At 60.2% G+C, this 41,416-nt stretch carries 41 protein-coding genes and 1 pseudogene (1 of these 42 only partly in view); 23 read left to right on the plus strand and 19 right to left on the minus strand.

What is annotated here, in order from left to right; translation table 11 throughout:
* From NA645_RS09010 to NA645_RS09020, 3 genes are all read left to right on the plus strand, one after another.
* Window positions 1–965, plus strand: partial view of a heavy metal sensor histidine kinase gene (locus NA645_RS09010; RefSeq protein WP_003292645.1) — the 3' portion only. The gene continues 409 nt to the left of window position 1, outside the view; the window shows 965 of its 1,374 coding nt (coding positions 410–1,374); its start codon lies beyond the left edge, outside the window; the stop codon is at window positions 963–965.
* A 105-nt stretch (window positions 966–1,070) separates the two neighbouring features.
* Window positions 1,071–2,738 carry a hypothetical protein gene (locus tag NA645_RS09015; RefSeq protein ID WP_015275569.1) on the plus strand — a complete coding sequence of 556 codons (1,668 nt, stop codon included), beginning with the start codon at window positions 1,071–1,073 and terminating at the stop codon, window positions 2,736–2,738.
* A gap of 544 nt (window positions 2,739–3,282) precedes the next feature.
* Window positions 3,283–3,738 carry a DUF305 domain-containing protein gene (locus NA645_RS09020; protein WP_003292642.1) on the plus strand — a complete coding sequence of 152 codons (456 nt, stop codon included), beginning with the start codon at window positions 3,283–3,285 and terminating at the stop codon, window positions 3,736–3,738.
* On the opposite strand, the gene NA645_RS09025 is transcribed toward NA645_RS09020, so the two are convergent.
* The 7 genes from NA645_RS09025 to NA645_RS09055 all read right to left on the minus strand — a co-directional run bounded on the left by NA645_RS09025 (window position 3,713) and on the right by NA645_RS09055 (window position 10,115).
* Window positions 3,713–4,438 (minus strand): SDR family NAD(P)-dependent oxidoreductase, encoded by a 726-nt coding sequence (locus NA645_RS09025; RefSeq protein WP_003292641.1) that lies wholly within the window; start codon window positions 4,436–4,438, stop codon window positions 3,713–3,715. The two genes, NA645_RS09020 and NA645_RS09025, sit on opposite strands and share 26 nt — an antisense overlap.
* Before the next feature lie 378 nt (window positions 4,439–4,816).
* Window positions 4,817–5,146, minus strand: coding sequence for a four-helix bundle copper-binding protein (locus NA645_RS09030; RefSeq protein WP_015275568.1), 330 nt, complete (start codon window positions 5,144–5,146; stop codon window positions 4,817–4,819).
* A 478-nt stretch (window positions 5,147–5,624) separates the two neighbouring features.
* On the minus strand, window positions 5,625–6,434 hold the full coding sequence (locus NA645_RS09035) for a c-type cytochrome (protein WP_003292639.1): 810 nt from the start codon (window positions 6,432–6,434) through the stop codon (window positions 5,625–5,627).
* Between the two features lie 9 nt (window positions 6,435–6,443).
* Window positions 6,444–7,442, minus strand: coding sequence for a copper resistance protein B (locus NA645_RS09040; RefSeq protein ID WP_015275567.1), 999 nt, complete (start codon window positions 7,440–7,442; stop codon window positions 6,444–6,446).
* On the minus strand, window positions 7,432–7,734 hold the full coding sequence (locus NA645_RS09045; RefSeq protein ID WP_003292637.1) for a hypothetical protein: 303 nt from the start codon (window positions 7,732–7,734) through the stop codon (window positions 7,432–7,434). Before NA645_RS09045 ends, NA645_RS09040 begins: the two co-directional genes overlap by 11 nt.
* 12 nt (window positions 7,735–7,746) lie before the next feature.
* Window positions 7,747–9,588: a copper resistance system multicopper oxidase gene (locus NA645_RS09050; protein WP_003292636.1), complete on the minus strand. Its 1,842-nt coding sequence runs from the start codon at window positions 9,586–9,588 to the stop codon at window positions 7,747–7,749.
* A gap of 317 nt (window positions 9,589–9,905) precedes the next feature.
* Entirely contained in the window at window positions 9,906–10,115 is a 210-nt protein-coding gene (locus tag NA645_RS09055; protein ID WP_015275566.1) for a co-regulatory protein PtrA N-terminal domain-containing protein, read from the minus strand.
* Between the two features lie 424 nt (window positions 10,116–10,539).
* Between NA645_RS09055 and NA645_RS09060 the strand changes: the two genes are divergently transcribed.
* Window positions 10,540–11,220: a heavy metal response regulator transcription factor gene (locus tag NA645_RS09060; protein ID WP_003292635.1), complete on the plus strand. Its 681-nt coding sequence runs from the start codon at window positions 10,540–10,542 to the stop codon at window positions 11,218–11,220.
* 90 nt (window positions 11,221–11,310) lie between these two features.
* Here NA645_RS09060 and NA645_RS09065 read toward each other — a convergent pair.
* Window positions 11,311–11,649 (minus strand): annotated as a pseudogene (locus tag NA645_RS09065) (three-Cys-motif partner protein TcmP); the annotation flags it as partial.
* A 219-nt stretch (window positions 11,650–11,868) separates the two neighbouring features.
* On the minus strand, window positions 11,869–12,315 hold the full coding sequence (locus NA645_RS09070; protein WP_003292632.1) for a hypothetical protein: 447 nt from the start codon (window positions 12,313–12,315) through the stop codon (window positions 11,869–11,871).
* A 104-nt stretch (window positions 12,316–12,419) separates the two neighbouring features.
* Between NA645_RS09070 and NA645_RS09075 the strand changes: the two genes are divergently transcribed.
* Entirely contained in the window at window positions 12,420–12,710 is a 291-nt protein-coding gene (locus NA645_RS09075) for a helix-turn-helix domain-containing protein (protein WP_003292631.1), read from the plus strand.
* Between the two features lie 166 nt (window positions 12,711–12,876).
* Window positions 12,877–13,476, plus strand: coding sequence for a DUF6088 family protein (locus NA645_RS09080; protein ID WP_015275564.1), 600 nt, complete (start codon window positions 12,877–12,879; stop codon window positions 13,474–13,476).
* A gap of 27 nt (window positions 13,477–13,503) precedes the next feature.
* Here the strand turns inward: NA645_RS09080 and NA645_RS09085 are convergent, their stop codons facing one another.
* Window positions 13,504–13,968 (minus strand): DEAD/DEAH box helicase, encoded by a 465-nt coding sequence (locus tag NA645_RS09085; RefSeq protein WP_272892015.1) that lies wholly within the window; start codon window positions 13,966–13,968, stop codon window positions 13,504–13,506.
* A gap of 215 nt (window positions 13,969–14,183) precedes the next feature.
* On the opposite strand from NA645_RS09085, the gene NA645_RS09090 reads away from it, so the two are divergent.
* The 4 genes from NA645_RS09090 to NA645_RS09105 all read left to right on the plus strand — a co-directional run bounded on the left by NA645_RS09090 (window position 14,184) and on the right by NA645_RS09105 (window position 16,754).
* Window positions 14,184–14,600: a polyribonucleotide nucleotidyltransferase gene (locus NA645_RS09090; protein ID WP_256048498.1), complete on the plus strand. Its 417-nt coding sequence runs from the start codon at window positions 14,184–14,186 to the stop codon at window positions 14,598–14,600.
* Window positions 14,600–15,538, plus strand: coding sequence for a cation diffusion facilitator family transporter (locus NA645_RS09095; protein ID WP_256048499.1), 939 nt, complete (start codon window positions 14,600–14,602; stop codon window positions 15,536–15,538). Before NA645_RS09090 ends, NA645_RS09095 begins: the two co-directional genes overlap by 1 nt.
* Before the next feature lie 304 nt (window positions 15,539–15,842).
* Complete coding sequence (locus NA645_RS09100; protein WP_256048500.1) at window positions 15,843–16,322, plus strand: Lrp/AsnC family transcriptional regulator; 480 nt, start codon at window positions 15,843–15,845, stop codon at window positions 16,320–16,322.
* 213 nt (window positions 16,323–16,535) lie between these two features.
* Window positions 16,536–16,754, plus strand: a complete 219-nt coding sequence (locus NA645_RS09105; RefSeq protein WP_256048501.1) for a DUF2788 domain-containing protein — start codon at window positions 16,536–16,538, stop codon at window positions 16,752–16,754.
* Window positions 16,755–16,775: 21 nt separating this feature from the next.
* On the opposite strand, the gene NA645_RS09110 is transcribed toward NA645_RS09105, so the two are convergent.
* Window positions 16,776–17,402, minus strand: a complete 627-nt coding sequence (locus tag NA645_RS09110) for a pseudouridine synthase (RefSeq protein WP_272892016.1) — start codon at window positions 17,400–17,402, stop codon at window positions 16,776–16,778.
* Between the two features lie 102 nt (window positions 17,403–17,504).
* On the minus strand, window positions 17,505–19,499 hold the full coding sequence (locus NA645_RS09115; protein ID WP_256048502.1) for a methyl-accepting chemotaxis protein: 1,995 nt from the start codon (window positions 19,497–19,499) through the stop codon (window positions 17,505–17,507).
* Between the two features lie 203 nt (window positions 19,500–19,702).
* Here NA645_RS09115 and NA645_RS09120 point away from each other — a divergent pair, with 203 nt between their 5' ends.
* The gene (locus NA645_RS09120; protein ID WP_131650038.1) at window positions 19,703–20,212 is read left to right on the plus strand and encodes a GNAT family N-acetyltransferase; all 510 of its coding nucleotides are present in this window, start codon (window positions 19,703–19,705) and stop codon (window positions 20,210–20,212) included.
* A 134-nt stretch (window positions 20,213–20,346) separates the two neighbouring features.
* On the opposite strand, the gene NA645_RS09125 is transcribed toward NA645_RS09120, so the two are convergent.
* Entirely contained in the window at window positions 20,347–20,613 is a 267-nt protein-coding gene (locus NA645_RS09125; RefSeq protein WP_131649720.1) for a DksA/TraR family C4-type zinc finger protein, read from the minus strand.
* Window positions 20,614–20,877: 264 nt separating this feature from the next.
* On the opposite strand from NA645_RS09125, the gene NA645_RS09130 reads away from it, so the two are divergent.
* Window positions 20,878–21,597, plus strand: coding sequence for a TorF family putative porin (locus NA645_RS09130; protein WP_256048503.1), 720 nt, complete (start codon window positions 20,878–20,880; stop codon window positions 21,595–21,597).
* 19 nt (window positions 21,598–21,616) lie between these two features.
* Here the strand turns inward: NA645_RS09130 and NA645_RS09135 are convergent, their stop codons facing one another.
* The 3 genes from NA645_RS09135 to NA645_RS09145 form a co-directional block, all read right to left on the minus strand.
* Window positions 21,617–22,768 carry an MFS transporter gene (locus NA645_RS09135; protein ID WP_256048504.1) on the minus strand — a complete coding sequence of 384 codons (1,152 nt, stop codon included), beginning with the start codon at window positions 22,766–22,768 and terminating at the stop codon, window positions 21,617–21,619.
* A gap of 35 nt (window positions 22,769–22,803) precedes the next feature.
* The gene (locus NA645_RS09140) at window positions 22,804–23,667 is read right to left on the minus strand and encodes an isocitrate lyase/PEP mutase family protein (RefSeq protein WP_131649717.1); all 864 of its coding nucleotides are present in this window, start codon (window positions 23,665–23,667) and stop codon (window positions 22,804–22,806) included.
* 95 nt (window positions 23,668–23,762) lie between these two features.
* Complete coding sequence (locus NA645_RS09145; RefSeq protein ID WP_256048505.1) at window positions 23,763–24,635, minus strand: DMT family transporter; 873 nt, start codon at window positions 24,633–24,635, stop codon at window positions 23,763–23,765.
* Window positions 24,636–24,915: 280 nt separating this feature from the next.
* Between NA645_RS09145 and NA645_RS09150 the strand changes: the two genes are divergently transcribed.
* The gene (locus NA645_RS09150; RefSeq protein ID WP_256048523.1) at window positions 24,916–25,398 is read left to right on the plus strand and encodes a GNAT family N-acetyltransferase; all 483 of its coding nucleotides are present in this window, start codon (window positions 24,916–24,918) and stop codon (window positions 25,396–25,398) included.
* 236 nt (window positions 25,399–25,634) lie between these two features.
* Here NA645_RS09150 and amn read toward each other — a convergent pair whose 3' ends face one another.
* From amn to NA645_RS09165, 3 genes are all read right to left on the minus strand, one after another.
* Entirely contained in the window at window positions 25,635–27,107 is a 1,473-nt protein-coding gene (amn, locus tag NA645_RS09155) for an AMP nucleosidase (RefSeq protein ID WP_423836569.1), read from the minus strand.
* A 150-nt stretch (window positions 27,108–27,257) separates the two neighbouring features.
* Window positions 27,258–28,907: an acyl-CoA dehydrogenase family protein gene (locus NA645_RS09160; RefSeq protein WP_256048507.1), complete on the minus strand. Its 1,650-nt coding sequence runs from the start codon at window positions 28,905–28,907 to the stop codon at window positions 27,258–27,260.
* 210 nt (window positions 28,908–29,117) lie between these two features.
* Window positions 29,118–31,058, minus strand: coding sequence for a sensor histidine kinase (locus NA645_RS09165; protein WP_423836570.1), 1,941 nt, complete (start codon window positions 31,056–31,058; stop codon window positions 29,118–29,120).
* 237 nt (window positions 31,059–31,295) lie between these two features.
* On the opposite strand from NA645_RS09165, the gene NA645_RS09170 reads away from it, so the two are divergent.
* The 10 genes from NA645_RS09170 (at window position 31,296) to lnt (ending at window position 41,269) form a co-directional block, all read left to right on the plus strand.
* Window positions 31,296–32,090, plus strand: a complete 795-nt coding sequence (locus NA645_RS09170; RefSeq protein WP_256048508.1) for a hydroxymethylpyrimidine/phosphomethylpyrimidine kinase — start codon at window positions 31,296–31,298, stop codon at window positions 32,088–32,090.
* Window positions 32,091–32,103: 13 nt separating this feature from the next.
* Window positions 32,104–32,742: a thiamine phosphate synthase gene (gene thiE, locus NA645_RS09175; protein ID WP_256048509.1), complete on the plus strand. Its 639-nt coding sequence runs from the start codon at window positions 32,104–32,106 to the stop codon at window positions 32,740–32,742.
* A 69-nt stretch (window positions 32,743–32,811) separates the two neighbouring features.
* The gene (hemL, locus tag NA645_RS09180) at window positions 32,812–34,095 is read left to right on the plus strand and encodes a glutamate-1-semialdehyde 2,1-aminomutase (RefSeq protein ID WP_256048510.1); all 1,284 of its coding nucleotides are present in this window, start codon (window positions 32,812–32,814) and stop codon (window positions 34,093–34,095) included.
* A gap of 5 nt (window positions 34,096–34,100) precedes the next feature.
* Window positions 34,101–34,730 (plus strand): hypothetical protein, encoded by a 630-nt coding sequence (locus tag NA645_RS09185; protein WP_256048511.1) that lies wholly within the window; start codon window positions 34,101–34,103, stop codon window positions 34,728–34,730.
* A 122-nt stretch (window positions 34,731–34,852) separates the two neighbouring features.
* Complete coding sequence (locus NA645_RS09190) at window positions 34,853–35,377, plus strand: tetratricopeptide repeat protein (RefSeq protein WP_256048512.1); 525 nt, start codon at window positions 34,853–34,855, stop codon at window positions 35,375–35,377.
* A gap of 207 nt (window positions 35,378–35,584) precedes the next feature.
* Window positions 35,585–36,913, plus strand: a complete 1,329-nt coding sequence (gene miaB, locus NA645_RS09195) for a tRNA (N6-isopentenyl adenosine(37)-C2)-methylthiotransferase MiaB (protein ID WP_256048513.1) — start codon at window positions 35,585–35,587, stop codon at window positions 36,911–36,913.
* A gap of 263 nt (window positions 36,914–37,176) precedes the next feature.
* Window positions 37,177–38,178 (plus strand): PhoH family protein, encoded by a 1,002-nt coding sequence (locus NA645_RS09200; protein WP_256048514.1) that lies wholly within the window; start codon window positions 37,177–37,179, stop codon window positions 38,176–38,178.
* Window positions 38,171–38,638 carry an rRNA maturation RNase YbeY gene (ybeY, locus tag NA645_RS09205; RefSeq protein ID WP_256048515.1) on the plus strand — a complete coding sequence of 156 codons (468 nt, stop codon included), beginning with the start codon at window positions 38,171–38,173 and terminating at the stop codon, window positions 38,636–38,638. The genes NA645_RS09200 and ybeY overlap by 8 nt, the downstream gene beginning before the upstream one ends.
* A gap of 38 nt (window positions 38,639–38,676) precedes the next feature.
* Window positions 38,677–39,516 (plus strand): HlyC/CorC family transporter, encoded by an 840-nt coding sequence (locus NA645_RS09210; protein ID WP_256048516.1) that lies wholly within the window; start codon window positions 38,677–38,679, stop codon window positions 39,514–39,516.
* Window positions 39,517–39,748: 232 nt separating this feature from the next.
* Window positions 39,749–41,269, plus strand: a complete 1,521-nt coding sequence (gene lnt / locus NA645_RS09215) for an apolipoprotein N-acyltransferase (protein ID WP_256048517.1) — start codon at window positions 39,749–39,751, stop codon at window positions 41,267–41,269.
* The last annotated feature ends 147 nt before the right edge of the window (window positions 41,270–41,416 follow it).

Consider the following 41,416-nt stretch of genomic DNA (forward strand, 5'->3'; position numbering starts at 1 on the left):
ACACTGTTATCTATTTGGCTTTGGATGTAACGCACCGAATCCACTTCTTCGATATGATTCAGCAGTGGTTTGCTTATACGCTTGTCGTTAGTGCACTTCTGAGTGGCGCGTTAGGTGTTGTTCTGATCAGGAAAGGCTTAAAACCAATAGACGAACTGTCCAAGACTTCTTCTACAGTAACCGCCCACTGCTTAGATACCAGAATTCCAACCGAGTCGGTGCCAGGCGAGCTGCATGAACTCGTAGACAACTTCAACGAAATGCTTTCGCGCTTGGACGACTCTTTTCTCAGATTGTCAGGTTTCTCAGCGGATATCGCGCATGAGCTAAGAACGCCGCTGAACAGCATGCTTACCCAAATGGAGGTCGCGCTCTTGCGCGACCGCGAGAATACCGACTACAAAGACATTTTGTATTCCGCCCTCGAAGAACTTAGGCGCATGTCAAAGATGGTCGATGACATGCTATTCCTCGCCAAGGCGGACAACGGGAAGATTACGCCCAATGCCGAAGATGCCAGCATGGCTGAGATTACCGCGAGCGTTATCGAATATTACGAGCTTGCAGCCGAGGACAAAAAGGTAGAAATCGCGCTTTCAGGCGATGGATCGGTACATGGCGATAAATCGATGCTGAGACGGGCCGTCTCAAACATAGTCTCTAACGCAGTTCGATATGCAGAGGAAGGCAGCACCATCAGCGTTGAAATAAGCGAGAGCGGTGGCTCGGTTTGCACAGCCATATCCAACCGAGGCACAACGATTCCAGCCGAGCTTCAGGCCCGAGTGTTTGATCGATTCTATAGGGTCGACACCGCAAGGCGCGAAGGAACCACCATGAATGCGGGCCTCGGCATGGCTATCACTCGTTCGATAGTCGAAGCGCACAAAGGGCGCATCGCTTGCGAATCAGCTGAGGGGCATACGACTTTCACAATGACGCTTCCAAAGCTTATGTCTAGTTAATGGCAGAGTGCCAGCAACGACCCTGACCTACGCTCATAGAAACGCCAGGCTGAACCGAAAGAGGCCGAGACTTTCGAAGCTGTATGTTTGGTTCTGGAGGTTCCCGTGCAAGCGTCCTCATCGAGAAAATGCGGTACGACAGCCGCAGCGCTCAACGAAGCGTGCTTCTGCGTAAGCCTAGATCAAGCTGCGCTCGTAAACTCATTGACCGAACAGCTTGGGAATTCAGAGCTGTCGGAGCTATTGAAGTCACGTTGCCCTCATGTGTTTGCAGCACGACCGGTCTTTGTTTCATCCTTGCGGCTGCGCCAGGTTAATGAGGTTATTCAGGCCATCGAGCAGACCGTGAGCTCGCCCGGTTGGCGTGAGCATGCTCTGGATTCTGCACCTCCTATTGCCCGACACGATCCTCGGGGCGCGCGCGGCGTCTTCTTTGGCTACGACTTCCATCTGGATGATGACAAGCTTGGGCTCATCGAAATAAACACAAATGCGGGCGGAGCGATGCTAAACGTATTGCTCGCCCGCGCGCAGCGTAGTTGTTGCAGCGGCGTAGTCGGGCTTTCGCCAGGTCAGGAAGGACCCGGCGGCTTCGAGCGTTCGATTCTGGATATGTTCGCCCAGGAATGGTCTACGAGCGGCGAGCCACGTCCGCTCACGCGCGTGGTGATCTTGGATGAAAGCCCACAAGCCCAATACCTGTATCCGGAGTTCCTTCTTTTTCAGCGGTTATTCGAGTCAGCAGGAATCGACTGCCTAATCGCAGACCCAGCCGATCTGGCCTTTCACAACGAGTCCCTCTTGGTCGACGGAAAGCCTGTGGATCTCGTCTACAACCGACTCACCGATTTCTATCTGGAAGGCGACAATTGCAGCGCGCTGCGCAGCGCTTATTTGGCTGATGTCGTGACGGTAACGCCACACCCTCAGGCCTATGCCCTTTACGCCGACAAACGCAGGTTGGTTGACCTAACCAACGCACGTTTTTTGGAAGAGATTGGCGTTGATCAGCAAATCCGAACCGTATTGGCCCAATACGTCCCGCTTACCGTTCCTGTCGGGCATGGTAATGCAGAGCACCTGTGGCAAAACCGCCGTAGCCTCTTTTTCAAGCCTGTCAGCGGGTATGGTAGTCGCGGTGCATACCGAGGAGACAAGCTCACCAAGCGCGTTTGGGAAGAAATCGTTGGCGGAAACTACGTGGCCCAGTCCCTTGTAGCTCCTGGCGAGCGTAGAATCGTCGCCGACCCTCAGGTACGATCGATGAAGTTTGATCTGCGCGCTTACGCTTATGCTGGCGAGGTGCAGTGGAACGCTGCCAGGGTCTACCAAGGCCAGACGACCAACTTCAGAACAGAGGGGGGCGGTTTTGCTCCCGTTTTTACCTTAGGCGAGGAAGAGGAGCGAGCCGGTTCTACAGAGCAACGGTCGCACGCCTCGTTCATGTTCTTGCTCGACGAAACCGGCGCCGTAGAGGAACTGCCGCACCCGCTATATCTGGCGCTGGTTCGAGCCGAAATGGCTACTTCTAAGCTTGCCGGTAAGCGTTTCCGATTGGCGGACTGGTATGTGGCAATGGAAGATGGCCATCCTTCCGAAGTCATCCGAGAATTGTACGGCTGGGTTGCTTTCGACGCAGATGGCGCCTACCACCCTGAAGTTGGCCCACCAGAAAATGGTCAGCCAAATAGTATTGGCAATGTTGACTCATCTGCCCTGCCAACACCGGAAGAACATGATCGAATCGAAGGTCTGTTGTTTCAAAGTGAGTGAGGTCCCGCGCGCCACGAAAGGCGCGGCTTGGGACAGAATAACCTCGCCGCTCAGTTTTGGAGCCAGCTACACCCAGCCGTCTTAGCCGCCACACATCTAATGTGCGAATACTAACCCTGCGGTCACACTCGACAAGAACGTGGCATATGCTGGGTGCTGAATTGTTCTCTCCGAGTGTTCTATTGCTCACGATAACTCTTTGGGCTTGCTAAGCCGAGTAGTCGGGTCTCAAGGCTTGAAGGCCATCTTAGTGGGCCCGCTCTTTCGCGCAGTGGTCCATAGCGCGACGTTGGTATTGTCTGCTTATAAGCTATTAGCGATTGATTAGTTCAGGGGAACATTACGCGTAGTACAGCGCTGGCAGCGCTTTAAGCCGGTCTTAAAGCGGTCGATGATTACATTTTTGTAAGCTTCTCAAAAAATCGAAACCTCATCATCTTCGGCTTGTCCGTTTTTAGGAGAGCATTCGAAAGCCACTTCTAAGCAGGGCTGCGCGAACACGTTGAGTCGCCGATCCAGCAGCAATCATTAAAGAGGTCTAACTATGCAAATGTCTTACTGGCGCTTTGCAGCGATGGTAGCCACGTCTACGATCATTATGTATGGCGTGATGTACTTAAATACTTACTCGTTCGAGCATGTTTTTTGGAGCGAGACTCGCGCTTGGATGGCATTAGTGATGGGCGCGGTAATGGCAGTAGTCATGCTCGCATTCATGCTCAACATGTATAAGCGTAAGTCAGTAAACCTAGCGATATTGGCAGGAAGTGCAGTAGCTTTTACCATTGCACTATGGCTTGTACGTGGGCAAGCGACGGTAGACGACACGGACTACATGAAGGCCATGATCCCCCACCATTCCATAGCAATCCTAACAAGTGAACGAGCTCAGATTTCAGATCCTCGCGTCCGCAAGTTAGCTGACGAAATCATCGACGCTCAGCGCCGAGAAATCGCAGAAATGAAGTCCCTGATCAATGAACTAGAAAGGGCAAATTGATTCCCAGAAACGGTGTGTCCACAGCCCAGGGCATGACGGTGGCGACATTGATGGTCTCGCTACCGCTCAGGCGAATCTCCTCAGCGATTGCCGCGCCGAGATTTATGACGCCACCTTTGGTCGCTGCGGAGGAGGCATGATAAGCCAGCGGTATCTCGCTCTCGACTGAGCCCACGTTGACAAGCGTGCCGAAGCCTTGAGCTCTGAACTGGCGCATGGCTGCGTGGCTGCCATAGATCATGCCCTTAAGATTGACATCCACGATCCGCGCATGGTCCTCGACGGGAACGTCCTCGAAACGACCCAGCGCTCCGACCGCAGCGTTGTTAATCCAAACGTCGATCCTGCCGAAACGCTCGATGGCGGCTCGTGCCAAGTCCTGCATCTCGTTCGGGTTGCTCACGTCGGTGGTCACCACCAGTGCCGATCCTCCAGCCATGCGTATCTGCGCGGCCAGTTCTTCGAGCACGTCGGTCCGGCGGGCCGCTAGCACCACGTCGCCTTGCAGAGCGGCAAGCTTGAGCGCCACGCCGCGGCCGAAGCCACTGGAGGCACCAGTGATGACAAAGGTTTTGCGAGCAACGCTTGGCTGGTCGCTTGGTTTCAGGCGCGGGGAAACGGCGCAGCCACTGAGTTGCAGAACGGCGAGCAGTACTAGCAGCAAAGCCAATCGCTGCGATGGGAATATTCGCAAAACCATTTTCGTTTTCTCCCAGCAAAATAAGGTCGCATGGCCCGCTTGGTTGTTGTTGGACCGCCTTTTTGCCAGGAGCTTTCATGCTAATTCACTCAATTAGTTTTCAGCGCTCAATCGGGAGACAGTGGCAAGAGAATAGACCGTTACGGTGGCGATCATCGGTGGCTAAGTAAGAGTTGCTAGCGCGTAACTATCGTATTTCGCTTTGGAATGAAATGCTGCTGGACAGGGATTGATTCGCTCTTGGCAGTTGCGGGTATCGTACGCACTTTTTCGATATGTCATGGAGGCGCGAACATTAAGCGCACCATGGCTTTTCTTATTCTTCGAGGGGCTCTGACACTCCCAATTTAGTAGTGCCAGAGCAGTGAGTTACGGATGTTATCCTGCCATACGCTCACATTCCTCAGCGCAGTTCATGCACGCCTTCGCACACTCTTGGCAATGATCCATTTCATGCTTCGCGCATTCCTCTCCGCATGCACGGCAGATCTTGGCGCAAAGGGCGCAGAACTTCTTAGCATATTCACTTTCGCGGCTCATCAGTGTGGCAGCCAACCTGCAAATGTCCGCGCAGTCGCGGTCAAGCTCGATGCAGCGAGCCATCATTTTTACATCATCCTCGCGTAGGCAAGCAGAGGCGCACATTTCGCACACTAGGGCACAGTTCGAACAAGCTTGGATACAGGATGCGAACATTGAGTTTGTCATTTACGTTCTCCAGGGTTCGATAGTTGTATTTCGTCGTTTGGTTACTGGCCGATATGGCTCATCAGCCTGTTAGCAGACACTGAATTACGACACGCTCCTACCGAGCCCGTTTCGAAAAACCTCATTACAATGTTGTAAGGTAAGTCCAACCGCACCGGGGATCTGCGGGCGCAGTTGGTGGCGATGTGGCCGTCAGATTGCCTGTACGGCTTCGCTAGTCTGTTCGAGATGATTGAGTTGAAAATGAGGGAGCTCCCTGTCGCCACGACTGGGAGCATTCGTTGGGGAACGGCCGGAGCGCAAGCCGCTTAACTAGGTAAGTTACTGGCCTTGCGGCCTAACTTTTAGGAAGGAAGCAATTGCAAAGCCCTCCGGTACCGTTGCGTCGACTAGGATGGCCTAGGGCCGATCCTCTGCTTGCTGAACCGCCTTTCTTAGAGCCTCGATCAGAACCGCATAGGCACACATATACCGGATGTTAGTGCTCGTGTTGCTTCCCGTCTGCGTGCACATGGTTTTTTGAAGGGGATTTGCCTTCCGCATCGGCACTGTCACTGCCATTGCTGTGCTCAACCGCCTGGGGCTCCTCGGACGCATGATGGTCATCGCTTTCGTTATTACCATGATGACCGGAGCCTGATTGGCCGGATGCTCCACCTGTGCTGCTGGAGCCATGGTGATCCGAGCCGCCACTGTCGCCCTGATGGTGGTCGCCCGAGGCCATCTCGCCGTGTTGCTCACTATGCCCAGCTGGGGTCTCCCCACCACCATGCTGGTGACCACCGCTAGACGCAACGAGTGCTCGATACGCTCCTTCATCTAACTCAGGAAGCTTCTGCAGAAAAGCCACCATTCCCCAGATGTACGGGTCAGCCATGCTTTTACCCCACGCGGGCATCCCAGTGGCCTTAATGCCATGCTTGATGACCCAAAATGTTTTTGCTGGGTCATCGTATGGCCCCGCTTCAGCCAGGCTGGGTGGAGCGGGATAAAGGCCATTGCTTAGCTCGGTCTCAGCCATGCCTGGCGCCAAATGACAACCCACACACATCGAGTCGTAGTTCCCCGCCCCGGCGCGGATTTGGTCTTCATCGTCGAGAGATGGCACGACTATGTCTTCGGAGCGAACCTCAATCGAGCGATTGCGAGCAGTTTCCAGGAATGCGTGCACGACTCCCGTATGAGGATCATCCGCGGCAACGTTTATTAGTCCCGAGAAAACAACACCGGCCACCACCAACAGGCCTAGTGCGCAGAAGGCAGCGAAGCTAATAATTATTCTTTTCATCTAGGGTCCTTAAAACCAAAGCCTGATGCCAGCAACGAACCGCGCCTCATCTACGTCTTCGCCTTCATCTCTCGCCATATCGGCGGTATTACCGTATGCCCGGCTCCACGTGACGCCGATGTACGGTGCGAACTCACGAACGATTTCGTATCGGAGGCGGAGCCCCACCTCTGTGTTTGCGAGACCAGCGCCTACTCCGCGCGCAGGATCGTCCTTGCCATAGAAATTGAGCTCGGCAGTCGGTTGGAGGATCAGCCGGTTAGTGAGGAGAATGTCGTACTCGCCTTCAAAACGTGCTGCTGTCTGCCCACCTTCACCGACGAAGGCGGTGGCTTCCGCCTCAAAGTTATACAGAGCCATCCCCTGGACGCCTAAAGCCGCCCACGTCTGCGGCGACTCGGGCTTAAAGTCCTGGCGAACACCTGCTACCACATCCCACCAGGGGCTGATGGCACGCCCGTAGAGCGCCTGAATTTCCGCATCTTCAGTAACGCCATTCGTTCGCTCACCTTCCGAGCGAAACCAGAACCGATTGATATCGCCACCAACCCAGGCAGTAGCTTCCCAACTGAGGGTGCTACCTTCATTTGCGTTCTGGTACTCAAGTTGATCTAGCAGAAGGAACCAGGCCAGATACTTGTCATGGACTGTATGACCTTGAAGACCAGGGAAAGCCGCTTCTCTATCCGCATCGGTCAATACTGGAATGAACGAGGGATGAACCATGCCGGGCATTTCGAGCGTATCGTCATGCTTCATTTGGCCATGGTTCATCGTGCTATGGTCCATCGCACCATGACCCATCGCAGAATGGTCCGTTTGCCCACCGGAGCCATGATTCTTAGCTGCGGGCTTCGCTGAAGATGCAGGGGCTTGAGCTGCCTCAGCAGGAGGGGTTTGATGCATCGAATGATCCATCATCTCGGCAGCGTTGGCTGTCCCTCCAGCCGCTGCGCTCAACGAAACTCCGAGCGCAATCAGAGCAAAGCGAGAAGGTCTAGTGGTCATGGTGCGAATCCACCTCAGTATCAGTGGCCTTGGGGTCATGATCCATCTTGCCGTGCTCCATTTCTCCATGGTCCATCGAGCCATGATCCATGTCGTCGTGGTTCATTTTTGAGTTAGAGGTGCCTTGTGTCTGAGATGCCGGCTTGTTGCCTGGATTCTGCGATGAAGCCGATGATTGCTTGTGCTGATCATGCTTTTGCTCTGCAAACGCAGCTGACATATTCATTACGCCCAGCAGACTGAACATTAACGCGCTGCCGATAAGAGTTTTACGCTTCGTAAAATTTCCCATATAAAGTTCCTCTTACTCGTCCACTCGGACTTCACGAAACATGCCCATTTCCATGTGAAGCAGTAGGTGACAGTGATAAGCCCAACGCCCGAGCGCATCGGCTGTCACGCGGTAGCTGCGCTTCGAACCTGGAGGCATGTCGATCGTGTGCTTGCGAACCATGAACTTTCCATTCTCATCTTCAAGATCGCTCCACATACCATGCAGATGAATCGGATGGGTCATCATGGTGTCGTTGACCAAAGTGATGCGTACCCGCTCGCCATATTTGAGCCGCAGGGGCTCCGAATCAGAGAACTCTATACCGTCAAATGACCAGGAGAACTTCTCCATGTGGCCGGTGAGATGGAGTTCGATCGTCCGACTGGGCTCACGGCCGTCCGGATCGGGGAAAGTGCTTCTCAAGTCGCTATAGGTCAGGACTCGGCGGCCGTTGTCTCGTAAGCCAATACCGGGATCGTTCAGCCTATGAGTTGGGCTCATGGTCTGCATGTCCACCAGTGGGTTATTGGACTCTGAGGGCGGGTGCGATTGCATACCTGCGCTCATCCCAGCCATTCCAGAGTGGTCCATCCCGGACATCCCACCCATTTTGCTGTGATCCATGCCGGCCATTGCGCCCATGTCGCCCATCCCTTGCATGTCACCGTGGTTCATGCCGGACATGTTGCTATGGTCCATCGCGCCCATGTCGCCGCCATGGTCCATGCCCGCCATACCGCCCATGCTGCCGTGATCCATCCCCATGTCGTCCATGGTGATTAGTGGTCGAGGATCGGTTTCTGGAACAGGAGCGCTCAGCCCTTCGGCAACCGCTAGCGTGCCACGGGCGTATCCTGTGCGATCCATCGATTGGGCGAAGATCGTGTAAGCCTCCTCGGTCGCAGGCTCGACAATCACATCGTAGGTTTCTGCCACGGCAATGCGGAATTCGTCGACGCTAACTGGGTTGACGTATTGGCCATCGGCTGCGACTACAGTCATCTTCAGCCCTGGAATGCGGACATCGAAATAGCTCATGGCCGAGCCGTTGATGAACCGCAGACGAAGCTTCTCGCCGGGCTTAAAGATGCCGGTCCAGTTCCCGTCGGGTGCTTGGCCGTTCATTAGATAGGTATAGGTGTAGCCGCTTACGTCGGCGAGGTCGGTGGGACTCATTTTCATCTGAGCCCACATTTTCCGATTCGCAATCGTAGCGGCCCAGCCGTCTTCGCTCACATCGTTAATGAAGTCTCCGACAGTGCGCTTGTGGAAGTTGTAATAATCGGACTGCTTCTTGAGCTTAGAAAGGATTCGAGCGGGATCCTCATCGGACCAATCAGTCAACATCACCACATAGTCGCGGTCATAGCTGAACGGTTCGGGATCCTTCGCATCGATGACCAAGGGACCATAGACACCAAGCTGCTCTTGTAGGCCTGAATGACTGTGGTACCAATAGGTACCGTTCTGTTTAACCTGAAACTTGTAGACATACATGCCATCGGGAGCGATGCCGTGGAAGCTCAATCCAGGCACGCCATCCATGTTGGCCGGCAGGATCATGCCGTGCCAGTGAATCGATGTATCTTCGCTCAACTTATTTCTGACTCGCAGCGTGACGGTATCCCCTTCACGCCAACGTAGAAGCGGCCCTGGGATGGTCCCATTGATAGTCATCGCTGTCCGGGCCGCGCCGGTGATATTGACCGGCGTCTCCCCAATCAGCAGATCGAACTCCGTGCCACTTAGTACGCTGGGCTGGCCTGGGCTAGTCACTGCCCAGACCGGAGCTCGCCACAAGCCAAGACCGCCAAGGATGCCTGCGGCAGTCAAGCCTTTAACAAAGGTTCGCCTAGAGGTTTTACGTTGCATGTGTAGGTTCCAATCAAACTAAGGAGCCAAGCCGAAACCAGCCGTAAGGTTGGTGTTGCCAGCGTTAATTGATCTTAGAAACTCGCGCACGGTCTGTCTTATCAAGCGACTCGCCTTTAATCGTAAATATGGCATGCCTAAGAAAGACGCGGGATTACATTTTTGTAAGCTTAAAGCGCTTCAGAAATCGCCCAAAAAATCGCCTGTGAGCATGTCAATCTCCAGGTGGAAGCTGCGCAATGGCTTTTGATTTCCGTGCAAGGATCCGGTTGCAACGATACTCAAGGTGCATGGTCACAGTTGCGTAAGGTTTCGCTTCAGCAATTAGCGTGGGCGTGCTTCGCTGAAGTTGCTTTTGAGGCTACCTCCTGGGCTTGGTCCTTCTGGTCAGCCTGATAACTAGCGATCGCTATTTGGCGAGCCTGCTCCATACGAGCAAAGGTACGATCACCACCACCTTCTGCCATTGCATAGGAAGAGCTTGCTGCGATGGCGAGCAGTACAGAAACGGATCTGAAGAATTTCATTACTTGTTACCTCGTTCGAAGACATGGGAGACCCAGCGCAGCTCCATAAATAGGGGCTTTGGCTTGGTCCTGTGTCTAAGCTAACCGAGCGTTCCTGTCAGAAGCCTGATTTAGACATTACGGTTTCGTCAGTAATGCATAAAAGCAGTGAGCCCAAGCGAAAGCGCAGGTAGCGTGCATGGTGCCTTTTCGTTCAGGCAAATAGGTCTTGTTTCCAGCGGGCAAAAAAAGGGCGCCATCTAGGCGCCGATAGGCCAAAGGAGCATGGAAAAGGCCAAAAAGCAGAGTGTGGGAGCAACTGCTGATGTAGACGTTAACGCTACAAGCTGTCAGACAGATGATGCGAGCATTACGTTTCTGTAAGGTACTGGCTGCACGCCCTGACAATCGGCACACTGCTCCAAATGCCGGAGGGAATACTTTCATGAAGCTTCTTGTTGCTGAAGACGAGCCGAAAACAGGCACCTACCTACAGCAGGGGCTTTCAGAGGCAGGCTTCACAGTCGATAGAGTTGAAAACGGGACCGATGCTGCTCAGCACGCGCTTCATACCACATACGACTTGCTCATCTTAGACGTGATGATGCCTGGCCTGGATGGGTGGCAGGTTTTACAGAAAGTCCGCGCTGCTGGTAATGAGGTTCCCGTGCTCTTTCTCACCGCCCGAGACGGGGTTCAGGATCGAGTAAAGGGATTGGAGTTGGGCGCTGATGATTATCTCATCAAGCCGTTCGCCTTCTCCGAATTGCTAGCCAGGATCCGTACGTTGCTTCGCCGCGGCAATAATGTCCCCAACCAAACAATACTCAAACTCCTCGACCTTGAGGTCGATCTGCTCAGGCGTCGAGTTACGCGATCGGGGAAACGAATAGACCTAACTGCAAAGGAATTCGCACTTCTTGAGCTATTACTTCGGCGTCGCGGGGAAGTGCTCTCAAAGTCCCTTATCGCCTCCCAAGTATGGGACATGAATTTCGACAGCGATACCAATGTGATTGAGGTGGCGGTACGACGGCTGAGAGCAAAAATCGATGATGAGTTCGAACCTAAGCTCATACAAACCGCGCGTGGGATGGGCTATTTGATCGACGCGCCAGACCCCTAGAGCGAAATGCTCGGCATTTCACGCGATGGGCCAAGCTACCGGTACCGATGCGGTTAAGGCGAGCCACCGAGCAAGGAGCGGTGCCGAACCTCAGTTCTCCGAGCTGGATTTCTTCAGCTGTGGCACGAAGAAGATGGGTCTCTGCGGGGGAGCTATCAGAATATCACTGGATTTGATGCTAGTGCCCTTGCGACGCCTGGTCTTGCCATCCTTACCGACCGCCAGCAAATCACCGGTCGCAACAGCGATATCGAGCGCCTGCTTTACGCGAAACTCGTCAGCCATGGTGTAGTTGGTCAATCCGCTCATCAGGCCCAAAAAAGGTTGCCGTTCTACCTCGTAGACCTGGTTGGGCAAGAGCTCTGAAAGTTCTCCTCGGACGCGGTCATCGGTGGCATCGTCGAAGTGATGCTCATCCAACAGCAAATCGTGTTTGCATGATGGCGAGCGTTATGAGGTGCATCTCTGTGAGGCCTGCTTTTTCCGAGCGCTGAGTGGTCTCCGCCGCGAGCGTATGGTCAACACCATGTTCGACGAGAATCCCGATAGGACTGGCGATGAGTTCGGCCTTGTGCAGCGGAGCGAATTCTGGAAAGACAACTGAGCTCGGTTCAGATGGGACTATGGATACGGGTAGGAAGTGGGGCGTTAGCCTCGCAGATGTAATGCAGCAGAGAAGATCACGTGTTTACTAATTCGACTGCCGAGAGACTGACACGCTGAGGTTGAGTACGTGCGATCTCCCTCCACTCGGTACTGGTGCCCAAGCTCGCTACCTTGTGCATCACGAATTGAAAGGATCTCCAGTAACGGCTCCATCAACCAGCGACCCACCTCGTTCATATGCCCGGGACTCACAAGATACGCCTGCTCCAGCCAGGCGTGCTCGGTCTGCGCAGCTATGACCTGTTCCAGCAATGGAACCGACGGAACCATTAGCATGCTTCGAAAGGCCGCGTTTCCATCGTCCTCAACGATCTGCAGGTAGAACCAGGGCCAGGTCATCTCTAGCTCGACATATGACCAGAACTGCACGCCATCTGGCGCTGTTGAGAGCCCAGGAAGCAGTTCCGCATTCCGACTGGTTTTGAACACGCGCCAATCTCCTAATGATAATTGTACTTGATTGATGAACAATATATTTTGTAGTCATATATTGTTCAATCGCGCTTCATCGTTCCATTTTGCGGAGCAGCAAAATGGAAGTCCGGGATTCGTTCGGGAAAGCGTTGAGGCTCGTGCGGCAGCGTAGGGGGCTGGCACAGGAAGATTTCTCGCTCGTTAGCAGTCGTACCTTCGTCAGCATGCTGGAGCGCGGGGCAACGAGCCCGACTCTCGAAAAGCTCGATAGCCTCTGCACGGTGCTCGACACTCACCCTGTCACCCTCTTGGCCCTGACCTACTTGCTTGGATCCGAAGCTCCTGAAAGTTTTGAGCAGCTCCTGGAGAAGGTTGGTGAGGAGTTGAGAGCTCTAGTCGAACCTGACTGATTACTCAGCGAGGCTGTGTGAGGGGCCGGTTCCGTGGCCGCACAGTGAGTGTTGATCTTGCTGTCCCTCTGTCCCCAGTGGCTGGCCTGGAGGTCCTGTTTTTGGCAGGGCTTATAGTTTTTGTGGGCGTCAGAAAATATGTGGATTCTGACTTTTTGGGGCTCATATGTCCGTCGCGCAAGCTATTTTAAATCGAGTCAAGCACATGCCAAAGGGGAGGCCATTTGCCGGCGCGGTGTTCGCGCAGGTCGGTTCCCGTGCGTCGATTAATAAAGCGCTTTCTAGGCTGGTGCAATCAGGCACGCTGGAGCGAGTCGCTCGCGGTGTCTACATGCGCCCCAAAATGAGCAAGTACACCGGCAGGGTGGTGCGCCCGAGTCCGCTGGCTGTCGTGGAGGTCATCACGAAGGCGAACGGCGAGACGATCCAGATACACGGCGCGGAGGCTGTTCGGAGGTTGGGCCTCAGCACACAGATGCAGGTGTTGCCGACCTTTTACACCAGCGGATCTACTCGCGAGATCAAGGTTGGCAATGCGGTGGTTCGCCTCCGCCACGTATCCAAGGACCGCTTGCAGCACGCCGGCACGACGGTAGGTGTGGCGCTTACTGCTCTCTACTACATCGGGAAAGAAGGGCTGTCCGCTAATGTGGTTTCCAAGATTGTTAGTGCGCTGAGCGGCGAAGAGCTGATGAAGCTCCGGGCCTGCAAGATGCCGGAGTGGATGCGGTCGGCATTGCGCTTTGCTGCCAAGGAGATTGAGTAGTGCGCAATAGCACCTACCCGACTCCACCTACTGGCAGCTACCAAAGCCTGAGGCGAGACGTGGCTGGCTTTTCTGACAAGACAATGCGACTTCCTGCGCATTTAGCAAAACGTGGAATTCGTCGAAAATCACCAACCCCACGCCTTCGAGGGCGGGATCGTCCTGCAGTCGGCGCGCCAGGATGCCTTCGGTGACTACTTCTATACGCGTGTTCGGCCCGACCTTGCTGTCCAGACGGATGCGATAACCGACAGTCTCGCCGACCTTCTCCCCAAGCTCATTGGCCAGCCGTTCTGCCGCGGCGCGTGCGGCCAGCCGCCGCGGTTCGAGCATCAGGATGGTTTGCCCGTCCAGCCACGGCTCGTCCAACAACGCCAGCGGAACGCGGGTGGTCTTGCCGGCGCCGGGCGGTGCTTCGAGCACCGCTTCGTCACGGATTCGTAGGGCCTGGCGCAGCGCCGGCAGGGCTTGATCGATCGGCAGGGAAATCATGGGCACTCCGCGTCAAGGGGCGGATTGTAAAAGGTAAAGACGATAAAAGCGCTGGAGGCTGGAAAGCTGGACGACAAGGCAACTCGGTCGCCTTTTCCTTTAGTTCCAACCTCCAGTGCAGGACGTGGCGAACGGTCACCCAGGCAAGACGGTCTGATGTCGAGAAAACATCACGCGGCCCTTGTATAGTTGCGCCCACTTTTCCGGAGGTCCTTATGCGTACTCGTTCCCGTGTCATCGGCGGCGTGCTGGCCGTCTCCCTGTTCACCCAACTGACCGCCTGCGGCACGCTGTTCTATCCCGACCGGCGCGGGCAGATCGACGGCAAGATCGACCCGGCCATCGCCGTAGCCAACGCCGTCGGCCTGCTGTTCTATGTGATTCCCGGCCTGATCGCCTTCGGCATCGACTTCGCCACTGGTGCGATCTATCTACCTGACAACGAATATTCCATGGCCCCGGAAAAGCTTCAGGAAGCCATCGGCGCCGACGGTGTGGTCGACCAGGCCAGACTCAAGGCCATCATCGAAGCGGAAACCGGCCGCAGCCTGCCGCTGAATGACCCGCGCTTGATCCAGCACAACGGCAGCATCGAGCAACTGGCTGCCTTCGGACTGCGTCCCGCGGCCTGATGCAACACACCAGCGACCGGCGCAGGGGCGTCAGCGCCGAACACGCGAGATTGATGCGCCGTGCCACGCGCCTGGCGTTGGTCGTGGCGCTGACACTGGCGGCAAGCAAGGCGCTGGCCTGGTGGATGAGCGGTTCGGTCAGCCTGCTGGCCGGTCTTACCGACTCGCTGCTGGACGGCGCCGCCTCGCTGCTCAACCTTTTGGCGGTGCACTACTCGCTGCGCCCCGCCGATGATGATCATCGCTACGGCCACGGCAAGGCCGAAGCGCTGGCCGGGCTTGGCCAGGGTGCGTTCATTTCGGTGAGCGCGATCCTGGTCTGCGTCCAGGGCGTCGACCGCATGCTGCATCCGCAGCCGCTGGGCGCGCCGACGCTGGGCATCGCGGTGATGCTGCTGTCTCTGGCGCTGACCGTGGCGCTGCTGGCTTACCAGCGTCATGTGGTGCGCGAAACCGGCTCCACGGCGATCCGCGCCGACTCGCTGCACTACCGTTCCGACCTGCTACTCAACAGCAGCATCCTCGTGGCCCTGATCCTCGCCGGGTACGGCTGGGATCGCCTGGATGCGATTTTCGGCATCGCCATCGCGGTGTACATATTCTGGAGCGCACTGAGCATCGTGCGTGAAGCCGGCGCGGTGTTGATGGACACCGAACTGCCGCCGGACGTCAGTGAGGACATGCATCGGCTGGCCTGCGCTGTGCCCGGCGTGGTTGGCTGTCATGATCTTCGCACCCGCGTTTCTGGTACCCGCTGGTTCGTGCAGCTGCACCTGGAATTGCCCGGCCAGTTGCCGCTGATCGAAGCCCACGCGCTGTGCGAGGCGGTCGAGTCGGCTATTCAGGACCGCTACCCGCGTGCCGAGGTGCTGGTCCATGCCGACCCGCAGGAGGTGGTGAGGCCGCGCCCAACGCCAGAACCTGCCGGCCAGCCATAAAAAAAGACCACGTGGCGAGACGTGGTCTTTTTTCAATACTGCTGAATTCGCTGACCGCTTGTGGCGGGGTCTTCGGCAGCGCCTTGTGGGCGGTGCTGGCCCGGACCGATGACCTCGATAAGGTCGGCGGTTGGCGCGGCGGGATAAGGTGCCACGTCAGTTCTGTCGGGGGCTGAAGTTGGATAAAGCTTACGCGCCACGTACCGGCAGATGCTTGCGAAGATTGCTCAAATTGACAAGGATTGCGCAATTCATGCGCAACGGAGCATAGTTCCACGCAATCAAACCACGCGAGCCATTCGAAATGAGCAAACTCGACCGCCATGACCTGCGAATTCTCGCCGAATTGCAGCACGACGCGCGTATCTCCAATCAGGACCTGGCCGAGCGTATCGGCCTGTCGCCTTCGCCCTGCTCGCGACGGGTCAAACAGCTTGAGGACGATGGCTACATCGCGCGTCAGGTCGCCCTGCTGGATCGCAAGAAGCTGGGCCTGACGTTGACCGCTTACGTGTTGATCGGCATGGACCGGCACACGCCGGATCGCTTCGAACATTTCGAAGGAGTGATCGGAAAATGCGCGGAGGTGCTGGAATGCAGCCTGGTCACCGGGATGGACGCCGATTATCAACTCAAGGTCGTGGTGCCCGACATGGAGCACTATCAGGCCTTTCTGCTCGGTACGCTGACGCGCATCGAAGGCGTCTCCAGCGTGCGCTCCAGCTTCGTGCTGCGTCAGGTATCGTCCAGCACCGAACTGCCCCTGCAACACCTGCGCGGCTGAGACCCATTGCCGCGCCCGGGATCGTCGCTGCCGGACTTGGCGTATAATCGCCGCCGCCTTGCTATGCCCCCGCGCGCACCACTTAATAGAAAAAGCGTTTCGCTCGCTGATAAAACGTTCGCCCGCTGTCATAGCTATCTCGACTCAGACTGCGTGAACCACGCGCTCGCTGCGTTTTCACAGGGTCTGGTCTCTAGCCAAGCGGAGTAATCGATGGAGCCCGAAGTTTTCGAAAAGTGGATGATGATCGTCCTGGTCGGCGGCCTGATCGCCTTCATGGCGTTCATCATCTGGGACCTGGCCAAGAAATCCAAAGCCGGCCGACTCGGTACGACCATTCTGTTTCTGGGGCTGGGCCTGTGCCTGTTCGCGTTCGTCGCCAAGCCGATCATCGGCTACGTCATCGAAGTGACGCAGGGCATTCCGCACTGACTCGGTTTTCAGCGCCGACGCTCACAAATGCGCCGACACCTCTCGCCATTCGCCCGGCTGCAGCCCATCCAGCCCCCAGGGTCCGATTCTGACCCGCACCAGCCGCAACGTTGGCAGCCCGACCGCTGCGGTCATGCGCCGCACCTGGCGGTTGCGGCCCTCACGAATCACCAGTTCCAGCCAACTAGTCGGCACGCTTTTGCGAAAGCGCACCGGCGGATTGCGCGGCCACAGCGCCGGTTCGTCGAGCATGCGGGCTTCGGCGGGTAGCGTCATGCCATCGTTGAGTTCGACGCCTTCGCGCAGCCTCGCCAGCTGCCCTTCGCTCGCCTCGCCTTCGACCTGCACCCAATAAGTCTTCGCCAGCTTGTGTTTGGGATCGGCGATGCGCGCCTGCAGTTGCCCATCATTGGTCAACAGCAACAGGCCCTCACTGTCCCGATCCAGGCGGCCGGCGGGATAGACGCCCGCCACTGGCACGAAATCCTTGAGCGTGGCGCGTCCATCGGCATCGTTGAACTGGGTAAGCACGTCGAAGGGTTTGTTCATTAGCAACAGGCGCGGTTCGGCCGGCGGCGCCTTGGCCACGCGGCGTGGCTGAGCCTTGCCGGTCAGGCGCTGCGGGCGCGGGGTGGAAGGGCGTGGCATGACAAGGGGCTCCAGGTCGGGGCGGCCATGCTAGGGCGGCAATCCCGACCTCGCAAGCTATCGGCCTGTAGCTCGCGGCGCGCCATGACGAAAGCCAATCGGTCAGCGGCTCATACCCGCCAGCCGCTGCGATATCGCCTGCATGCCCTGGCCGAGTTCGCGCAGCGTCGCCGCATCACGGGCCCCTTCTTCGCTTGCGGTGTGAATGCGCACCGCAAGCTCGTTGATTTCCTGGGCGACATGACTCTGCTCCTGCGCCGCCACGGCAATCTGCTGCGCCCGCTGGACGATGCCATTGAAGCTGCTCACCGTGTTGCCCAGCGTACCGGCCACACCGTCAGCCTGCCGTACCGCTTCATCGGTGCGTTGGGCGCCGGCCTGCATGGTCGAAACCGCCTGGGCCGAGGCCTGACGCAACTGGGTGATCATCTGCTGGATTTCATCCGCTGAGCTCTGCGCGCGTCCCGCCAGGGTCCGCACTTCGTCGGCCACGACCGCGAAGCCGCGACCTTGCTCGCCGGCACGCGCCGCCTCGATGGCCGCATTGAGCGCCAGCAGATTGGTCTGTTCCGAAATGGATTTGATGACGTCCAACACCCCGCCAACGCGCTCGATATCCTCGCCGAGCTGGGTGATGGCCGAGGCGGCATCGGATATATCGCCAGCCAATCCGGCGATCGCTTCGCTGTTGCGCTGCACCTGACCTTGTCCCTGTTCGGCTTCGGCAAGTGACTGACGGGCGGTGTCGGAGCAGTCGGTCGTGTTCTGCGCGACCTCAGCCGCACTGGCCGACATTTCAGTGATCGCGGTCGCCAGCAAAGTATTGTCCTGTCGCTGGGCTTCGGCACGATCAGCCAGCCCAATGGAAAGCCGGGCCAGTTCGTCGGCCTGCCGCTCCAGGCTTGCCGACTCCTCGCCGATGCGGCGCAGCATGTCGCGCAGCGAACCGGCGTAATGATTGACGGCGCCGCGCAATGCCCCGAGTTCGTCGGCGCGGTGAATCTCCAGCTGGGCATCGTCATGTCCACCGCCGTGCCCCAGTCGCTCGATCTGTCCGGTGGTTTCCTCGAGCTGTGCCAACAGACGCTTGCCTGCCAGCCAGGCGATGCCAAGCAGCAACGCCAGCAGCGGCAACAGAAGCAGCAGGATTTGTTGCGTCAGCTCGTCGGCAAGGCCGGTCACGTTCGCCTCCGGCGTAACCAAGCCAACGCGCCACCCCGTGCCGTCCATGGTTTCCAGCGTCACGTAAGCCGCGCCGTCGACCAGGCCGTCGTGCTCCAGGAACAGCACGGCATCTTCCGCGCCGCGAGCGGCAACGGCGTCGGCGACTGGTTTGAGCCAGGATTGCTCACGCACCAGATCGGCCATGGCCGGCAACCCACCGTTGCCCTTGGCGCCCGGGAAAAACAGCAGATTGCCAGCCTGATCGACCACAAAGGCGTAGCCGCCGGTCACGCCGCCGTTCGCCTCGAGGAAGCGGGCCAAGTCATCGAGCTTGAGATCGAGGGTCGCAACGCCGGCGAACGCGCCGTCACGAGTGTAGGGCACGCTGCAGGTAGTCATCGCCACGCCGCTGACCGCGTCCTGATAGCCGTCCGACCAGACGCAACGTCCCGGCGCCGCCGCGCGAGCCCCGCTGTACCAGGATTCGGCATGGTAGGCGGACGTCTGCGCCGCGTTGTATTCCTCCGAATAATCCAGCCCGCCGCTGGCGTTGCGCGCCCAGAAGAAGCTGCGTCGCTCGATGCCAGGCGTGAATGCATTCGGTTCCGGCCACAGCCCGCCGCCAGCGATAGCGGCGTCGCCCTGGCTATCGATCAGGTTGGGCAAGGTCGACAGCACTAACGCTTCGTCATTGGGCATCCTTTCAGCCAGATGCGCCATGGCGGCGGTGGTGCCTTCGATGCGGCTGAGCTGCAGCGCAAGCTGACGGGCCAATGCGCTGGCCGACTGCTCAGCGGCGGCGGTTCCCGTGGCCACCAGCCTCGGTTTGCCACCCAGGGTCATGACCCCGAAGATAGCCAGAGCGGTAAGCACCAGAAGAACCAGAACGCCCAGCGTCATGCGTGGCGCGATCCGGGCAGGCAGGATGGACATACTACAAACTCCACGAAGGAACTAAATCACCAAGGAATTGGGTTATGTAGCATTACGGCTGCCCGCCCCGCAGATTGAGCGCCAAGCGACCGCAGTCGACGAGCGGCTCGGCAGGCGAGGCATCAACCAATCGCGCAAGAACGAGTCAATGACTGTTGCGGCCATCGCCGCCATCACTCAGAACCGCTTTGAAGGATTTCAACGTGCAGATACGTGACGCCCTGGACGCCGACCTCGACGGCATCCTGCAGATCTACAACGACGCGGTGCAGAACAGCACAGCGATCTGGAACGACCGGACCGTCGACCTCGCCAATCGCCGCGCCTGGCTGGCCGAACGCCATGAACAGCGCTATCCGGTATTGGTTGCCGTCGACGACGAGCAGCGGGTCGCAGGTTACGCATCTTTCGGCCCTTGGCGCCCGCACGATGGTTTCCGCCACACGGTGGAAAATTCGGTCTACGTGGGTCCCGGTCAGCGTGGTAGCGGCATCGGGCGCAGCCTGATGCAGGCGCTGATCCAGCGCGCCCGGCAGTTGGACAAGCATGTGATGGTCGCGGCCATCGAGAGCGAGAACCGGGCCTCGATCCATATGCACCAGCAACTGGGCTTCATCCATGTCGGGCAGATGCGCCAGGTTGGCTGCAAATTCGGCCGCTGGCTGGACCTGACGGTCATGCAGCTGACCCTGCGCCGCACAGCCAACCCGTAATTACACTCATCTTCGAGCTCGATACCCGCCTGCATGGATGAAGCGTCCGATCGCATAGGTGGAAACGCTGAAGGCTTTTCCACCGAAACCGACGGCAGCCGTCAGGTCCGCCATTTCCAGAATCCCCTCACCGCTCACCGCAGCTGGCTGTCTTTACTGCCGCGCCGGTTATAACCGCTGTATGCGGCTTCTCGCTTGTCCTGTTCGGACTGGCACTTCACGCACAACCGTACGCCCGGGACCGCCTGCCGCCGCGCCTCGGGAATCTTGGCGTCGCACTCTTCACAGTGCGTCAGGCTTTCGCCCCGCCCCAATTTGCTGCGGGCGCGCTGAACGGCGTCCTCGATCGTGCTGTCGATCTGGTCCTGCACGGCGCCTTCGTTCGCCCAACCGGTGGCCATCGCAACCTCCTGCCTATTCGAGCAATCACTCTTCGATATTTGAGCTGCTGCGGCGTGAGCGGTTCAGCACGCGACGCACAGTGCTGGGATCAGCCTTCGGCGCCGCCTGTCGTTTGCTTGGCGTCAAAACGACGAGCGGGGCTTGAGCCGCGAAGGCATGCACTACCCTTTCCAGCCGATCGATGGCCAAGCCGAACCACACCGCTCTGCAATGCGCCCTTGTGCACGTACGGCTGGCACAACTATCCACCAGCGAAACGGTGTATGAACAAAAATATCCTGATGGCCCTGGCGCTTGCTCTGGGCGGATGCGCCAGCCAACCGGACGTCGTCGAACACGAGGTCGGGGCGTTCGACCTCAAGCTCGGCACTGCACCGACCCGGAGCATGGCGCAAGGCCTGGTCAACCCGACCGCCGCCGGCACCTTTCGCGGAGGGCTGGACCTGACCCACGCCGGCGGCCTGTACATGGGGCAATGGGCACCGAGCATGGGCATTCTTGACGGCAGTCAGCTGGAGCTCAATAGCTACGTCGGCTATGCCCAGCCGCGCCTTGACGACACGCTCGGCTTCGAGCTGGGCGTGATCCGCTACAGCTTTCCAGAGCTGGAAAACCACGATCGTCACGAGTACTACGCCGGCATCAACCTGGCCGGCAGCCGCCTGGGAGGCGCGCTACGCAGCGCGCCGGGGCGCACCGACGGGACGCTGTTCCTGGAGCTGGGATCGGTTCAGCCATTCGATGTCGGGGTTCGCCTGAAATACGCCAGCCACTCGATGGACAGCCCCATGTATCACCCCGGCGGCAGCGTGCGCGTCTTCAACGACTGGTCGCTGAATCTGTCCCGCCCGCTGCTCGGCATGGATCTGAATCTGTCCTATACCGACTCCAGCCTGAGCGGCGACCAATGCGGCGTGTACTCGGGGCTGAACGCTCACTGCGAGGGCTTTTTCATGTTCAAGGCCGAGCGCCAGCTGTTCTGAGCGAGCCCTGGAGTCTGCGCTAGCGAAAGCGCCTTTGCGCGTGCAGCACCGCCAGCAGGAATACCGCGGCCGCAAAGCCGTACAGCAGCGCCAGACTTCCATTCTGAAACAGCCAAGACCCCAACACCGGGCCGGTGGCCATGCCCATGAAACGGAAGAAGTTGTAGCTGCCAACGGCGGTGGCGCGGTTGCGCGGGTAAAGGTCCATCAGCAGGCTGGTCTGCACCGGCAGCGACAGACCGAGAAACAGCCCGAAGGCGCTCACCGCCACGACAAGCGCCGCGAGCGACCACTGCGCAACGGCGAGGAACAGCAGCAAACTGAGGGCATTCAACCCGGCCGTCACCAGCAACGTCGGGCGTGCCCGCCAGCGTCCCAGTAACCGACCGCCAGCGAAGCTGCCGATTACCACGGCAATCGACAGCGGCAGGAAGACCAAGCCCTTTTCGCTGGCGCTAAGGCCGTAGCTCGTGTCCAGCACACGCGGCATGAACACCAGGTAATTGTAGAAGGCGTAGTACTGCACGAAGCTCAGCAGCATGATCGCCAGCCCCTGATGGTTGCGCAGCACATCCAGATAGTCGGCGGGATGGAAGGCCTTTGACGTGGCCCCGGCCGGGCGCGTTTCCTGAAGCCAGATGGCATTGGTCAGCAATGCGGCGGCGCCGACCACCGCCAGCAGCAGAAACACGAAATGGAAATCCAGGTGCTCGCCGACGAAGCCGCCAACTACCGGACCGACCACCGGCCCCAGCGCCACCATCATCTGAAACGAGCCCATCGCCCGGCCACGCTCCGCCCCTTCGAAACGATCACCAATGACCGTGACCGCCACCACCGCACCGGCGGCGATACCCACCGCCTGCAGCGCGCGAAACACCAGCAGCGTCTCGATATTCGGCGCCAGGAAGCAGCCCAGCGAAGCGCCGACATAGATCGCCAACCCCGCCAGCAGCGTGCGCTTGCGACCTCGACGGTCGACCAGCGGGCCGTAGACGATCTGCATGAACGCCAGCACGAAGGTGAAGATCGAGATGCTGAGATTGATCATCAGCGGCGTAGTCGCCAGCGCCGCTCCCAGCTCCGGCAGAATCGGCGCGTAGACGGTCTGGGTGAACGGCCCGAGGAACGCGGCGAAAGCCACCATGAAGGTCAGCAGGCGTGGGCTCATTGAATTCCCCGAGCGATGGATGAGCGGCGCAGCGGTTATTCCTTGACTTGCATGAAGTCTTCGGCCCAGGCCATGTATTCGTCGGCGGTCGAGTATTTGACCGAGAGCTGCGATGCGTTGAGGTCCGATGCGTCGATCTGACGTTGTTCGCGCAGGCAGTCGTAGGTCGCCTTGATCGCCGCGAAGTAGGCGGCGTGACCGTTGACCACGATGCGCACGCCGAGCGCAGCCAGCCGCTCGTTGTCACGCAGGCGTGGGTTGCCATAGGTCACCAGCATCAACGGCACGCTGAGTTTTTCCGCAACCTGCTCGAGCTGCTCGAAATCCTCAATGCCGACCAGGCAGATGCCATCGGCACCCGCCGCCTCGTAGGCCTGGACCCGGGCGATCACCTCTTCCAGGCCGATCACGCCGGCGTTGGTGCGGGCGATGATGGCGAGCGCGGGGTCGATACGCGCTTCGAGCGCCGCCTGGATCTTGCCGACCGCCTCGAACATGCCGATCAGGTCCGTGGATTTGCGGCCGAATTTGGCTGGCAGCAGGGTGTCCTCGATGGTCAGCGCGGCGATTCCGGCGCGCTCCAGCTCGACCACCGTGCGCATCACATTGAGCGCGTTGCCGTAGCCGTGATCGGCGTCAGCGATGATCGGCAGGCGCGACACGCGGCCAATGCGAGTGGCCTGCTCGACGAACTCGCTCAGGGTGATCAGCGCGAAATCCGGTGCCGCCAACACCTGCAGCGAGGCGACCGAGCCGCCGAGAATGCCGACTTCGAATTCAAGGTCGGCAGCGATGCGCGCCGACATCGGGTCGAACACTGAAGCGGTGTGGTAACAGCGGTTAGACGCCAGCAATTGGCGGAATTCGTTGCGCAAGGTGTGATGTGAAATTCTTTGCATGATTTTTCCTGAATAAAGCACGCAAGGGTCGAGTCGCCCTTGTTGGTCGATGTTGGAAGCTACGCGGAAGGCCCGGCGGCACATCCGCGGCGTAATCAGAGCTGGGGACGCGGTGCGCGCCCCTGCACCCAGGCCATGCATAGGCCGCTGGCAATGATGATAGTCATGCCCAGGATCGCGCCGAGATCCGGCACGTGGCCGAAGGCGAAGAAGCCCACGACACCGGCGAAGATGATCTGCGCATAGGTAAAGGGGGCCAGGGTCGCCGCGCTGGCGAAACGGAACGCATTGGTCAGCAGCAGGTGGCCGCTCATCGCCATGGCGCCGAGCGCGGCCATCAGCAAGGCGTCGTGCAGGGTCGGTGTCTGCCAATTGAAAATCACCAGCACGCTCATCACCAGACTACCGACCACACTGGTGAGGAAATTGCTGGTCACCGGGTGGTCGGTGGCGCTGAGCCGACGCGTAACCAGCTGGTAGAGCGTGAAACTGACCGCTGCGCCGAACGGCAGCAGGATCGCCGGAGTGAACAGCGCCCCGCCCGGCCGCACGATGATCATCACCCCGATCAGCCCGCAACCCACCGCCAGCCACTGGCTGCGGCTGACGTGTTCGCCCAGTAACGCAGAGGCGATGGTCACCAGCAACGGCGTCAGAAAGATCACCGCCGTGGCCTCGGCCAGCGGGATGAAACTCAGGCCGCTGATGAACAGCATGCTCACGCTCACCAGACTCAAGCCACGGCATAGCTGCAATCCGGGCCGCAGCGTATGGAAGACGCGGCGCCCCATGCGCGGCGCGAACAGCGCGGCCATCAGCACCGTCTGCGCCATGTAGCGCGCCCAAATGACCAGGAACACCGGATAAAGCAGCGTCAGGTGCTTGGACAGCCCATCGTGCGTGGCAAGGACCAGGCACGAGACGAGAATGAGCAGGACGCCGAGCAACGGCTGGTGTGAATTGTTCAAAGAAAAGACCAGAGGGATAGCTAGCTAACTAACGATGAATTATGCCCGCAAAACGCGATGACGTCAGTCGCGACTTGGCGTCGGCCGACCGCCTGCCGCTTGCGCCGATGCCATTCGAGACGACAGCGACACGGCCGCGTCATCTGCGACATTGCGCCGCCACGTCCTTCGTCGCCTGGCTCACCCCTGCTCTGCCGATCGCGTATGATCGCCGGCCCGTTGCAGGTCGCACAGCCGGCCCGAGCCCGTTCGAGTACCCCAGATGTTCAAGTTGAGAGCGATGCAGGCGCGCGATATTCCTGCCGTGATGTCGATTCAGGAAGAATCCTATGCCGCCGAAGTTCTTGAAGACGAAGCGGTGATCCGCGCCCGTCTTACGGCGTGCCCGCAATTGGCCTGGGTCGCCGAAGATGCCCTTGGCGTCTGCGCCTACCTCTTCGCCTACCATTCGCGCGTCGGCAAGGTGACCCCGCTGGACGGCGAGTTCCAGTCCCACGCCGAAGCCGATTGCCTCTACCTGCACGACCTCGCCGTGTCCCGCCGCGCCAGCGGTCGCGGCATCGGCCCGGCGCTGGTGCAGAAGAATCTGGAACAGGCCCGAACCCAGCAGCTGCGTTATTCGGCACTGGTTTCGGTACAGGATTCAGAAGCGTTCTGGGCGCGCCTCGGCTACGCCGCGCATGACGAACTGGATCAGCCGCAGGCCAACAATCTGGCCAGCTATCAGATCCCCGCCGTATACATGGTGCGTGCGCTGCATTGAACGAAGCGGCACAGCTGCAAGTTGCAAGTTGCAAGCGCCAGTAAAAGCAGAAGCCCAGAGCTGACCTGGTAATACCGTTTACTTAGGAGAAACGCGCCCTAAGTTGCGCGCTGTTTCTGCCGAAGCAAACCCGCTGTCCGTAGGAGCGAGGGGGACGCCGAGTCCTTGCTCGCGAACCCAGGCCACGCAAACGCTTCGCGAGCAAGCTCGCTCCTACAGGCAGGGCCGTTACGCCATTACCGGAACGGCGGTTCGTCGAAGCTGCGCAGCTTGCGCGAGTGCAGCGAGTTGAGCTGATTACGCAGCAAGTCGAGCGCGGCGATGCCGATCTTCAGGTGCTGGGTCACGGCGCGCTCATAGAAGGCATTGGCCGAGCCCGGCAACTTGATTTCACTGTGCAGCGGCTTGTCCGACACGCATAGCAACGTCCCGTAAGGCACACGCAGGCGATAGCCCTGAGCGGCGATGGTGCCGCTTTCCATGTCCACCGCCACGGCTCGCGACAGGTTGATCAGCGGCCGTTCCTGCGCCCAGCGCAGCTCCCAATTACGGTCGTCGTACGTCAGCACGGTGCCGGTGCGCAAACGCCGCTTGAGCGCCTCGCCCTTGTCGCCAGTGACCTGCGCGGCGGCCTCTTGCAGCGCCTGCTGCACCTCGGCCAGTGCCGGCAGCGGAATATGCGGCGGCAGCACCCGGTCGAGAATGCCATCGCGGCGCATATAAGCGTGGGCCAGCACGTAGTCGCCGATCGACTGCGACTGCCGCAATCCGCCGCAGTGGCCGATCATCAGCCAGCAATGGGGGCGCAGCACGGCGAGGTGGTCGGTGATGTTCTTGGCGTTCGAAGGCCCGACGCCGATGTTGACCAGGGTGACGCCGTCGCCATCCTCGGCGATCAGGTGGTAGGCCGGCATCTGGTAGCGGTGCCAGAGCACGCCGCCGATGACCGCCTGAGCCTCGCCCTCTTCCATGCCGCGCTCGATGATGATGTTGCCCGGTAGCACCATGCGCACGAAACGGGTGTCGTCGCGCAGCATGTCGAGGCCATGGCGGATGAACTGATCGACGTAACGGTGATAGTTGGTCAGCAAGATCCACGGCTGCACATGCCGCCAGTCGCTGCCGGTGTAATGCACCAGCCGACGCAACGAAAAATCCATCCGCGCCCCGTCGAACAGCGCCAGCGGATAGGGATCGGCGTGCTCCCAGTCATAGAGCCCGTCGGCGATGTCGTCGGTAGCGGCCGACAGATCGGTGCTGGGAAATACCCGCGCCAGCTCAGCTGCGGTCACACCGGAGCCGGCCAGCTCGTCGCCCTGCTCGATTACATAGGGATAGGGAATGTTGCGGTCGCTGATTCCGACTTCCACCTTCACGCCAAAGTCATGCATCAACGGCTGCAGCTGATCGAGCAGATAACTGCGAAACGCCGCCGGATGAGTCACCGTAACGCTGTAGACGCCCGGCGCCTGCACCTTGGCATAGGCGCGGGTCGAAGCCGGAACTTCGCCATGGCATTCGTAGGTCAAGCGCAGTTCGGGATAGCGAAACGACGCACGCTCGGACGCACTCGGCTCGCTGCGGCTGGCCACGTAACGCTTCAGCGCCTGGTGCAATGAAGCGGTGGCGTGCTCATGCAACTCGGCAAGATGGTCCACCGCCGCTTCGGCGCTGGTGGCAACGCGAAAGGCTTCGCCTGCTGGAGTCATGGTGGTTTCCTTGTTCAGTCGTTGAAACATCTTGCCTGCTGTTCGATGACAGCGGTAGCGGCAACGCCCGACTGTTTATCGGCGAGCATGCAGGTAGCACTGCCGTCCCTTACACCCGCTCTCCCATGGCGCCGCATCGCTGCGGCTCAGTCAGTCGATAAACGGCGCACTCCTCGCCAACAACGCCGTGACATCCAGCCCTCTCGGCAAGGTGCCGAATACCCGCCCGCGACCTTCCAGGCGACTGGCGATGAACGCATCCGAAACCGCCGCGTTACCCGCTTCGAGCAGTAGCTTGGCCTGCAGCGCAACCGCCACATCTTCGGTGAGCTTTCGGGCGCGGTACTGGATGTCGTCGGTGTCGCTGAATGCAGCTTGCAGCCGCTGGATATGCCTTTGAAGTCGTGCATCGCCGTGGCCGTCGCCGAGTTCGGCGAATAGCACTTCGAGCACGCCTGGCTCTTTCGACAGGGCGCGCAATACGTCGAGGCATTGCACGTTGCCGGAGCCTTCCCAGATGGAGTTGACGGGCGCCTCGCGGTACAGCCGCGGCAGAATGGTCTCTTCGACGTAGCCGGCGCCGCCGAGGCATTCGCTGGCTTCGGCGATCATTTCCGGCGCGCGCTTGCAGATCCAATATTTGCCGACCGCGGTGACCAGGCGGGCAAACCTGGCTTCGTGCTCGTCCTGCAGATTATCCAGCGCGCGGCCCATGCGCATGGTCAGCGCCAGCGCGGCTTCGCTTTCCAGGGCGAGATCGGCCAGCACGTTGCGCATCAGCGGCTGTTCGATCAGCGCCCGGCCGCCGACATGGCGATGCGTGCAGTGGTGCATGGCCTGGGTCAGCGCCTGACGCATCAGCGAGCTGGAGCCGATCATGCAGTCGAAGCGGGTCATGCCGACCATTTCGATGATGGTCGGCACGCCGCGCCCTTCCTCGCCGATCATCCAGGCCAGGGCGCCGCGGTATTCAACTTCACTGGACGCGTTAGCCCAGTTGCCGAGCTTGTTCTTCAGTCGCTGGATATAGAACTGGTTGCGGCTGCCGTCGGGGCGATGGCGCGGCAGCAGAAAACAGGACAGGCCCTGGTCGGTCTGCGCCAGGGTCAGAAAGGCGTCGCACATAGGCGCCGAGCAGAACCATTTATGCCCGACCAGCTCGTAGGCCTGTCCCGGGCCGCTCGCGCCGACCGGATAAGCGCGAGTGGTATTGGCACGCACGTCGGTGCCGCCCTGCTTCTCGGTCATGGCCATGCCGATGGTCGCGCCGGTCTTTTGCATCACAGGCAGGTTGCGTGGGTCATATTCGGTCGCCAGTACGCTGGGTAGCCATTGCTCGGCGATGTCCGGCTGTAGCCTCAGCGCCGGCACGCTGGCGAAGGTCATGGTCAACGGGCAACTGCTGCCGGCCTCGGCCTGGTTGTGCAAATACATCAGCCCCGCGCGGGCGACATGGGCACCGGGTTGCGGGTCTGTCCAGGGCAGCGATGGGATGCCGTGGGCGATGGCCGCGTGCATCAGCTCGTGATAGGCGGGATGGAACTCCACCAGATCGATGCGATGACCATAGCGGTCATGGCTCTTGAAGACCGGTTTGTTCTCATTGGCGAGAAAGCCTGCAGCCATCAGTGGCCCGCCCGCCAGCGCGCCATAGGCATCCAGCCGCGATTCGGCCCAGCTGCCCTGGTAACGATGGACCCATTGCTGCAATGGCAGATCGAGACGGTACAGGTTGGCGCCATCGAGTGACGGCACCTGGTTCAGCACCTCGTGGGTTTCAGCGTACGGGTGCAGGCTCATGGCGATCTCCTCGGCAGGCGAAGTGGCGACGACCTGATTGAAGATGCGTTCTCAGCGCTCTTCACAGTTCGCCGGGTCGATGCGAGCCGGCATCTGGTCGGCCCACGAGAAGAAGTGAAGCACGCATGTTTGCATGGAAAAAGCGGGGTTTCAGCCAAACCACGCGCGCAAACCCGCACGGCACGGTAACTGGATGACGGGCGGAAGCGCTCAGATAATCTGTAGCGGCACGCGCACCTGGAAATGAGTCCCGCGGCCAGGCGTGGATTGGCAGGAAATACTGCCGCCCTGCAGCTCGACCAGCTGCCGGCATAGCGAAAGGCCAATGCCCAGGCCGCCGTAGGGTCGAGTCATGCTGCCGTCGAGCTGGCGGAAGTATTGATAAAGCGAGCCATCGGCCGGCGCTTCGAAACCCACGCCGGTATCGATCACGTCCACCGCCAGAACGAACCCGGATTCCTCGTCATGCCCGGCCAGCGCCAGCGTCACGCTGCCCGTCACGGTGAACTTGATGGCGTTGTCGAGCAGATAGCCAAGGCTCTGTTTCAGCTTGCCGGCATCGCCCACCAGGATACGAGGCAGCTCGTTGCTGGTTTCGACCGAGAAGGTCAATCCACGCTTAGTCGCACGGGCGCCGTAGATCACGTCCAGCTCGTCGATCAAGGCGCGCACCCCGAACGACTCGTTGCGCAGCTGCAACTTGCCAGCCTGCAGTTCGGTCAGCGCAAGAATGTCATTGACCAATCGCATCATGTCGCGCGCCGAGCCGGTTGCGATGCGCTGGTACTGTTCCAGCTCGCCACTCAGTTCCAGCGTTCGCATCAAGTCGAGGCTGCCAAGAACGCCGTGCATCGGCGTGCGCAATTCATGGGTTACGTTGGCCAGAAACTGATCCTTGAGTCGGTTGCTTTCGGCCAGTTCCCGGTTCATTTCCTCAAGTTTGCGACCTGTCTCCTGCAGCACCTTGGCGCGCTCTTCCTTCATCGCATTGATGCGGTCGGCCAATGCCAGCGACAGCAGCGCCACCTCGATCGCGGAGCCGATCTGCCCGGCATACATGGTGAAGAAGTTGTGCGGCAGATAGCCCAGGACCATTAGGGTGTTGATCTGCCCACCGACCAGAAAGGTCGTCCAGGCAATCATGAAATAGCGCGCGACCCGCATGCCGCGGTACCAGGCAACGCTACCAGCGACGAAGATGACCAGGATGAACCAGAGCGCCATGAACGTCGCCAACCGCAGCGCCAGCGCATAACTGGCGGTCAGCGACAACACCATGGTCAGCGCGCCTAACCCCACCAACATCAATAACGCAGTGTCGATCCAGGGGCTGTGCTTGTTCGTGTGCAGGAAACTACGGGCGAACTGGCAACCGAAGACGCCCGCAGCGCCGATCAGGAACGGTGTCGAGACATTGGCCCACCACGGCGAATCCGGCCACAGAAACTGGACGCCCAGCCCATTGACCGAGACCTGATACAGGCCGAACGAGGCGATATAGAAGATGTAATAGAGATAACTGCGATCACGCACGCTGAGGAAGATGAACAGGTTGTAGACCAGCATCACCAGCAGCGCGCCGTAGATGATCGCCAGCATGTAGATGTGTGCCGACTGGGCTTCCAGATAAGCCGCTGGCGCCCACAGGGTCAACGGAACCTGGATCGAACCCTGGCTTTCCAGCCGCAGGTAGATTCGCTGCGGCTGATTGGGCGGCAGTTCCAGCTCGAATAAATGATTGCGGTGCTGGATCTGCCGCTCGCCGAAAGGCAGCGCGTCACCACTCGCTTGCGCCAGACGGTAGCCGCCCTGGCCGTCGGGCAGATACAGATCCAGATGATCCAGCGGCGGATAGGCCAGCTCCAGCCACCATCGTCCAGGCCCATGGGGTCGATCGGTTCGGTAATGCAGGTCGATGCGCAGCCAGAACGCCGAACGCGAATAACCGGCGTTGAGCACGTACTCGTCATGACGGACGAATTGCCCGGCCGCGTCGCGTGCGAGCACCTCCTCGATGCTGGCGTCCCGCTCAGGATCTTCCAGCACGGCCACGACCTGACCCAGCGGAAGACGCCGGGTTTTATCGTCAAAGTCGACAGCGCCGGCCAATGCCGGCAGCAGACTGAATAGGAACAACAATATCTGGCGCATAACTGCGGACGCCCCGCCGAGCGCGCCAGGAGAACCCGGCTCCCCTGTTACCTGCGCGACTCGAAATGGGTGGCACTTTAGCATGATCCGGCAGACCGGCACGCCACGTTCTGCTGGCGTCATACCGCACGCACCAGGGTCGCCCAGGCAAGCCGCACGGGTCGATTGGTGATAAGCTCGCACGCCTTAAATCTGGCTGCCTAGCGCCATCACACTCTGTATTCGGGGAACTCATTGATGTCCGGCCCTTGCTCCCGTCCTGTCGTTCTCTGCCTTTCCGGCCACGACCCGAGCGGGGGCGCCGGGTTGCAGGCGGACATCGAGGCGCTGATCGCCCAGGGTTGTCACGCAGCCCCGGCCGTCACCGCGCTGACCGTGCAGGACACCGTCGACGTGTCTGATTTCCGTGTACTGGATCGCGACTGGGTGTTGGCTCAGGCCCACGCCGTGATCGCCGATCTGCCGGTTGCCGCAGTCAAACTGGGCATGCTCGGCTCGGTGGAAATGGTCGAGACCGTCATTGAAATCATGCAGAAACTGCCCGGCGTGCCATTGGTTTGCGACCCGGTGCTGCGTGCCGGCGGCGGCGGCGCGCTGGGCAAGGACGAAGTTGGCTATGCCATGCGCGAGCGGCTTTTCCCCGTATCGACCATCGCAACCCCGAACCTGCCGGAAGCGCGAATTCTCGCCGGACTGCCCGAAGGCAGCGCCGATGAATGCGCGGAGAAACTGCTGCCCTACATTCGCTACCTGCTGATCACCGGCGGACATGGCGATGAGACCGAAGTGCACAACCGCCTGTATTCACGCGACGGCGGTCGTCATGACTTCAGCTGTCAGCGCCTGCCGGGCAGCTATCACGGTTCCGGCTGCACCCTGGCCAGCGCGCTCGCGGGCCGTCTGGCTCTTGGCGAAAACATCGTCAGCGCCGTGAAGTCCGCCCTGGATTACACTTGGCGCACGTTGCGCGATGCCGAAGCGCCGGGTCGCGGGCAATACATTCCCCGTCGCCTGCCGCTGGATCTGGCCTGATTGGAGGATTGCCATGAAAGGCACCGAGTTGCGCGGTCTCTACGCCATCACCGACAGCAAGCTGCTGGCCGATGGGCGCCTGCTGCCGTACGCCGAAGCCGCGTTGAAGGGCGGCGCGCGCCTGCTGCAATACCGCGACAAATCCGATGACGCGGCCCGGCGCCTACGCGAAGCCGAAGCATTGCGCGACCTCTGCCATCGCCATGGCGCGCAACTGATCATCAACGACGATGCCGAACTGGCCGCACGCCTCGACGTCGGCCTGCATCTGGGCCAGGGAGACGGCTCGCTGTCCGCTGCCCGCGCCCTGCTCGGCCGGCGGGCGATCATTGGCGCGACCTGCCATGCGCGGCTGGACCTGGCCGAACAGGCAATCGACGAAGGGGCAAGCTATGTCGCCTTCGGCAGATTCTTCGATTCCAATACCAAACCCGGCGCCCCGGCCGCCACCCCGGAAATGCTCGAACAGGCACGCCAGCGTTTCAGCCAACCGATCACCGTGATCGGCGGCGTGACCATGGAGAACGCACCTGACCTGATCGCTCGCGGCGCCAGCCTCGTTGCCGTGGTGCATGCGCTGTTTGCAGCGGACTCGGCCAGTGAGGTCGAACGCCGCGCGCGGGCATTCAGCGAGCTCTTCGCCGGTAACTGATCGGTGTCATTGGCAGCGGTCGCCGCGCCAGTCCACTCTGTACTTTTCTCTATTTCCGAGAGGCCACGCATGTCCCGTTCCGAAACCCTCTTCGCCAGCGCTCAGAACCACATCCCAGGCGGCGTCAACTCGCCAGTGCGTGCCTTCCGCAGCGTCGGCGGCACGCCACTGTTTCTCAAGCACGCCGAAGGTGCCTACGTCACGGACGAGGATGACAAGCGCTATGTCGACTACGTCGGGTCCTGGGGTCCGATGATTCTCGGCCACAGCCATCCGGAGGTACTCGACGCGGTTCGCAACCAGTTGCAGCACGGCCTGTCGTATGGCGCGCCGACCGCCATGGAAACCGAGATGGCCGAACTGGTTTGCAGCCTGGTGCCGTCGATGGAAATGGTGCGCATGGTCAGTTCCGGCACCGAGGCGACGATGAGCGCCATCCGCCTGGCTCGCGGCTATACCGGCCGCGACAGCATCATCAAATTCGAGGGCTGCTACCACGGTCATTCCGACAGCCTGCTGGTCAAGGCCGGGTCGGGCGCGCTGACCCAGGGCGTACCCAGCTCCGCAGGCGTGCCGGCGGCATTCGCCAAGCACACCCTGACACTGCCGTTCAACGATCTGTCCGCAGTCGAGCAAATGCTCTCAGAGGTCGGCAACGAGGTCGCCTGCATCATCGTCGAGCCGGTTGCCGGCAACATGAACTGCGTGCCGCCGGCGCCCGGCTACCTGCAAGGGCTACGCGAGCAGTGCGACAAGCACGGCGTGGTGCTGATCTTCGACGAAGTGATGACGGGCTTTCGCGTCGCGCTCGGCGGCGCGCAGGCTCACTATGGCGTGACCCCGGACCTGACCACCTTCGGCAAGATCATCGGCGGCGGCATGCCGGTCGGCTGTTTTGGCGGCAAGCGCGCCATCATGGAACGCATCGCTCCACTGGGCCCGGTCTACCAGGCCGGCACGCTCTCCGGTAACCCGCTGGCGATGGCGGCGGGGCTCACCACGCTAAACTTGATCAAACGCCCGGGCTTTCATGCCGAGCTCACCGACTACACCACTCGCATGCTGCAAGGTCTGAAGGAACGTGCAGTGGCGGCCGGGATTCCCTTTGTCACCACACAGGTAGGCGGCATGTTCGGTCTGTACTTCAGCGAGGCCAACGACATCGTTACTTTCGATGACGTGCTGGCAAGCGACGCCGAGCGCTTCAAGCAATTTTTCCACGCCATGCTCGATGGCGGCGTGTACCTGGCACCCAGCGCGTTCGAGGCCGGTTTCACCTCCATCGCCCATGGCGACAAGGAGCTGCAGATAACCCTCGATGCCGCCGAGCGCGCCTTCGCTCGATTGAAGTGAGCCCGATGCTCGAGCTGTTGCAAGCCACCCTGTTGACGCTGGCCGCATTGGCCAGCGCAGTCTGGATCGGTAAGGCCCGCCGCGGTTATGACGAGCCGGAGCAGCCAGCGCTATTCTGCGCCCTGCTCGCTTTCAGCCTGGCTGCCGGTACTGGAGCCTGTGCCGTGGCGAGACTGGCGCTTGGCCAAGACACCCTTGAAGCAGAGCGCTGGTTATTGCAGGCGACGATGCTGCTCGGGCTACCGCTGGTCGGCGTGGCGGCGTTGACCTTGGGCCGCAGATGGCGGTGGAGCCGCCCGAACTGGGGCAGAGTCGTGCTGGGGCTGTGCGCCTTTTTCGAACTCGCCAGGCAGCTTGGCTGGAGCGCGCCTTATGAGCTCGCACTGGGTCTGACCAGCGCGCTGCTGGTGCTTTACGCAGGCCTGCTGCAATGGCCCGCACGCCTGCAGGCCAGTGCTGGCGTGGCCGGCGGTGCCTTGATACTGATCGCGCTGCCCTGGACCGGACTGTCGATCGGACCCAACCCGTTCGGTGCCTTTCAGCAACTCTGGCTCGCGCTGGCCTGCCCGGTCACAGCCTGGCTACTGCTCAATCTCCCCGGCAATCCTCGCGAGGTGGGCAGCGCGCCCGCGTAAAAAGCCCGGCACGCGCGATCAAAGCCTTTGTAAGCCGGCAACGGCTTATCCATAATGTGACCGTCGGCTCGTTTTACGCCGGCCCTTCAATCACCGCCCTGATCTCCGAGGCGCTTTGATCCATGACTCGCACCGGTCGCAGCCTCGCCCTTGGCTGCCTGCTGCTTCTCTCGCCCATGCTGGCCATGGCGGGCGGCAATTCGCTGCTGATTCCCGCCACCTCGCGCTGCGCCCTCAACACCGTGCCGGAAGAAATGCATGAAGCCCTGCGCGCATGCGAGCGGGCCGCCGGCGAAGGCGATCTGCAAGCGGCCTACGAGCTCGGCGAGTACCACTACGATGGCCGCCGCGCGCCGCGCGACCTGGCCAAGGCGCTGCACTGGTTCGAGCAGGCATCGCTGCACGGGCACGCCTTGGCCCAGCATCGACTCGGCGTGATGTTCTTTCGCGGCGAAGGTGTGCCGGCCAACAACGTACAGGCCTATGTGGTGCTGAAGATGTCGGCGGTCAATGGCGCGGAAGACGCGCTGGACACCGCTGATCGCGTCTCCGCCCAGATGCGCCGCGACGAACTGGAAATCGCCACCCAGGTTCTGGGGCAGATCTTTCGCGACTATCTGATGGATCTGCAGACGGCGGGGGAATAAGGCTAGAGGCTAGACAGCGTTCGACCCACCACCGATCCGTCCAATTCTTTTCCATCGACTCAGCGTTCGGCCTCAGCTGCTTTCATCGTCCAGCTTCCAGCCTCCAGCGCTTTTATCGTCTTTCAGCTTTTACCGGCTTCCGCTTTTCTCCCCCTCGTCCTGAGCCTATAATCGCCGGTCATTTTTTGCACAACGTCGGCCCGTAACATGACCCGCAAGCTTTATATCGAAACCCACGGCTGCCAGATGAACGAGTACGACAGCTCGCGCATGGTCGACCTGCTGGGTGAGCAGCAGCCCCTCGAAATTACTGCGAACCCGGCGGATGCCGACGTGATTCTGCTCAATACCTGCTCGATTCGCGAAAAGGCGCAGGAGAAGGTGTTCTCTCAGCTGGGTCGCTGGCGTGAGTTGAAACTGGAAAACCCGCAACTGGTCATCGGCGTCGGCGGCTGCGTGGCGAGCCAGGAGGGCGCGGCGATCCGCGACCGTGCGCCCTACGTGGACGTCGTTTTCGGCCCGCAAACCCTGCATCGCCTCCCGGAGATGATCGACGCGGCACGCACGACGAAACAGCCGCAGGTCGATATTTCCTTTCCCGAAATCGAGAAATTCGATCGCCTGCCCGAGCCGCGCGTCGACGGCCCGACCGCATTCGTCTCGGTCATGGAAGGCTGCAGCAAATATTGCACCTTCTGCGTGGTGCCCTACACCCGCGGAGAAGAAGTCAGCCGCCCCTTCGACGACGTGATCGCCGAGGTGATTCACCTGGCCGAGAACGGTGTCCGTGAGGTGACGCTGCTCGGCCAGAACGTCAACGGCTACCGTGGCGCAACCCATGACGGGCAAACAGCCGATCTGGCCGAACTGATCCGCGTGGTAGCGGCTGTCGACGGCATCGACCGTATTCGCTACACCACCAGCCATCCGCTGGAGTTTTCCGATGCGCTGATCCAGGCCCATGCCGAAGTGCCGGAACTGGTCAAATACCTGCACCTGCCCGTGCAGTCCGGCTCGGACCGCGTGCTCGCCGGCATGAAACGCAACCACACCGCACTGGAATATAAATCGCGCATCCGCAAGCTCAAGGCCGCGGTTCCGGACATTCTGATCAGCTCAGACTTCATCGTCGGTTTCCCGGGCGAAACCGACAAGGATTTCGAGCAGACCATGAAGCTGATCGAAGATGTCGGCTTCGACTTCTCCTACTCCTTCGTCTACAGCTCACGCCCCGGCACACCGGCGGCGGATCTGGTCGACGAGACCCCGGAAGCCGTGAAGAAGCAGCGCCTGGCGATCCTGCAACAGCGGATCAATCAGCAGGGTTTCGAGAACAGCCGACGAATGGCCGGCACCGTCCAGCGCATTCTGGTCACCGACTACTCCAAGAAAGACCCAGGCATGCTCCAGGGCCGCACAGAGCACAACCGCATCGTCAACTTCCGCTGCGACAATCCCCGCCTGATCGGTCAGTTCGTCGAGGTTTACATCGACGATGCCCTGCCGCATTCGTTGCGCGGTAGTTTGATCGGCTGAATCCGGAACGAGTCGGCGCTATTACGTTTCGGCCCTACGGAAGAACCGTAGGGCCGGCCAACCCCGCCAGGCCTACGCGAAGCCAGCTCCGTTCGGCGGATTTTTACCGGCCGGCATCACCGCGACTTTTTCGTCCCGCCCTCCAGCGCCAGCGTTTCTTAATCATCTTTCGACTTTTTACAGCTGCTTTCGGCCGCTGCTTTTTTCGCTGCGCGGCGCTATTCTCACCCAACCCCTTATCAAAGCAGGTCAATCAAAAGCCCTTGAACGCCCCTATAGAGCCTCATCGTTTTACCCTCGAGCCCTTTGAAGCCAGCCGCTTCGCCAATTTGTGCGGTCAATTCGACGAGCATTTGCGCCTGATCGAACAACGCCTCGAGCTGGAGATCCGCAACCGTGGCAATCAGTTCGAACTGATCGGGCCAGCCGATGTGGCGAAATCCGCCGAAAACCTCCTGCGACGCCTGTATCGTGAGACCAAGAGCACCGAACTCTCGCCAGATATGGTGCACCTGTTCCTGCAGGAATCGGGCATGGAGGAGTTTGCCAATCCTTCCACCACGCCAAACATTTCGCTGCGCACGCGCAAGGGCAACATTCGCCCGCGCGGAGCCAACCAGCAGCGCTACGTGCAATCCATCCTCGATAACGACATCAACTTCGGCATCGGCCCGGCCGGTACCGGCAAGACCTATCTGGCGGTCGCCTGCGCCGTCGATGCTCTGGAGCGCGAACAGATCCGCCGCATCCTGCTGGTGCGCCCTGCGGTCGAGGCCGGTGAAAAGCTGGGTTTCCTGCCGGGTGACCTGGCACAGAAGATCGACCCCTATCTGCGTCCGCTGTACGACGCGCTCTACGAAATGCTCGGCTTCGAGCACGTGGCGCGGCTGATCGAAAAACAGGTGATCGAGATCGCACCGCTGGCGTACATGCGCGGCCGGACCCTGAACAACAGCTTCATCATTCTCGACGAAAGCCAGAACACCACGCTGGAACAGATGAAGATGTTCCTGACGCGTATCGGCTTCGGCTCGACCGCCGTGATCACAGGCGACATCACCCAGGTCGATCTGCCGCGCGGCACCAAGAGCGGGCTGGCGCATGTGATCGAGGTGCTCAAGGACGTCAACGGCATCAGCTTCACTCACTTCAAGCCCAAGGATGTGGTGCGTCACCCGCTGGTGCAGCGCATCGTCGAGGCATACGAGGCCTTCGAGGACAAGCAGCCGGGCAGACGAAACACTCAGGACCGCGACAGTGATTGAGCTTGACGTGCAATGCGCCAGCAACGGCGCGGTACCTGATGAAGCAAACCTGCGCCGCTGGTGTGAGCTGGCGCTGCGCCAGCGCAGCGGGGATTCAGAGCTGACCATTCGTCTGGTCGACGAACCCGAGGGCCGCGAGCTGAATCGCACCTGGAGGCAGAAAGACTACGCCACCAACGTGCTCTCCTTCCCCGCCGATGTGCCGGACGGACCGGGCGGCGTTCCGCTGTTGGATATCCCGCTTCTGGGCGATCTGGTGATTTGCGTGCCGGTGGTCGAGCGCGAAGCGGCCGAACAGGGCAAGACGCCGCAGGCGCACTGGGCGCATCTGGTGATTCACGGCTGCCTGCACCTGCTCGGCTACGATCACATCGACGACGACGAAGCCGAAGAAATGGAAAGCCTCGAGCGCCATCTACTGGCGGAACTGGGTCACGCCGACCCCTATGCCACCGAATAGCCCGAACGGGCAACTGCAAGGACCATCGAGTCAAAGACATGAGCGAAGACCAATCGAGCAACGGGCAGAAGTCCTGGTTTGGGAAAATCACCCAGGCTTTTGCCCACGAGCCGAAAAACCGTGAGGAGCTGCTGGATGTACTGCGCGGCGCCCATCAGAACAAACTGCTGGACAACGAAGCGCTGGCCATCGTCGAGGGCGCCATTCAGGTCGCCGATCTGCAGGTGCGCGACATCATGGTGCCGCGTTCGCAAGTGATGAGCATCCGGGCCGACCAGGCACCGAAGGACTTTCTGCCGGCGATCATTTCCGCCGCGCACTCGCGCTATCCGGTCGTCGGCGACAGCCTCGACGAAGTGATCGGCGTACTGCTGGCCAAGGATCTGCTCCCTCTGATCCTGCAGGACGACCAGCACAATTTCGACATCAAGGATCTGCTGCGCCCCGCCACCTTCGTGCCGGAGTCCAAGCGCCTTAACGTGCTGCTGCGCGAATTCCGCGCCAACCACAGCCACATGGCCATCGTCATCGACGAATATGGCGGCGTCGCCGGCCTGGTGACCATCGAAGACGTGCTGGAGCAGATCGTCGGCGACATCGAAGACGAGCATGACATCGAGGAAGACAGCTACATCCGCCCATTGCCCAGCGGCGACTTTCTGGTCAAGGCGCTGACGCCGATCGACAGTTTCAACGAGTTCTTTGGGAGTGAATTCCCGGACGAAGAATTCGACACCGTCGCCGGCCTGGTCATGGGCACCTTCGGTCACCTACCCAAGCGTAACGAGGTCACCGAAATCGATGGCTTCCGCTTCCGGGTACTGAACGCCGATAGCCGCCGGGTGCATATGTTGAGAGTCAGCCGGATTAACGGCTAAGGCTGGAGGCTGGAGGCTGGAGGCTGGAGGCTGGAGGCTGGAGGCTGGAGGCTGGAGGCTGGAGGCTGGAGGCGAATCAGTGTCAGGGCTGTCGTATCACTGCCGTCAAGCTTTTACTTCCCGCTTCAAGCTTCCGGCTTCAAGCTGCTTTTCATCGTCCAGCTTTCCAGCCTCCAGCGCTTTTAATCGTCTTTCAGCTTTTTTCCGTCTTTCAGCTTTTTAAGGATCCCCGATGCTCTGGATAACCCGCTCCGGCTGGCCGGGTAACCTGCTGGCGCTAGCCGCCGGTGCCCTGACAACCCTGTCGCTCGCGCCCTTCGATATCTGGCCGCTGGCCCTGCTGTCGATCGGCATGATCTATCTGGGCCTGCGCGAACTGACGCCGAAGCAGGCGGCTGGCCGCGGCTGGTGTTACGGCTTCGGCCTGTTCGCTTCGGGCGTGAGTTGGGTTTACGTCAGTATCCATGACTTCGGCGCGGCGCCGCCTGTGCTGGCGGGCGCGCTGACGCTGGGCTTCGTCTCCGGCCTGGCATTGTTCTTCGCCCTGCTCGGCTGGCTCTGGTCGCGCGGGTTGCGACCACAAGGCGCGCCCCTGCTCAGCGCGCTGGCCTTCGCCGCGTTGTGGCTCGCGCTGGATGCGCTGCGCGGCTGGGTGCTGACAGGCTTTCCGTGGCTCTATGCCGGCTACAGTCAACTCGACGGCCCCTTGGCGGCGCTTGCACCGCTTGGTGGGGTCTGGCTGCTCAGCTTCGCGATCGTGCTGACGGCGACACTGCTGATCGAACTGCCTCGGCTGTTTGCCTATAAAGGTGCGCTGATCGGCTCGCTGGCGATACTGGTGGCGCTCTGGGGCGGTGCGATGGGCATCGGACAGCACGCCTGGACGCAGACCAAGGGCGAGCCGCTCACGGTTGCGGCGATGCAGGGCAACGTCGCGCAGAGCATGAAATGGGATCCAAAAAAACTCGAGATGCAGCTGCTGCTCTATCGCGACATGACATTCCGCAGCCGCCCAACCGACCTCATCGTCTGGCCCGAAACCGCAGTGCCCATCCTCAAGGAACACGCCGAGGGCTACCTGACGATGATGAATCGCTTCGCGCAGGAGCGGCAGTCGGTGCTGATCACCGGGGTGCCGGTTCGCCAACCCAACGCCGAAGGTGAATTGCGTTACTACAACGGCCTGACGACTACCGGGGATGGGCAAGGCACCTACCTGAAACAGAAACTGGTGCCCTTTGGCGAGTACGTGCCCCTGCAGGACCTGTTGCGCGGCCTGATCGCCTTCTTCGATCTGCCAATGTCCGACTTCGCCCGTGGCTCGCCAGGGCAGGCATTACTACAGGCGAAGGGTTATCAGATTGCGCCCTTCATCTGTTACGAGGTCGTCTATCCCGAGTTCGCCGCCAGCCTCGCGGCACAGAGCGACATCTTGCTCACCGTCAGCAACGACGCCTGGTTCGGCCATTCCATCGGCCCCTTGCAGCATCTGCAGATGGCGCAGATGCGCGCGCTGGAAGCCGGACGCTGGATGATTCGTGCCACCAACAATGGCGTCACGGTACTGATCGATCCCCAAGGCCGTATCGTCGAGGAGATTCCGGCATTCGAAGAAGCTGTGCTCTATGGCGAAGTCACGCCCATGCAGGGGCTGACGCCGTATCTGCAGTGGCGCTCCTGGCCGCTTATCCTTCTGTGCACAGCGCTACTGATCTGGGCGCTTGCGAGGCGCAAAGACCGGAAAGCTTCGTAGGGCGGAAATTTTTCCGCCTTGCGGAACATCGAACCGCGCGTCCGTGGCGGATTGAAATCCGCCCTACGCAGGGCTGGAAGCTGGAAGCTGGAAGCTGGAAGCTGGAAGCTGGAAGCTGGAAGCTGGAAGCTGGAAGCTGGAAGCTGG

This window comes from Stutzerimonas stutzeri, from assembly GCF_024448955.1.
Lineage (GTDB): Bacteria > Pseudomonadota > Gammaproteobacteria > Pseudomonadales > Pseudomonadaceae > Stutzerimonas > Stutzerimonas stutzeri_AQ.

Bases quoted from the DNA above. Each gene is read 5' to 3' on its own strand.
- NA645_RS09020 (WP_003292642.1), top strand. From the start codon at position 3,283: ATGCAAATGTCTTACTGGCGCTTTGCAGCGATGGTAGCCACGTCTACG.
- NA645_RS09025 (WP_003292641.1), bottom strand. From the start codon at position 4,438: ATGGTTTTGCGAATATTCCCATCGCAGCGATTGGCTTTGCTGCTAGTA.
- NA645_RS09030 (WP_015275568.1), bottom strand. From the start codon at position 5,146: ATGACAAACTCAATGTTCGCATCCTGTATCCAAGCTTGTTCGAACTGT.
- NA645_RS09035 (WP_003292639.1), bottom strand. From the start codon at position 6,434: ATGAAAAGAATAATTATTAGCTTCGCTGCCTTCTGCGCACTAGGCCTG.
- NA645_RS09040 (WP_015275567.1), bottom strand. From the start codon at position 7,442: ATGACCACTAGACCTTCTCGCTTTGCTCTGATTGCGCTCGGAGTTTCG.
- NA645_RS09045 (WP_003292637.1), bottom strand. From the start codon at position 7,734: ATGGGAAATTTTACGAAGCGTAAAACTCTTATCGGCAGCGCGTTAATG.
- NA645_RS09050 (WP_003292636.1), bottom strand. From the start codon at position 9,588: ATGCAACGTAAAACCTCTAGGCGAACCTTTGTTAAAGGCTTGACTGCC.
- NA645_RS09055 (WP_015275566.1), bottom strand. From the start codon at position 10,115: ATGAAATTCTTCAGATCCGTTTCTGTACTGCTCGCCATCGCAGCAAGC.
- NA645_RS09060 (WP_003292635.1), top strand. From the start codon at position 10,540: ATGAAGCTTCTTGTTGCTGAAGACGAGCCGAAAACAGGCACCTACCTA.
- NA645_RS09075 (WP_003292631.1), top strand. From the start codon at position 12,420: ATGGAAGTCCGGGATTCGTTCGGGAAAGCGTTGAGGCTCGTGCGGCAG.
- NA645_RS09080 (WP_015275564.1), top strand. From the start codon at position 12,877: ATGTCCGTCGCGCAAGCTATTTTAAATCGAGTCAAGCACATGCCAAAG.
- NA645_RS09085 (WP_272892015.1), bottom strand. From the start codon at position 13,968: ATGATTTCCCTGCCGATCGATCAAGCCCTGCCGGCGCTGCGCCAGGCC.
- NA645_RS09090 (WP_256048498.1), top strand. From the start codon at position 14,184: ATGCGTACTCGTTCCCGTGTCATCGGCGGCGTGCTGGCCGTCTCCCTG.
- NA645_RS09095 (WP_256048499.1), top strand. From the start codon at position 14,600: ATGCAACACACCAGCGACCGGCGCAGGGGCGTCAGCGCCGAACACGCG.
- NA645_RS09100 (WP_256048500.1), top strand. From the start codon at position 15,843: ATGAGCAAACTCGACCGCCATGACCTGCGAATTCTCGCCGAATTGCAG.
- NA645_RS09105 (WP_256048501.1), top strand. From the start codon at position 16,536: ATGGAGCCCGAAGTTTTCGAAAAGTGGATGATGATCGTCCTGGTCGGC.
- NA645_RS09110 (WP_272892016.1), bottom strand. From the start codon at position 17,402: ATGCCACGCCCTTCCACCCCGCGCCCGCAGCGCCTGACCGGCAAGGCT.
- NA645_RS09115 (WP_256048502.1), bottom strand. From the start codon at position 19,499: ATGTCCATCCTGCCTGCCCGGATCGCGCCACGCATGACGCTGGGCGTT.
- NA645_RS09125 (WP_131649720.1), bottom strand. From the start codon at position 20,613: ATGGCCACCGGTTGGGCGAACGAAGGCGCCGTGCAGGACCAGATCGAC.
- NA645_RS09130 (WP_256048503.1), top strand. From the start codon at position 20,878: ATGAACAAAAATATCCTGATGGCCCTGGCGCTTGCTCTGGGCGGATGC.
- NA645_RS09135 (WP_256048504.1), bottom strand. From the start codon at position 22,768: ATGAGCCCACGCCTGCTGACCTTCATGGTGGCTTTCGCCGCGTTCCTC.
- NA645_RS09140 (WP_131649717.1), bottom strand. From the start codon at position 23,667: ATGCAAAGAATTTCACATCACACCTTGCGCAACGAATTCCGCCAATTG.
- NA645_RS09150 (WP_256048523.1), top strand. From the start codon at position 24,916: ATGCAGGCGCGCGATATTCCTGCCGTGATGTCGATTCAGGAAGAATCC.
- amn (WP_423836569.1), bottom strand. From the start codon at position 27,107: ATGACTCCAGCAGGCGAAGCCTTTCGCGTTGCCACCAGCGCCGAAGCG.
- NA645_RS09160 (WP_256048507.1), bottom strand. From the start codon at position 28,907: ATGAGCCTGCACCCGTACGCTGAAACCCACGAGGTGCTGAACCAGGTG.
- NA645_RS09165 (WP_423836570.1), bottom strand. From the start codon at position 31,058: ATGCGCCAGATATTGTTGTTCCTATTCAGTCTGCTGCCGGCATTGGCC.
- NA645_RS09170 (WP_256048508.1), top strand. From the start codon at position 31,296: ATGTCCGGCCCTTGCTCCCGTCCTGTCGTTCTCTGCCTTTCCGGCCAC.
- thiE (WP_256048509.1), top strand. From the start codon at position 32,104: ATGAAAGGCACCGAGTTGCGCGGTCTCTACGCCATCACCGACAGCAAG.
- hemL (WP_256048510.1), top strand. From the start codon at position 32,812: ATGTCCCGTTCCGAAACCCTCTTCGCCAGCGCTCAGAACCACATCCCA.
- NA645_RS09185 (WP_256048511.1), top strand. From the start codon at position 34,101: ATGCTCGAGCTGTTGCAAGCCACCCTGTTGACGCTGGCCGCATTGGCC.
- NA645_RS09190 (WP_256048512.1), top strand. From the start codon at position 34,853: ATGACTCGCACCGGTCGCAGCCTCGCCCTTGGCTGCCTGCTGCTTCTC.
- miaB (WP_256048513.1), top strand. From the start codon at position 35,585: ATGACCCGCAAGCTTTATATCGAAACCCACGGCTGCCAGATGAACGAG.
- NA645_RS09210 (WP_256048516.1), top strand. From the start codon at position 38,677: ATGAGCGAAGACCAATCGAGCAACGGGCAGAAGTCCTGGTTTGGGAAA.
- lnt (WP_256048517.1), top strand. From the start codon at position 39,749: ATGCTCTGGATAACCCGCTCCGGCTGGCCGGGTAACCTGCTGGCGCTA.